Origin of the sequence: Streptomyces sp. NPDC090499, assembly GCF_044769305.1 — a bacterium.
Classification (GTDB): Bacteria; Actinomycetota; Actinomycetes; order Streptomycetales; family Streptomycetaceae; genus Streptomyces.
Genome location: NZ_JBIVXP010000016.1, coordinates 141,384 through 199,054 on the forward strand (window position 1 = coordinate 141,384; position 57,671 = coordinate 199,054).

The window sequence follows — 57,671 nt, forward strand, 5'->3', positions numbered from 1 at the left end:
AGATGCGACTTGCCTGGGATCCGTTGGCCGCCGCCTTCGGAGGAGAGGCCGCTCTGGCCGGGGCGGTGGCGGCCCTGCGCCGGTCACTGGATGAAGGCACGGTCGAGCTCAGCGTAACGCTGGCCGACGCGCTGGCCCTGTACGAAAGGTACGCGGCGGGATGGCGCCCGGACTTCTGACCGGACCCGTTCTGGAACACGGCTGGAGGCCCAGTTCGGCGCCCGCCCTATGAGAGCGGGCGCCGAGATCGGATTCCAGTCACTCTCTTGATCCCACGCCCGGTGAGCCGGGATGCTGCTGTACTGGCCGGGCCCGAGGGCTAACAGCTCACCGACCTGCTGGCCCTTGTAGAAGGCGGGGCCACCCGAGTCGCCGCCCCCGGGCCTACCCTTGATTTTCTTCATGACGATGGTCCGCCCGACCATGTGCGAGTCCCCGCCCTTCACCACCCCGGTTCTTCACGCTGCGCAGCGGCTTCGGTTGCCCTGGGGCACCGAACCCCGTACACGCAGCCCTGCTGGGCAGCGAATGACTTCGCGGCTGCACCGACCGAATGTCCGGTAGTTCGCCATGGCTACCAATTTGATCGCAGGGTTCAGGGTTGCTTAACGCCTCGCGGGACTGCTCGTCCGCCTCTCAGGGGCCACTTTCGCCGTCGACTGGTGGCCCAAACGGATCCGTGTTCGATGTCTTGACTCCGTGAATGTTAGCGCTCACACTCGCTTTCGCGTGCCGGCGCACCACCCTTTGCGGCTGCATCAGGAGCCTCCTCGTCTGACATCGGCCAGCCTTTACTCCTCGCCCTCTTGCTCTAGCGCACGTGATTGAGTTGCCCTCCCGGAGTGTAAATGTGATCGATAACATCCCAATAGCCGCACCGAGACCGACTGCCGCCACCGGCGGCGCGCGGTACCGCAGACGGAGTCGGCTGCGTACCACCGCCGAGGCGTACGTCCTGCTCGCGCCGAGCCTCGCCGGGCTCCTGCTCTTCCTGCTCGCCCCGATCGTCGGCGTCGTCGTGATCAGCTTCTTCGACTGGAACCTGATGGGGTCACCGCACTTCGTCGGGCTGGCCAACTACCGCGAGATGATGGGCGACAGCGAGGTCTGGCGGGCAGTGCGCAACACCGTCTACTACGTCGTCCTGAACATCCCCGCGCAGACGGTGCTGGCCCTGCTGCTGGCCCTTGCGATGAACCGCCGGCTCACGGGCGCCAAGGTCTTCCGGGTGCTGTTCGTGCTGCCCTGGATGGCGATGCCGGTGGCCCTGGGCATCGTGTGGAGCTGGGCCTTCGACCCGCAGCACGGTGTGATCAACCAGTTCCTGTCGCTGTTCGGCATCGACGGCCCGGCCTGGCTGTCCTCGACGACCTGGGCGATGCCGGTGATGGCCTCGGTGAACATCTGGCAGTACACCGGCTACACCATGCTGTTCCTGCTAGCCGGACTCCAGGCGATCCCCGAATCCCTCTACGAGGCCGCCGACCTGGACGGCGCGGGCCCGGTCCAGCGGTTCTTCCGGATCACCCTTCCGCTGCTGCGGCCGTCGATGTTCTTCGTGCTCGTCACCAACACCATAGGGTCGTTCCAGATGTTCGACACCGTGTACGTGATGACCCAGGGCGGGCCCGGCGGATCGACGGACACGATGAACTACCACATCTACCAACAGGCGTTCCAGCTCTTCCGCAGCGGCTACGCCTCCGCGCTGGCGATGCTCCTGTTCGCCATGATCCTGCTCGTGACGGCGGTTCAGTTCCTGTACTTCCGCAAGCGCACCGTCTACGACTTCAGCTGAGGGCGGCCATCACCATGTCTGTGATATCGAACGTCGTCCGCCGGGCCGGGCTGTACGGCATCCTCGCCGCAGGAGCACTGCTCTCAGTCGGGCCGTACCTGCTCACCCTCAACGCCGCCTTCAAGCGCCCCTCCGACCTGCTGTCCACCGACGCCTGGACGCCCGCCCACCCCGCGACCTTCGCCAACTTCGCCGCTGTATGGAACGACTACGGGATGTCCGCGTTCCTCCTGCACACCCTGCTCGTGGCGGCCGTCGTCACCACCGGGCAGGTCGTTTCCAGTGCGACGGCCGCGTACGCGCTGGCCCGGCTGGAGTTCCCGGGGCGGGACTGGCTGTTCTGGGGCTACATCGCCACGATGATGGTGCCCCAGATGATCACCTTGGTGCCCCTGTTCCTGATGATGCGTGACCTGGGGATGGTGGACACGTTCGCCGGGCTGATCCTGCCGACGGTCTTCGGCACCCCGTACGGGGTGTTCCTGGTGCGCCAGCACTTCCGCACCATCCCCAAGGATCTGGAGTCCGCCGCCCGTATCGACGGCGCGGGCACCTTCGGCATCCTCGTACGGATCATGCTGCCGCTGAGCCAGCCGATCCTGGCCACGCTCGCCACCATCACCTTCGTCAACACCTGGAACAGCCTGATCTGGCCGCTGATCATCACCAACAGCGACCGGACTCGGGTGATCACCGTCGGCATCGCCGCCCTCCAGGGCGAGCACGTCTCCGACCTGCCGCACATCGTGCTCGCCGGCGCCGCGCTGGCGCTGCTGCCGCTGATCGCCGTCTTCCTGCTGTTCCAGCGGCACATCGTGCGCTCCATCGCCCTCACAGGCCTGAAGTGATCCCCGTTGTCATGTGTTAGCGCTAACAGTCATCCTGAGCCGCCCTGCTTCTCTCACCCGCACCGAAAGGAAGCCCCACCCATGTCCAGCGCCACCAGAAGAGCCGCGACCTTGTCGACCACCACACGAGCCCTGAGCGCGGCTGCCACCACCCTCCTCCTCACCCTCACCGCCTGCGGCAACTCAGGTTCCGGCACCTCCTCCGATGGCACCGTCACCCTGCGGTACGCCATCTGGGACGCCGTGCAGAAGCCCGCGTTGCAGAAGTCGATCGACGCCTTCGAGAAGCAGCACCCGAAGATCAAGGTCAAGATCGAGCTCAACGCCTGGGCCCAGTACTGGAGCAAGTTGCAGACCCAGCTGGCGGGCCGTACCGCGCCGGACGTCTTCTGGGACCACGTGGCCTACTTCCCGCAGTTCGCCCAGCAGGGTGTGCTCACCGACCTCACCCCGTACATCAAGGCCGACAAGCTGGACACCTCGGTCTACGACTCCAAGCTCCTCGCGGGCTGGGATCAGAACGGCAAGCAGTACGGCCTGCCCAAGGACTGGGACACCATCGCGCAGGTCTACAACAAGACGATGCTGAAGACGGCCGGCCTCACCCAGGACCAGCTGGGCTCGCTGTCCTGGAACACCACCGACGGCGGTACCTTCGTCAAGGCGCTCCAGAAGCTGACGATCGACGAGAACGGCAAGCACCCGAACGAGGCCGCCTTCGACGCCAAGCACGTCAAGCAGTACGGCCTTGCGCTGTCCTCGCCCAACGGCCAGACCGACTGGTGGGACGCGGCGACCCAGAACGGCTGCAAGCTCCAGGACAAGGCCTGGGGCAAGTGGACCATCAACCAGGCGTCCTGCGTCCAGGCGATCCAGTTCGTCCAGGACCTGCGGCTGAAGTACCACGTGGCGGTGCCCGCCACCGTCACCAACACGCCCAACGGGGCCTCGCTGCCGCAGGTCATGGCGCGAAAGCAGGCGGCGGTCGTCTGGGACGGCAGCTGGGACCTCAACGCCTACCAGGGCTCCCTGAAGGGCAACTTCGGGGTGGCCGAGCTTCCCAGTGGCCCGGCCGGCAAGGGGACGGTGTACAACGGGCTCAGCAACGCCCTGTACGCGGGCAGCAAGCACCCCAAGGAGGCGTGGGAACTGGTGAAGTGGCTGGGATCCGCGGAGTCGCAGAAGATCATCGTGGCCACGGGGTCGGTGTGGCCCGGCATTCCGGCGCTCAACCAGGACTTCGTCGCCGCGTGGCAGAAGCAGGGCGTGGACGTCAGCGCGTTCGCGAAGGAGGCCGAGGGTACGACGGTCGGTTACCCGCTGACCACGTCCTCGGCGACGTACAACGTGAAGGTGCTGGACGCCTTCAACCAGGTCTGGCTCGGCCGGCAGACGCCTCAGAAGGCGGCCGACTCCGTCAACGAAGAGTCCAACGCGGCGATCAAGTAGAAAACCTGCCGCCCGCCACCCCCCCACCGCCGCCAGGAGTCCACCACCATGCAGCAGCCCGCCCCGGTCCCGCACGAGGAACCCTCCGCCCAGAGCGCCGACCGGACGCGCTCGGTCAGCATCTTCGACGTGGCCAAGGCCGCCGGGGTCTCGCACCAGACCGTCTCCCGCGTGGTCAACGGCAGCCCCAAGGTGCGCAAGGCCACCCGGGACCGGGTGTTGGAGGTCATCGACGAGTTGGGCTACAAGCCCAACCGGCTTGCGCGGGCCCTGGCCGGGGGAGTGGTCCGCTCGGTGACCGTACTGACCTCGGACACCACCCTGTACGGAGCGTCCCTGGCGCTGCGCGGCATCGAGGAGGCGGCGCGGGCGGCGGAGTTCTCGGTGGCGATCAGCGTTCTGGACGCGAGCGCGCCGCTGACACCGGACGACGTGGCGAGCCGGCTGGCCAGGCCCGGCGAGCCGGTGCTGGTCATCGCCTTCAACGCGTCGGGGGAGCGGGCCTGGCACGCCCTGCCCCAGGAGTTCCCGGCGGCGGCCGTGGTGGAGCGCCCCGAGGACGGCCGGGCCGGCAGCCGTCCCGAGGTATGGCTCGACGACCGTACGGCCGCCGCCCAGGCCACCCGCTACCTGCTCAGCCTCGGCCACCGAACCGTCCACTACATGGCCATCCCGTCCTCCACCGCGAGGGTCGGTCAGCGATCAGATGGCTGGCGGGACGCCCTGGCCGCGGCCGGGCGGTCGGTCCCCGAGCCGCTGGAAGGCGGCTGGAGCCCGCGATCCGGGTACCTGGCCGCCCGCGCCCTGGTCGCCGACCCGGAGGTCACCGCGGTCCTGTGCGGCAACGACGAACTGGCCCTCGGCGCGCTGCGCGCAGCGCGCGAGGCGGGCCGGGACGTGCCGGGCGACCTGAGCGTCGTCGGCTTCGACGACGCGCCGTACGCGGGCTACACCCACCCGGCGCTCACCACCGTACGACTGGACTTCGAAGGGCTCGGGCGTGGCGCGTTCGGCATGCTGTACCGGTTGCTGGATCCCGAGAACGCACCGCTGCCGCCCCTGTGGGCGGAGCCTGAGCTGATCGTCCGCGAGAGCACCGGGCCGGCGCCCGGCCGCTCCCGCTGACCCCGTCCCCACTCGATCACCTGACCGGTTCCGCGTACGAAAAAGTTCGCCGTATCGCTCCCGCACGGGGGATGTGAGCGATAACAATTCGTTGAGCGTCCCGGAACCGATCCCTCCGTCCTCCCGCAGCGTGGCGGGAGGAGAAAGCCAGGTCTCCATGAGAAGACCCCTGACGGGAGCAGCAGTGGCCGTCGCGGCCATCGGCGCGTTGCTCGCCGTACCGCAGACCGCCGCCGCGGCCTCCCAGACCTATGCCGTCGATCTCGGCACGACCACCGGAGCCGTCCTGCACGGCTCGAACGGCGCGCTCTACGGGCAGAGCGACGACGGGGTACCGGGAGACAACCTCCTCGCCCCGCTGAAGCTGACCACCGGTTCGCAGAAGCCGCCGGGCGGCGCGCAGCACCCCAACGGCGACATTGTCGCCGTCGCGCCGTCGTTCTTCCGCAACGGCGGCGGGACGATGTACACCAACATCCAGGACGAGTACTCGGACTGGCCGTACCAGAACAACGGCATCACTGATTACCTCACCCAGGTCGACACCGCCGTCAACGCGGTCAAGGCGACCAGTTACGCGGACAAGGTGGTGTTCGTCCCGTTCAACGAGCCGGACGGCAACTGGTACACCGGCCTCGGCAGTTCGAACTCAAGCACCTACGCCTCGGCGCTCGCTTCCTTCGAGTCGGACTGGAGCACCGTCTACGAGAGGATCAAGACCGACTACCCGGACGCCAAGATAGGTGGGCCCAACACTGCCAACTGGAACAGCAAGTTCTTCGGTGACTTCCTCACCTACGCCAAGGCGCAAGGGCAGTTGCCGGACGTCTTCACCTGGCACGAGCTGGGCCCGTCCTCGCTCGCCAACTACCGCGGCCACTACACCGCCTACCGAGCCCTGGAGACCGCCCGGTCCATCAGCCCGATCACCGTCAACATCGACGAGTACGCCAACCGGCGCGACCTGTCGGTGCCCGGCCAGATGATCCAGTGGGCCGCGATGTTCGAGGACACCAAGGTCTACGCTCAGCAGCCGTACTGGGACATCGCCGGCAACATGTCCGGCAACACCGTCCACACCAACGTCCCGAACGGGTCGTGGTGGTTCTGGCACTGGTACGCGGGGATGACCGGGCAGACCGTCAAGACGACCCCGCCGCAGGCCAACGTCCAGGACACGCTCCAGGGCATCGGCTCGCTCGACACCAGCCGCAAGCAGGCTCAGGTGATCGTGGGCGGTTCCTCGACCGACGCCAACGTGGTGATCAACAACATCCCGAGCGCCACCTTCGGCAGCAAGGTCGAGGTCACGGTCCAGGCCCTGGACTGGAGCGGCTACGAGGGCGCCTCCGCCCCGCCGAAGACCATCTCCAGGACCGCCTACACCCCGTCCGGCGGCTCCATCACCGTGCCGCTGACCGGCCTCAACTCCATGTCGGCGTACCGCATCACGGTCAGCCCGAACGGCGGCGGCACGGCCACCACGCCCAGCGTCCCGTCGTACTCCTCCTACGAGGCGGAGAACGCGGCCATCACCGACGGCACCGTCGTCCAGCAGGCCACCGGCGCCAGCTACTCCACCGCCCAGCTGTACGCCACCTCCGGCACCAAGGACGTCGGCTACCTCACCGCGAGTGACAGCAAGGTCGTCTTCACCACCAGCGTCCCGTCCGCCGGCACCTACAACCTGCGCATCTTCTACGGCAACCAGAACGGCTCGCCCTCCCAGCAGGTCCTGCGCATCGACGGCGCCAACCCGCAGTTCGTGACCTACCCGTCGACGCTGAACTGGCAGTACCGCTCCAACGTCACCGTCCCGGTCACCCTCAGCGCCGGCAGCCATACCGTCTCGCTCGCCGTCGCCGACTCCGACCTGGGCACCTCCGCCGGGCAGGTCACCCTCGACAAGATCGACCTGACCTCCGTGGCGAGCACCCCCGAGACGGTCTACGAGGCGACCCTCGCCGACATCAGCGGCAGCCCCTCGTACTCGTACGGCGACGTCGGCGAGACCGGCACCGGCGCCCTGGTCATGACCAGCGGCGACAAGGCGACCTTCGACGTCTACGCCCCGACCGACGGCTACTACACCGTCAAGACCGACTACACCTCCTCCGGCGGCAGCACTGCGCTCGCCCTGAACGGCACCACGGCCGCCACCTACGCCTCCTCGGGCGGCTCGGCCACCACCTCCAGCACCAAGCTGTACCTCACCGCCGGCATCAACCGGATCGCGGTCAGCCCCAACAGCGGGACCACCCTCACCTTGCGGAACCTGAAGGTCGACGGCTCCGGTGACACCACCGGCGTCACCAAGTACGAGGCCGAGAGCGCGACCCTGGCAGGCGCGGCCAAGGCCCAGTCCGACACCTGGGCCTCCGGCGGCAAGAACGTCGGCTACGTCGGCAACAGCAGCAGCAACACGCTCACCTTCGCAGGCGTGAGCGCCTCCGCCGCCGGCCGCTACACCGTCGTCATCCACTACGCGCAGAACGACCGGGCGGGCTCCAGCAGTTACAACACCAACGTGGAGTCCCGCACCGCCCAGCTGTCGGTCAACGGGGGCACCGCCACCACACTGACCTTCCGCAACACCTACAGCTGGAACGACTACTGGACCCTGCCGACGACCGTCACCCTGGCCGCCGGCACCAACTCCCTGAAGTTCTCCAACTCCTCATCGTGGGCGCCCGACATCGACTACGTCGAGGTGGCTCCCGTGAACGGCTGACCCAGCCGACGCGGCGGGGACGGCTCCCCTTCCGTCCCCGCCGCCCCATTTCCCCCTTTGCGTGAAAGGCCGCCATGCCGAGCATCGCCCACGACCCTGGGCACCGGCTCTGGGTCCTGTCGGGACCCGGCTCCAGTTACGTCCTCCACCTCGACGACGACCACCGACTGCGCGGCCTGCACTGGGGCCCCCGCCTCACCCTCGACCAGGCCCTCTCGCTGCTGAACTACCCGGCGCCGGGCCGCCGTTCCTTCGAGGACCCATTGGACGGCACCCTTGACCTCGACACCGCCGGCGCCATGCGCTACGCGCACGCCGGTGTCCAGGTCCGCTTCCCGGACGGCGTGCGCGACCTCGAACCCCGGCTCGTGGACGTCGTCCACGTGGGCTCCCGGCTGGTGCTGCGGTTTGCCGACCGGCACTATCCGCTCGCCATCGAGACGCACTACCGCGTGCATCCCGACATTGACGTGCTCGAACGGCATCTGCGGCTGCGCCATACCGGCGGCGCGGCCGACGGCCCGATCACCGTCGTCCGGGCCGACTCGGCCACCTGGGTGCTTCCCCGGCTGCTCGACTACCGGCTGAGCCAGGTCCGCGGCCAGTGGTCGGCCGAGACCCAGCTGGTCCGCGTCCCGCTGCCGTACGGCGAGACGGTGACCACCAGTCGCCGGGGCACCACCGGCCACCAGGCCAACCCCTGGGCGATGATCGACGACGGGCACACCAGCGAGGAGCACGGCTCCGTCTGGTCCTGCGCCCTCGCCTGGAGCGGCGGCTGGAAGCTGACGGCACAGCGGCTGCCCACCGAGCGGGTGACCGTCTCGGCGGGCTTCGGCCACGACCCGGTCACCCGAGAACTGGCACCGGGAGAGGAACTCGTCACCCCGGTCTGCGCGGGCGCGTACACCGAGGATGGGTTCGGCGCGGCGAGCCGTCTCTGGCACCGATACGTCCGCGACCACGTCCTCGCGCACCCGGACGAGGTGCGCCCCGTCCTCTACAACTCCTGGGAGGCGACCGGGTACGACATAGACGTCACCGGGCAGATCGAGCTGGCGGAGAAGGCGGCGGCACTGGGCGTGGAGCTGTTCGTCATGGACGACGGCTGGTTCGGCGCCCGCACCCATGACGGGGCCGGGCTGGGCGACTGGACCCCCAACCCCGAGCGCTTCCCCGACGGCCTCGCCCCGCTCGTCGACCGTGTCCACGACCTCGGGATGGGTTTCGGCCTCTGGGTCGAGCCCGAGATGGTCAACCCCGACAGCGACCTCTACCGCGCCCACCCCGACTGGGTCCTCCACCAGCCGCACCGTCGCCGCACCGAACACCGCAATCAGCTCGTCCTCAACCTGGCCCGTCCCGACGTCGCCGCGTGGGTGCACGGCCGGCTCGACGAACTGGTCACCAAGAACGCCATCGACTTTCTCAAGTGGGACATGAACCGCCCCTTCACGGAGGCGGGTTGGCCCGACGTCGAGGGAGATCCGGACCGCCTGTGGACCGACCACGTCCACGCCCTGTACGCGATCCTCGACCGGCTCCGCGCCGACCACCCCGACCTGCGCATCGAGTCGTGCAGCAGCGGCGGCGGCCGCCTCGACCTGGGCATCCTCGCCCGCACCGACCAGGTGTGGGCCTCCGACAACACCGACGCCGTGGACCGCGTCGAGATCCAGCACGGCTTCTCCCAGCTGTACCCGGCCCAGGTGATGGGCGCCTGGGTGACCGACAGCCCCAACCCCTTCACCGGGCGGAGCGTGCCGCTGGACTTCCGCTTCCGCGTCGCGGCGACCGGTGTCCTCGGCCTCGGTGGTGACCTGAACCGCTGGGGTGACACGGAGCTGGCCCGCGCGGCGGAACTGGTGGCGGAGTACAAGGCCGCGCGGCATCTGGTGCAGCTCGGCGAGCAGCACCGGCTGTCCGGGCAGGGCGACCTGACGGCCGTACAGTACCTGGCACCCGACGGTCGCGAGACCGCGGTGATCGCGCTGCGGTACGCCCGGCACTTCGGCCACCGGGATGCCCCGCTGCCCCTGCGAGCCCTCGACCCCGCGGCCCGCTATCGCGACACCGCGACCGGCGCCGTCCACCACGGCGCCGTCCTGCTCACCCATGGGCTGCCGCTGGACCTCGCCGCGGATGACCACACTTCCACCCTCGTCCACCTGGTACGCGAGCCGGCCTGAGCAATCTGGTCAGAGGGCCGGTGCACACCGCCGGGCCGCAAGACGGCCCGCCTCGGCGGTGTGCACCCCATCGCTACACAGACCCCAGCCGTGACAGCTCGACTCGATGAACAGCTCGCCCTGCGCCTGGGGTCGGCCAAAGCGGTCACCGGCGCGCGGATCGCCTGGGAGCGCGACGCCACGAACTACACGTACAAGATCGAGGGCTCCACGGACAACGCCACCTGGACCATGCTGGCCGACCGCACCGGCACCACCAGTACCAGCCAGGTCCAGGCCGCTGTGTTCAACGCCCAGGTCCGCTATGTGCGGGTGACGGTGACCGGACTGCCCACGGGTGTCTGGGCCTCCATACGCAACCTGGAGATCTACGACCGTCCGTTTTCCGCGGACCTCGGCACCTATCGGCTGGTGAACCACAAGAGCGGCAAGGTGCTGGACGTCAGTGGAGGCTCCACTGCCGACGGCGGGTCCCTCATACAGTGGCCGCAAAACACCGGCACCAACCAGCAGTGGAAGCTGCTGCCCAACACCGACGGCTCCTATCGCCTGGCCAACGTCAAGAGCGGCAAGGTCCTGGACAGCCCGGGCGGCTCCGCCCAGGGCGCCGCCCTTGATCAGTGGGCCGACACCGGCAGCAGCAACCAGTGGTGGCAACTCGTGCCCGCCTCCACTGGCTACTACCGGATCGTCAACCTCGGCAACGGCTGGTGCGTCGACGTCAAGGACGCCTCCACTGCAGACGGCGCTTCGATCATCCAGTGGCCCAACACAGGCGGAACCAACCAGGAATGGCAGCTCCTCGCCTTGTAGTCCGCGACGGGAGACAGGGCCGGTGCCGCGCCGCACCGGCTCTTTCCCCCCGCTTCCTCGGGCTGTGGTCCCGGACATCCCCCGGCTCCGGTCGAAGGCACTGTGGTCCTGGTGACGCCGCCGGACTGACTCGGAAACTGCCGAGTTCACGGGGCATGGCGGAGACGCGGGGATTCACAGCCAGGGCCCGAGGGGCTGGGCGGGAGCGCCGTCAGCCGTCGTCACACCCGTGCTTGGGCGACCTGCGAGGTAGGCGGTGACCTCCGCAGGATCACCATGGACGGCGGGCACGTTCGCGCTGCCCCGCCTGGCGAGGATGTCCTCGCGGAGCGCGGCCAGGAACTCCGCCGGGAGGTCGGAGAAGGAGGCCGAGGCGCCGAGGTCGACGGCGTGCACCATGACCTCCCTGCTGCGCAGCCATGGGATCTCGCTCGCCGGTACGGTCCGACCCTGAGCGGTCACGACCTCGGACTGCCACTGGGTGTCGGTCAAGCCCGCCACGGCGTCGTCCAGCGCCTGGGCGGACCGCTCGAACCAGGCGGTGAGTTCGTGGGCGGGCAGCCGGGTGCCCGCCTCGACGGCAGCAGTGCGCTGCTCCGGCGAGCTGTACATGGGGGTGGGCTCCCCGGTTCGAGCCCAGTGAACGAGATTGCCGACGGCCTCGGCGTTGCCGGCCAGGTGGGCGACGACGTGCGCCCGAGTCCAGCCGGGGAGCAGCGAGGGGGCTCCGTACGACGTCTCGTCGAGTCCGGCCAGAGCCTTGCGGCACAGGGAGGTGCCCAGGGCGACCCAGGTCAGCGTGGTGTCGAGGTCTCTCATGCGGCACCCTCCGCGACGACGCGGTTCTCCAGCCTCCCCAGGCCCTCGATCTCCGTGACCACGACGTCGCCCGGCTGGAGGAAGACCTGCGGTGTGCGGGCATGGCCGACGCCGCCGGGGGTGCCGGTGGCGATGACGTCACCGGGGTTCAGCCGGATCATCGTGGAGACGTAGCGGACCAGGTCGACCGGGTCGAAGAGCAGGTCGCCGGTGTTGTCCTGCTGCATGACCTGTCCGTTGACCTCGCAGCGGATGTCGAGCGCGGGGCGCGGGCCGCCGACCTCGTCCGAGGTGACGAGGAACGGGCCGACCGGCGTGGTGGAGTCCCAGTTCTTGCCCTGCAGCCACTCCCGGGTGCGGAACTGCCAGTCACGGCAGGTGACGTCGTTGAGCACGGTGAAGCCCGCGATGGCCGCCTCGGCCGCCGCCGCGTCCGCGCGCCGGACCTGCCGGCCGATCACCACCGCGAGTTCGGCCTCCCAGTCGAACTGCTCGGTCTCGACGGGGCGCCGGATGTCGTCATGGGCGCCGATGAGGGTGTCGGAGAACTTGCAGAACAGGGTCGGGTGTTCCGGGAGGTCGCGGCCCATCTCCTTGATGTGCTTCTGGTAGTTGAGACCGACGCAGACCACCTTGCTCGGGCGGGGCACGAGCGGCGCGAAGTCCGCGCCGGAGATGGACAGCCGCGGGCCGTCGGCCGTCGCGGCGGCTGCGAGTCCGCCGGGTGCCGCCAGAACGGCGCCCACGTCGGGCAGACCCAGTTCGACGAGGGAGTTGCTCTCTACACGGACGGCGGCGGTGCGGTCTGCTAGGCGGATGGTGGCGAGCTTCACGCGTGCTTCTCCTCGGCGGGGGTGTTCTCGGTGTGCGTGCGGTACAGGTTGAGCTTGGTGAACAGGGGTGCGTCGCTGAACTGGAACAGGTCCAGGGCCCCGGAGTCCGAGTCGGACGGCGAGGCCTCCGACCGGATCGACAGCGGTGTCCAGGAGGGGACGACGAAGAGGTCGCCGCGCGTGACCGACCAGGAGAAGTCGCCTACGGTCACCCGCCCGGAACCGTCGAACACCTGGTACACCGACGAGCCGGTCTCGCGCCGAGACGCGGTCTCGGCACCGCTGGCGATGCGGTGGAACTGCGCGCGGATGGTCGGCAGGACATCGCCCGCGGTGGTGGGGTTGGTGTAGCGCACCAGGGCGTGGCCGGGTTCGACCGTGCCGGGGCGGCCCTCGCGCTCCAGTTGAAGCTGGTCGGTGAGGGCGGCGTCGGTGTCCTCCCAGCGGTAGCGCAGCAGCGGGGTGCCCTCCCGGGACCCGAACTGCGACACGGGAACCAGCCCGGGGTGACCCCACAGCCGTTCCGAGCGGGAACGGTCGGGCGCGGCGTGCTCCTCCTCGGACAGCTGGTCCCGGCCGAAGTCGAAGAACTGGGCCTCGATGTCGTACTGGAAGGGAATGTCCAGGCCGTCGATCCAGGCCATGGGCCGGTCGGCGGAGTTGTGGTGGGCGTGCCAGTGCAGGCCGGCCTGGGGCAGGAAGTCACCGCGGCGCATGGGCACGGGGTCGCGCTCCACCACGGTCCACACACCCTCGCCCTCGACGACGAACCGGAAGGCGTTCTGGGTGTGCCGGTGCTCGGGCGCGTCCTCGCCGGGCATCAGGTACTGGATGGCGGCCCAGAGGGTGGGGGTGGCGTACGGCCTGCCGCCCAGGCTCGGGTTGGCCAGTGCGATCGCCCGGCGCTCGCCTCCGCGGCCGACGGGGACCAGGTCGCCGGACTGTGCGGCCAGGCCGAGCAGTTCCTTCCACTCCCACCGGTGGGGCTGGGCCTTCGACATCGGGTGCGGCGGCATCAGGTCACCGATGCGGGCCCACAGCGGCACCAGCAGAGCTTTCTCGAAGCCGCGGTACAGGTCTTCCAACTCGGGAGTCACCGGCGGCTGATCGGGCCCCTCAGTGGCGGTGAGCCTGACGGGGGAGACGACGCTGTCCTGTTCGGTCATGCACCGACCGTGCCCCGGTCGACAGTGATGGGAACAGTAGATTCTGTTCAGCAGAACACATTACGATGCATGTCCGAGAGAGGCACCGCCATGGTCAAGTCGATGAAAGAGCCGCCGGCATACGGCGTCACCAGCGTCGACCACGCCCTGCAACTGGCCGTGATTCTGCAGGTCGAGGGGTCCATCACGGTCTCCGAGGCAGCCCGACGGCTTGGTGTGGCCCGCTCCAGCGCCCATCGCCTGCTCTCCACGCTCGTCTACCGTGACTTCGCCGTGCAGGACGAGGACCGCAGCTACCGGGCCGGTCCGGTGCTGGAGATCGCGGACAAGGCGCAGTCGAACGTCGGAGCCCTGCGCGCCGCCGCCCTCGGTCCGTTGCGGACCCTGGTCGACACGCTCGACGAGACCGCGAGCGTCACCATCCGTACCGGCCGGACCGCGCGGTTCGTCGCATCGGTCGAGTGCTCCCGGGCGCTGCGTGTAGGAAGCCGTGAGGGGATGGTGTTTCCCGCGCACCTGGTCACGGGCGGCCTGGTCCTGCTGGCCCAGCTCGGTGACGAGGAGCTTGAGGCGCTCTACGCCTCCGACGCCGAGGAACGTCCCGATCTCGCCAGGCTGTGCGGCGAACTGCGCGCCGTCAGAAGCAGCGGCGTGGCCCTCAACCTGGAGCGCTCCGAGCGCGGGGTCGTCGCCGTCGGGCGCGGTGTCACGGACGCAGACGGCCGCGTGGTAGCCGCCGTGTCCGTGTCCATGCCGAGTGTGCGGTACGAGCCACACCGCCTGCGGGAGATCGTCGCGGCCCTGACCACGGCCGCCGAGGCGACCTCGGCGGGGCTGGGTGAGAGCGCCGGCTGACCTACGGTGGGACGCAGAGCACAGGGGGCCGCCGGTGGGGTCCCACCGGGCCGGCTCGGAGGCGCCGATGGCGGGCAGCGCCGACCGGAACTCGTCGGCCGTTGACCGACGGAATACCGCAGGAACCCCCCGGGCGACCGACAGCACGCGCGCGTTGTCGATCAGCCCGCCGTCGGAGAAGGAACGCATGCACCCAGCGCGGGATCGGCTTCTCCTGTTCCGGTCCCAGCCGCCCGCGCCGGACCGAAACAGCTGGGGCGCGCCCGAAACCGAGCCCGGTGTCGGCCACGACTGTCGCCGCACCAGTCCGTGGCGTTCACATTTTCATCTTCTTCGCCCACTTGCTGTACACCGGCGAGGTGGTGTCCCGGGATTTCCCCCGGGCGATGAAGCGCCGTACTCCCCGGGCGGTCATCAGGGACAAGCCGCCGTCCACGGTGATCACCTGGCCGGTCACCCAGTCCGCCTGCAGAACGTGGAGCAGGGCGTCCGCCACGAGATCAGGGGTGCCGAACCGGTCCAGCGGCGTGTAGTCGATGGTCTCCTGGCGGAAGCCGGGGAGGCCGAGGTTCCCGCCCAGCATCGGCGTCTCAGTGGGACCGGGGGCGATCGCGTTGACCCGGATACCGAACGGACCGAGCTCGATGGCGACATCCCGAACGAGATGATTGACCGCGGCCTTCGACGCCCCGTATGCGATCGCGCCGGGATCGGCGACGATGCCCGTCACGCTGGAGATCGCCACCAGGCACCCGTCGCGCTCGTCTTCGACGAGTCGTCGCGCCACAGCACGCATCGAGAGAAACACCCCGCGCGCGTTGATGGCGAACGTACGGTCCCAACCCTCGACGTCCTGGTCGACCAGCGGCTGCGCGTACCCGGTCACACCGGCGGCGGCGACCAGTACCGTGGGCACGCCGACGCGAGCGATGGTCTCGTCGAGAGCCGCGGCGACCGAGTTCTCATCGGTCACATCGCAGTGCACGTCCGGTTCTCCGGCGATGTCCCAGGTGACCGGGACGGAGCCGGCGGCCCGAAGCCGGTCCGTGACCGCGGCACCGATTCCCGAGGCGCCACCGGTGATGACGGCGATCCTGCCCGTGAGGTCCATGTCTTTTCCCGTCACTCGCTCGTGAACTTGAAATCCTGGTATTCACGCGCCGCCTCGTCCAGTCGCGACCGGTAGGTCGACTGGCTGCCGGCATAGAGTTGGAAGGCTCGCTTCTTGCCCGGAACGTTGGACCCGAAGTACCACGAGTTCGCCTGGGACAGCAGCGTTTTCTCGACCGTTCCGATGGCGTGCTCGACCCAGGCTTCCTCGGCCTCAGGGGTGGCCTCGATCTTCTGGTATCCACGTTCCTTCATGTGCCGTACGCATTCGACGATCCAGTTGGCCTGAAGCTCACCGAACCGTGGGATGTTGCCGGCGGTGCCGCCCTGCGGCCCGGACACGATGAACATGTTGGGGAAGCCCACCACCAGGACGCCGAGCAGGGTCCGCGGACCGTCCGCCCAGTAGTCCTGGAGCGCCGCCCCGTCCTCGCCGGTGATGTCGACCTTCAGCATCGGGCCGGTGCCCGCGTGGAAGCCGGTGGCCAGGATGATCACATCGAAATCGAGGTTCCGCCGGGTGGTCTCGAGTCCCTGCTCCGTGGCTCGCACAATGGGTTCCTTGTCGAGCGAGATCAGCTCGACATTGTCGCGGTTGTACGCCTCGTAGTAGTTCGTCTCCAGCGGCGGCCGCTTCATGGCGAAGCCGTGGTCCTTCGGGATGAGCTGGTCGGCCACATCCGGATTGTGCACGCGCGTGCGGATCTTCTCTGCGATGAAGGAGCTGACCGTGTCGTTGGCCTCGCGGTTCGTCAGCAGATCGCGGAAGTTCGAATGGGACAGGGCCAGCCCGGTGGCATTCCACAGCTTTTCGTAGAGGGCCTGGCGTTCGTCGGCCGACACGTCCAGCGCCGACTCGTCGCGCGGCGAGTGGATGAACCCGCCGGGCGTCTCCCGGCAGGTGTCCCGAATCTCCCGCCACCGGCTCTTGAGGTCAGCGACGCGCTCGGCGGAGAAGTGGAAGTTGTTGCTCGGCGCGCACCAGTTGGGAGTGCGTTGGAAGACCGTGAGGTGTTCCACCTGGTCCGCGATGGACGGGATCAGCTGTACACCGCTCGCGCCGGTGCCGATCACGGCCACCCGCTTGCCAGCCAGCTCGACGGGCTCGTGCGGCCAGAGAGCCGTGTGGTGGTATGCGCCGGAGAATTCGTCGAGGCCGGTTATCTCCGGGAAGAGGGGCCTTGAGAGAATTCCTGTGGCGAAGACCACGAACCGTGCTGTGAAGGTGCGACCGTCTGTGGTCCGCAACGTCCAGCTCGCCGTTTCAGCGTCGTAGTGCGCCGAGGCGACACGGGTGTTCAGCTCGATGTCCGGACGCAACTGCAGCCGATCGGCCACGAAGTTGAAGTACCGCTCAAGCTCCGGTTGGCCCGCGAACTCCTCGCTCCACGACCACTCCTGCTGGATCTCTTCGCTGAAGAAATAGCCGTAGCTGTAGCTCTCCGAGTCCAGTCGCGCACCCGGGTAGCGGTTCCAGTACCAGGTGCCGCCGACGCCCGCGCCGGCCTCGAGTGTCCGAACGGACAGGCCGAGCTCGCGCAGGCGGTAAAGCGTGTAGAGCCCATTGACGCCCGCCCCGATGACTATGGCATCGAACTGCGGAGCTGTGGACTGGGTCGATGTCAAGACGAGATCATCCCCTTCGGTAGTGGCGGCGACTGCACCATGGCTGCCCACCGCGGCCGCGGAACAGTGGAGCGGCCGGACGTTGTCCGGCCCTGGGTTCGAGGCTCGATGGCATCGATGACCGGTCAGTGACGAGGCGAAGCCGAGTCGGAACGGAATCCCTCGCCGACGCGGAGCGCTCGGCGGCGGCCGGCTGCACCGGTGCTGCCACCGGGCACGACGACTCGCTCAGGAGAGCTTGAATCCGGTGAAACCATCGGCGGCGACGGCGCGAGCACGTTTGACATAACTTTCCATTCCGCCCAGATAGGGCATGAACACCCGGGAGCCGTCGTCCTTGTTGACGTGCACCATGTAGTTGTCGTACTGCATCCGAAGCCCTGTGTTCGCTGCCTCGGCCACATGCGCCGCCCATTCGTCTTCGGCTTCTTCGGTGGGTTCGATAGACGCGTATCCTCGCGATTCCATGAACGCGATGCAGTCCGTGATCCAGTCGATCGCGAACTCGTTCTGAAGAAACAGGTTCGCAAGGACGGACGGGCTTCCCGCACCGGTGGGCATGAAGAGGTTGGGGAACCCCGTCGTCATCATCCCGAGCAGGTTCCGGGGGCCGCGGGTCCATCGGCTCGTGAGTTCGACTCCCTGCGCGTCCCGGATGTTCGCTCCGCGAAGCGATCCGGTGAAGGCGTCGAATCCGAGCGCGAAGACGAGCAGATCGATCTCGTAGTAGGCGTCCCGGGTGCGAATCCCGCCCGGCGTGATCTCGGTGATGGGCTCCGAACGGATGTCAACGAGCGTCACATTCTCTCGGTTGTACATCTCGTAGTAGCCGTTCTCCAGGATCAGCCGCCTTACACCGATCGGGTAGGTGGGCAACAGCGCCTCGGCAGTGCGAGCGTCTGTGACGGTTTCACGCACGCGATCTCTCACGAAGTCGGCGACCACGGTGTTTGCCACCAGGTCCGTGCCCTGGTCGGTGAAGAGCCGGTTCATGGACGTGCCGCCGCGCTCCCACTGCGCCCGCAGGATCGCCTGCTGCTCCTGCTTGGAGTAATGCCCGACCGGGTGCTGCGGTATGGGATCGTTGACCGCCCGACGGGTTGCCGAAATGAGCCGCTCACGCTCGTCGGCGAGCCGAGCACCGATCGCTTCCTGAGCACCTTCCTCCGCCGGGGCGTTCTGCGCGGGAACCGCGTAGTTCGGAGTGCGCTGGAAAACATAGAGATGCTCGCCGGCCTCCGCGAGCGGAGGCGCTGCCTGCACCCCCGAAGACCCCGTGCCGATCAGCCCGATACGCTTTCCACGCGTTTCCACGTGGTCGTGCGGCCAGTGACTGGTCATCACTACGCGTCCGCCGAATTGATCGAGACCCGGAAACGCCGGCGGCCGCGCTGCCGACAACTGTCCCGTCGTCATGACCAGGTATTTGGCGGTGATCGACGCACCTGTGCTGGTGGTCAACTCGTATCTCGCACGAGCCGCATTCCACCGAGCGCCGGTCACCCACGTGTCGAACAGGAAATCCCGCCGGACATCGAGTTCCGATGAGGCAAAGTTCAAGTACGCCAGCAATTCCGGCTGAGCGGCGTAGCGTTCACTCCAGCGCCATTCCCGCCAGATCTTGTCCGAGAAATGGTATGAATAGTCGAGGCTTGCCAGATCGACTCGCGCACCGGGATAGCGATTGTGGAACCATACGCCGCCCACATCGCTTGCCCCCTCGATGCCGACGACCGACAACCCTGCTTGGCGAAGCCGATGGACTGCATATATGCCGCCGAGGCCTGCTCCTACCACCACAACATCAATATCCACGTCCAGCCTTTCCGCCAAATATCGCCTTGGAGTGAGTCACCAGACTCCTCTCCTCGTCCATCTGCGCTCCATGACTTACAGGCGCGGCCCCGATGGCCTCCCATGTGGTATGCGGCTCGACGTGATACCCGGGGTAAAGCGGCCGGTGTTACGGCCTGCCCTTCATTCCACTGGTTACGGCGGTCCGGAATTCCGAGGCCGGCTTCATGCCGCGCTCACTCCCGGGCGCGCGGCTACGTGACGCTCTCATGTCATGTGAGACCTCCTCCGACCTGCCGCGACGGGCAGGGCGGACTGTAAAACGACGGAAACATAAACTACGACGAGCAGGCCACGCAAGACCTCCATGAGGCGTCCAAAAAGTCCAGGACTTTTGTCACACGGCAGTCCGACCACGGTCCTTCATCACCAACCCGTGGCGCGATTAAAGTCCGCATCCGTTAAACATTCACGTGGGCGATCACCGGCTCGACGCTCGCCGGCAGCTACGGCGGGCGGCGGTTTTCCAGGGGCCATGGAGGCCCTGAGCACAAGGGCGACCAGGTTCCCGGCGGTGTGCGTCGCATCTGTCGATGCGGCTGGTCGCGACCAGCGGCGACGCGGGTGCCTCACGGCCACCGCGGCGAACCGGCGTTCCAACACGGCTATCAAGGAGACGGCGTGTCTCATGTCTGACAACGAAGAGATCCTCGTGATCGGTGGGGGCATCGGCGGAATGACCGCGGCTCTCGCGCTGGCCCGCCAGGGCCGGAGCGTGCTCCTGGCGGAACAGGCGCCCGAGTTCGGTGAGGTGGGCGCGGGTCTTCAGGTGGGGCCGAACGTCATGCGCATGTTCGACCGGCTCGGCGTCATCGAGCCGGTTCGGGACATAGCCTTCTTCCCCGACAACCTGATCCTCCGAGACGCGCTCGACAGCGCCGAGCTGGTACGGATCCCGCTCGACCGGGAGTTCCGGGATCGCTTCGGCTACCCCTACGCGACCATCCACCGCGCCGACCTGCACGCGGTCCTCACCGCGGCCTGCGCCGAGCACCCCCAGATCCGTCTGCGGACGAACTGCAAGGTGGTCGGTGTCGAACAGGACGAACGCGGCGTGCGGGCTCTGACCGAGTCGGGTGAGGAACTGGCCGGTACGGCGCTGATCGGCGCCGACGGGCTGTGGTCGACCGTCCGGGAGCACGTGCTCGGTGACGGCGAGCCGAGGGTGACCGGGCACGTCGCCTACCGCGCGGTGCTCCCGATGGAGGAGGTGCCGGAACACCTGAGATCGAACTCCGTCGTGCTCTGGGCCGGACCGGACCTCCACCTGGCGCACTACCCGCTCCGCCGGGGTGAGCTGTTCAACATGGGCGCGATCTTCCACAGCCACCGGTACCAGCGTGGTGCCAACGTCTTCGGCGACCCCGAGGAGCTGCACGAGCAGTTCAAGGGTGTCTGCGGCGAGGTGGAGACACTCCTCGGCAAGATCGACGAGTGGCGCATGTGGGTGCTGCGCGACCGCGACCCCGTGGAGCACTGGAGCAAGGGACGCATCACGCTCCTCGGCGACGCGGCACATCCCACCCTGCAGTACCTGGCCCAGGGCGCCGGGATGGCCGTCGAGGACGCGTGGACCCTCGCCGCGCAGCTCGACAGCGCCCCGGACGTTCCGTCGGCGCTCCGGGAGTACGAACGGCTGCGCTCCGTGCGCACGGCGAGGGTGACGCTGCTCTCGCGCCTGTACGGCGAGCTCTACCACGCTTCCGGAGTCACACGCGCGGTCCGCGCCCAGATGCTGGAGGGCTGGCCCGCAGCCGCCGCGCGGGAGAGCTTCGCATGGATCTACAACGGCATCTGACCAGCACCATCCGCCCGACGAGCCAGGCAGGAACCATGACGACTGACCACACGACCACAACGGACCTGAAGGCGACGGACGGCGACACCGTTCTGTTGACGGGTGAGTCCCCGCTGCTCGGCCCCGAAGTCCGGGCGCTGGGCCTGCCGCAACCGTTCCCCCCGCACGCGGTACCTCGCGGCGCGCGCCCCACCACCGTGCCCGGCCGGCACATGCCACGGCTCTCGCATGCGGAGCGCAACCGCCGCTGGGACGCCCTGCGCAAGCGCATGCTCATGGCCGACGTCGACGTCCTCGTGTTCCTGGGCAACGACATCTACTGGGACATGGGCCTGGCGAACCTGCGTTACGTCACGGGAGTCGGCGCGAAGATGGGATCGCACGCGCTGTTCTTCCTCGACGCCGAACCGGTGCTCTACAACGCCGTCGCCCATATGAGCAGGCCGTTCCACCACCAGGAGAGCGTGCAGGACTGGGTGACCGACATCAGGATCGGCCACGGCGTGGTCGAGCTGGCGGCCGAGCTGCGCGATCGGGGCCTGGGGCACTCCAGGATCGGGCTGGTCGGCTTCAACTCCACCATCCAGACCACGCCGACGTTCCTCGACGGTGAGCTCCGCGGCCTGGAGACCGCGCTTCCGAACGCCAAGTTCGTCGACTTCAGCCACGTGCTCCAGCACATGCGCATGGTCAAGAGCGAAGAGGAGATCGACCTCATGCGCCGGGCGGCACAGATCGCCCGCAAGGTCGTGGACACTCTCGTCACGGCGAGCCGGCCGGGCGCCACCGAGGCCGAGGTGTACGCCCAGATGGTCCAGACCCAGATCGCCGAGGGCGGCGAACCGAACATCTTCAACCTGCTCGCGTCCGGTCCCGTCGAACATCCCACGGAAGAGCTGTGGCACCTTCTGCACGGCACGGACCAGCCGAGCACGCCCACCACCCGCCCCCTGGCCGAGGGCGACCTCGTCATCACCGAATTCCACACCAAGTTCGGTGGATACCTGGTGCACACCGAGTACACCGTGCACGTCGGTCCACGGGTGCCGGCGCAGCTGCGGAAGATCTGGGACGTCTCGCTGGAGTGCCTGGACGCCAGCCGCGAGGCGTTCCGCCCGGGCGTGACCCTGCGGGAGGCGTGGGAAGCCGTCAGGCGTCCCAGCGAGCGCGCCGGTCTGGACTTCGTCGAACTCGGCTTCCACGCCATGGGCCTCGCCTCGCCCGAGTTCCCGACGGTGATCTACCGGCCCGGCTACGGCAGCCCCGCCCTGGACGGCTCTCGCATCGGGGATCTGGTGCTGGAGGAGGGCATGGCGTTCGGCAACAACATCGACCTGCACGACCCGTCCTGGAAGCCGGACGTCGGCTGCATGCTCGCCGACTTCATGGTCGTCCGTGAGGGAGGTGCCGAACTGCTGGTGAACACCCCGCGTGAGCTCGGGATCGGTGGCGTGTGAAGCCATGGCGTGGTGCGGATACAGTGGGCGGCGAGGAGGCCGGCTGTGACGCATCGCGCGGAGGGAAAGGGCGAGTACGCCCACCCGGAGTCGACCGTGGACCAGGCGTGGTCGTCGAGCTTCCTGGCGCAGCTGCCGGGAAAGGTACAGTCCGAGCTGCGCGACACCGCCGTGGCACTGACGATCCCCGCCGGCCACATCATCTACCGCGCGCACGACGATCCCCGGCTGATTCTGGTGATCTCGGGTCTTGTCCGGATCGTGGCGTCCTCACCGGAGGGGCGCAAGGCGACCATTCGCTATGCCAGCCGGGCCGACTGCGTCGGCATGGTCTCCGTCGTGACCGATAGCCAGGAGGTCACCGCCGAGGCCGTCACCGCGGCGGAGGTGCTGTTTCTCAACGTCGGTCGGCTGCAACACTTCGCGCGTACCGAGCCGGCGGTCGGCTGGCCGGTCGCCCAGTTCGTGGGCAGGGTCTGCACCGAGGTGATCGAGATGATGTCGTCCGCCCTCTTCGGCTCGGTCCGGCAACGCGTCGCCCGCCACCTCCTCGACCTGGCGGTGCGCCGCGGCGACGACCTGGTCGTGGTGCAGGACCAGCAGGAGATCGCGGACGCGATCGGCTCGGTGCGCGAGGTCGCCGGCCGCGCCATCCGCGACCTGCGTGAACGCGGACTCGTCTCGCGAACCGATGCGGGACTGCGTCTCGACGACCCGCAGGGCATTCACCAGATCTCCCTCCACAGCTGAGGCCGGCAACTGGAGCCGAGGCGACTGATGAATCCGGCCGGAACGCTGCCGGGATTCTGGCGTTCTCGCCGGCCACCGCCCATTCGTCAACGACCAAGGACACCAGGTGATGATCAGCAAGCACCCGAAGTCGATCTACCTTGCCCTCCGTAATCCGGCCCTCGATCATGACTCCTTCATGGCGCGTTGGCGCCACCACGGAAGCCTTGGCAGGGCGAAGCCGGGGTACGCCGACAACGTCGTTCGCTACGAGCAGTGCGACGTGAATCAGGAGATTTCGGCTCCCACGTGTTCCCGCGACTACGATGGCGTCGGCATCGTCACTTACCGGACGGTGGAGGCGCGCCGAGCGCACCACTCCAACCCTTCGTCCGAATTGTTGATGGCCCAGGACGGTGCAGCTACATTCGGCGTTCCGGTCGAAGAAACTCGCACATTCTGCTACGAGGTCACGATACTGAGCGGCATGCGTGAGGGGACGAAGGTATTTCGCTTCGTCTGGCGAGAACCTGCCGCGGATCACACCAGCTTTGTCGCGGCGTGGGCGGCGTCCCTGTCCCTGAGGGCACGCACACTCCGCGACGTGGCGCCGGCATGCGTACTCAACGTCCCGCTCGACGAACCCGGCGCACCGGCCGGACTCGGCTGCGACCTTGTGGAGGAGTACCTGTGTCCCGACCTCGCAACGGCCTCCCGACTGGTTGAAAGACTGCCCCCGGCCCCCGATGGACTGGCCGTGGACCGAAGCGTGACGGTGATCACCGACAGCGTTTGCCTCTACGACGGCTCCGACAGGAACCCGGCGGCGTAGAACCGACACCTCGCCGGGATGCGTGTGGCGAGGGAAATCCTGGCCTCCGGCCATCTCCCCGTACTCGCCCTCGTAGTAAGGAGATCTCGTGAAAATCGGGAACATCACCATCGACGGCCTCATCGACGGGGATTTCAGGATCGACCCGGCGACCGCATACCCGGGTGTGGCGGCCGATCGGTGGGCCCCCTACCGGGATTTTCTTGACGCGGCCGGCCGTGTCGAGTTCACGGTGGGGGGGTTTCTGGTCCGGGACGGAAGGAACAACATCCTGGTCGACCTCGGGGTCGGCCCCGAGCCTCCCGAGCCGTACACCGGCGGCGCACTGCTGGATGCCCTGCGCGAGAAGGGACTGGAGGCCGGCGACATCGACCACATCGTCTTCACGCACCTGCATTACGACCACACCGGCTGGGTCACCCGGAACGGGAGCGCGACCTTCGAGAACGCGATCTATCACGTCCACGAGGCGGACTGGGCGCATTTCTACTCGGCGGAGTATCCCGGTCTAAGAATGGAGCGTGAAAACGACCTTCCGCTCATCAGGTTCGCACCGGTCGCCGACCGAGTGCAGCTCTGGACGGACGCCGCCGAGATCGCACCGGCCGTTCGCTTGCGGCACGTGCCGGGTCACACCCCGGGAACGACAGTCGTCGAGATCGTCTCCGGCGGCGAGCGCGGCCTGCTCATCGGCGATGTGGCACACAGCCCGGTCGAGCTCCTTGAGGACGGCTGGCCAGGAGTGGGCGACGTGGACGGCGCCGAGGCACGACGGTCCGCCGCGGCCACTGCCGCCGAACTCGTCGCGGACGGCGTGCCGTTCGCGCTCGCTCACATGCCTGGACTGTCGTGGACCCGGCTGGAGAGCGCCGGCGGGCTACGGCGCCTGGTCGTCCTCGATGACTGAGCTGCTTCAGCCGTGCCGTTCCACGGTGAGGACGGGGTGTGCGAATCGACGTTGTGCGATTCCGATCGCATCGCGGTCTGCGGAAGTCGCGCCACGGCTTCATGCCTCGCGACGCCGGTCCTGAAGCAGTCGGGTGAGCGAGGCGCCGACCAGGTTCGGTCGGCGCCGGGGCTCAGCGTCCGTAGGCGGCACCGAATGCCCCGTAGGCGTAGCCGGTCTTGAGCGGGTGGCTGGCGTAGAGCTCGCTGATGGTGACGAAATGGTAGCCGCGGGCCGCGAGGGTGCTGAGGATGCGGGGGACGGCGGCGACGGAGGTGGGGTGGATGTCGTGCATGAGCACCACGTCGCCAGGGCGGGCCTTGTTGATCACGGCGTCGGAGACCTTGGTGCTGTCGGGGTACTTCCAGTCCTCGGTGTCGATGCTCCAGAGCACCATGGGCAGGTCGGCCGTCTGGCTGACCGTGGTGTTGACGGCACCGTAGGGCGGCCGCAGCAGGGTGGGCGCGGCCCCGGTGGCGGCCTTGACGGCGTCGCTGGTGCGGGTGATCTGGTCGCGTATCTGTGCGGCGGTGAGGCGGGTCAGGTCGGGGTGGTTCCAGGAGTGGTTGCCGACCTCGTCGCCGGCCGCGGCCTCGGCACGGACGAGTTCTGGGCTGGCGGCGACATTCTGGCCGACGGTGAAGAAGGTGGCGTGGGCCTGGTACTTGGCCAGGATGCCCAGCAGTTTCGCGGTGTACGGGCCGGGGCCGTCGTCGAAGGTCAGAGCCACGCACTTGACCTTCAGGCAGTCGGCCTCGGTAGGCGCGGGCTGGGTGCTGGGCAAGGCTGGCACCGCCGGGCTGGAGGCGCCCAGGTCCAGCTTGCCGGACGGGCTGATGGTCTGCTGCTGGGCCCGCCGCCCGAAGTCGGACAGCAGCGGGAGTACTTGGGCCTTGGGCAGGACGAGCTGCACGACGCCCACGGCGGGCGCGGCTATGGTGCCCTGGTCGAAGTACACGACGAGATCGCCGTTGCGGCGGAAGTAGAGGTTGGTCAGCAAGCCGGCGCGCTGCGCGGGGTCGCTGAAATTGTCGACCAGGAGGCCCGGGCGGCCTTTCAGTTTCTGTGACAGCAGTGCGGCGAAGGTGTCGGTCTTCGCGTCCGCGATGAGCGCCAGCGGGGAGGTCCCGGTCTTCGTCGCGCCGTCGTACCAGTAATCGCGAGTATTCAGGCCGGAGTTGACGGAGGTGTAGTCCTGGGTGGTCAGCCGGACCCCGACCACGTTGCCGGAGGCGACCAGTGTGTCGAAGGCGATATTCGCCTCCATTCCGACCGGGCAGCGCGATCGGCTGTCGGCGGCCGTCAGGAAGGCGGGGACCCGCTTTTGGATGTCGGCCTTCATCGCCGCGCTGAGGGCGTCGGCCCCCGGGTAGACGGGGTAGGCGGCGGCCCAGCGGCAGTCAGCGCCCTCACTGCTGTCGTTGGCGACCTGCAACCCCTGCGCCGGGGCGGTGGCCGACCCCGCCGGAGTTCCCGAGGACGCCACGGCATGTCCCGGTGAGTCATCGCTGTTGTGCTGGAGGGCGCTGCAGGCGGTAGTGGGGGCGAGGGCGGCCAACAGGAGTGCCGCGGTCACGGCCCTGTACGCGTTCATGCATGGTGGTACGCAGAGTCCGGCAAGCATGTTCGATGCTGTGGACGGATGTTGACACAGTCGACACCGAATGAGCACAGGGCGACGTGGAGTTGCAGGACACGGGTCCGGGATGCTCGTGCTCGTCGGGGGTGGATGGCTCCGGCGGAGATCGTCGGTCGCCCGACGAATTCACGGTGCACTCTGACACGGCAGTTGTAGTTCTTGATCGTTGATGCGTTCATGCTGGTCAACCGGGTGCCGGGGTGGCTGCGGGCTTCGTGGCGATCCAGCGGGCCAGGGGTGGCGCCCTCGAGGCAAAGCTTTCTGCGGATCGCGAGACCGATACCCGATGCCGCGCCGATGACCGCCACGACAGCGCTTTGCGTGGTGCAGGCCCTGTGTCTGTTGCTCCTCGGATCGAGAGCTCCATGGCACTTTCGGGATGGTATCCAGAAGTCTAAACTGTAAATATTACGGTAGATTCCTCGGGTGGCACGGGACGGGGCTTGCAAGCTCCGGCGCACCGCCGCCGGTGGGTCTGGGATGCGCGATCCGATCTCGATGGACACCCCTTTCCGTATGCCTCGACATGGAACTCAATGCCCGGGAGGACAGCATGAGCGAGTTGCGTTTCGACGGACGGGTCGCGATCATCACCGGGGCCGCCCGCGGCATCGGACGAGCACACGCGGAACTGCTCGGCGCCCGAGGGGCCACCGTCGTGGTCAACGACGTCCACGGCGCCGACGGCGCGGTGTCGGAACTGACCGCCCGCGGGATCACCGCGATAGCCAGCCCGGACGACATATCCACCGCCGAGGGGGCAAGGGCGCTGGTCGACGGAGCCATCGCACGCTTCGGGCATGTCGACATCGTCATCAACAATGCGGGAGTCTCACTGGTCGCCCCGCAGCTCGAAGAGACCGACGACCAGTTCGAGACCGTGCTGAAGGTCAATCTGAACGGCACGCGCCACGTCGTGCACGCCGTCTGGCCGCATCTGGTCGAACGCGGTTACGGCCGGCTGATCAACACCACGTCGGCGCACGGAATGTACGGCAACTCAGGGCAGGGTGCCTACGCGGCCTCCAAGGGCGGTGTCTACGGCCTCACTCGCGTCCTCGCCAACGAGGTCGGCGACCTCGACATCCGCGTGAACGCCGTGGCGCCGGGGGCCTATACGTCCATCACCTCGATCGCGAAGTACGGCACCGATGCCGAGAAGGCGAAGTTCGAAGCGACGATGCCGACCCGGTTGACCTCCCCGGCCGTCGCCGTGCTCGCTCACGAAAGCTGTCCGGTCAACGGCCAGGTTGTCGCGGTCGGCGGCGGTCGTGTCGCGCTCGTCTTCGTCGCCGAAACCCTGGGCTACTACGACCGCGACCTCACGCCCGAGTCGCTTGTCCAGAACTGGGCGCACGTTCTGGACAAGGCCGACTACGAGGTCCCCACGTCCACGAGCGACGTCCTCGCGATCTTCGACCGTCTCACCGAATCAAATAATTAAACTCATAACCAAGGGAGTAAGGCTCATGGCGGACATGACGTCGCACACCGACGAGCAGATCCATGGCCCCGCAGGCATCCGGTCACTCACACTCGGCGACACCAAGCTGACCTATGTCCCCGATGGCGTGGCCACGATGAGCGCCCGGATCTGGTTCCCCGAGCCGACCGACGAGGACTGGGCGCAGCACGCCGAGTACCTCGACGACGACGGGAACATAGTGGCCAGCGTCGGCGGACTGCTCGTGGAACGCGACGGCCGCGCACTGCTCATCGACGCCGGAATGGGCCCGCTGTCGGTGGGGCCGCCCCAGAACCCGTACGGAATCGCCAGCGGCGGCGCGCTGGTGGACAACCTGGCCGCGCTCGGCCGCAGTCCCGGCGACATCGAAGCGGTCGCACTCACCCACCTGCATTCCGACCACTTCGGGTGGGCCTGGCACCCCGCGTCCGGCAGCGACCGCCCCGTCTTCGCCGACGCCGACTACCTGGTCGCCGAACCCGAATGGACCCAGCGTCACTTCGCGGAAGCCCAGGGCCAGGCCGACATGATCAAGGCCATCGTGCCGCAGGTGCGCACCGTGGATGAGGGTGAGGAGATCTTCCCGGGCGTCCACGTCAGGTTCGCCCCCGGCCACAGTGCGGGACACACCGCCTACGTGATCAGCGCAGGCGGACAGCGGGTGATCGCCTTCGGTGACGCCTTCCACAACCCGGTCCAGATCATCCACCCGCACTGGGAGGTGACGGCCGACCACGACCGCGCACAGTCCGTCGTCCTGCGCCAGAGCCTGGTCCGCGAGCTCGCCGAACCCGGCATCATCGGCTTCGGTGTCCACTTCACGGACGCGTACTTCGGCCGCGTCCGCATCGAGGGCAACCGGGCGGCCTGGCACCCCATCAACGCTTGATCTCAGGCACCCTTGCGCCTAGCTCCGTTGCTGCCCCTCGGTCAGCAGGTGCCCATGAGCCCACGACAGCCGAATGGCAGGAGACAGCGGTCGCAAACGGTCACGAGACCTGGACGAGGGAGTCCAAGATCGTTTGCGTGACGAACAACCTGGACACCCTCGCGACCGCACTCCACGTCGGAACGGACGATCTGCTGAAAGCGGCTCCGCACCTGGCCCCGTGGCGGCCCAGGGCGGGCATGGCGCCCGAACCGAGCGACACCGAACCGGTCACCCCGGGGGTGATGCAGGCCCTGTTCGGCTTCACCGGCAAGGCCCGCCGGCTCGGCCACACCCGCACCCACCTGCGTCGCCTGCCCCCTGCCTGCCACAGCAACTGGGCTGCGACAAACCTCTGCGGGCGCTGTCTTCGCTGATCCGCCGCACCATCCGGGTGCTGGCCACCGACACCACGCCGTGGAGCGACGAAGTGTGGATCGTGAACGCCACCCCGGTGGAATGCGGCCACTGCAGAGTCCGCGCGGGTTGTCCATCCGCCGGACATCGGGCGTAGGGGGCGGACGTAGCGGCGCTGGGCTTGGCCTTGTCGAGGTGGTCGTCGAACTTGGCGTCGCCCCAGTCGGAGGCGTTCACGATGCACGCCCCCGGAGGCGCTACTCGGGCAGGGCGGCGGCGCTGCCCGCGACTGCAGCGGCACGGGTGAGGCGGTGGAGCGTGGGGCCAGTCGACGGCAAGATCGTCCCGCGCGTGGGCCGTTCGCGGAACTGATCAGCGCGCGTCGGGAAGGGCCCCGGCGGGACAGGACATGGGGGTGGGTGCCCCGCCGGGGGCGGTCTGCGCCGGATCAGGCCGGGACGGTCAGAGCTCGTCCTTCGGGTTGGGGTTCTTCCCGTCGTTGAGGGCCACGGCCAGCAGGTCGGCCGCCACGCTGACGTCGGAGATGCTGACGCCGGCGACACTCGTGCTGGCGCGGGGGTCGGTCTTGTTGGTGCGGCCGACGAAGACGTGGCTGATCCCGGACCAGTTGCGCATCAGGCCGACCTGCTGCTGGCTGATGTGCACGTCGGCGCCCGTGTCCATGCCGCTCGCGACCCGCCCGGCGATCGGGCGGAACCGCGCCGCCTCGGAGATGCCGATGATGAGCCGCAGCATGGCGCGCGCCTGCTGGGTGCGGTCGGTGCCGCGGATGGTGAGGTTGATCAGGCTCTGCTCGAAGCCGAACTCGTTGATGTTGACGTCTGTCAGCGCCTGGTTCGCGACGCGGGTGAGGGCGTCGTAGCCCTCCTTGCCGAAGAACCAGTTGTCGTCGCTGGTGGCAGCGTTGGGGATCTCGGGGGCCAGGTTCAGGACGAAGTTGCTCGGCGACTCGACGCTGTAGAACCGCACGACGTAGAAGTCGCTCAGCCTGATGATCACGTGCAGCGCGCGGGTCTGCCCACTGGTGATCACGACATCGGCGAAGCTGCTCGTCTTGGTGTTGTCGGTGATGAAGACGTTCACATGCTGGCCCCTGCTGGTGGTGACGTCGGGCACCATGCGCGCGTTGGCCGCGCTGCGGGCCAGCGACCGCAGATCGTCGAGCATCCTCAGGTAGGCCGAGGAGCCTCCTTCGATGTTCCAGTGGATCTGCGGGAAGTCGACGTGCTTGTCGGCGACGGTCTCGGCGTTGATCTTCATGTGGCGGGTCGCCGTGGGGGCGGACGCGGCGGTGATCCCGTTCCCCAGCCCGGACACCGCGACTCCGAGGAGTGCGGACGTGGCGGCTGCGGTGAGGCCGATACGGCGCAGGGGGCTGCTGGGCATGGTGTGCTCCGGTTGGTCGGTGGAGGTGATGCGTCACCATCGACGCTCGCCACCGGAGCGTTGATTGGCAGGCCCCTTCGCCATTGCAATCAATTCCGGAAGGCCGGGTCATCCGCAGTTTGTCCGTACATCGTGTCATCGTCACTTCCGGCCCGTACGAAAGCCCTACGAAAGCCGCCAGTCGTACGGAGGTGGGCGCACGTGGCCCGACCCGAAATACCCGTGGACCCCGAAGCCGGCCCCGTGCAGAGCCTCGCGTACCACCTCCGTGAGCTGCGCCGATCCGCCGGCAGCCCCTCGTACCGCACGATGGCGAAGACGGCCGGATACTCCGCGACAACGCTGTCCCAGGCCGCGGCGGGCGAACGCCTGCCCTCCCTGGACGTGGTGCGCGGGTATGTGAAGGCCTGCGGCGGCGACCCCGACGAGTGGGAGCCCCGCTGGAAGGAAGCGGAGGCGGAGCTTGCGCAGGCCCCGGCGGAGGAGGAGACCGAGGGCCCGGCGCCGTACCGCGGCCTCGCCCGGTTCGAGCCCGGCGACCGTGTCCTCTTCTTCGGGCGGGACCGCGTGGTCGACGAGGTCAACACCCTGGTGTGCGAGAACCGGTTCGCCGTCCTGTTCGGCCCCTCCGGCAGCGGCAAGTCGTCCCTGCTGCGGGCGGGACTGATCCCGCGGCTGCGGGACGAGATCGTCCGGCACGGCACCCCGGCCGTCCTGCGCATCCTCACCCCCGGCCCGACACCCGCCACGAACTTCGGGCATCTGCTGACCCCCGCCCCGGGCGAGCCGGAGAGCTGGGTCGTCGTGGACCAGTTCGAGGAGATCTTCACCCTCTGCCGGGACCCACGGGAGCGCTCACTCTTCGTCGACCTGCTGCTCGCCGCCCGCGACCCGGACACCCGGCTGCGCGTCCTGGTCGCGGTACGCGCCGACTTCTACGCCCGCTGCGCCGAGCACCGCGACCTCGCCGACGCCCTGCGCGGCGGCGGGCTGCTGCTCGGCCCGATGACCGCGGAGGAACTTCGGGAGGCGGTCGTCGGACCGGCCCAGGAGGCGGGTCTGATCGTCGAGCGGACGCTGACAGCCCGCCTGGTGGAGGAGGTCCTCGACGAGCCCGGCGGCCTGCCGATGCTCTCGCACGTCCTGCTGGAGACCTGGCGCCGCCGCAAGGGCCGCATGCTGACCCTGGCCGCGTACGAGGCGGCGGGCGGGGTGCGCGGCGCGATCGCCGCGACCGCCGAGGAGGTCTACGGCGGCCTGACGCCCACCCAGGCCCGTGCCGCACGGCATCTGCTGCTGCGCATGGTCGAGCCGGGCCAGGGCACCCCCGACACCCGGCGCCCCCTCGGCCGCGCCGAGCTGGCGGAGTGGGCCGACCCGGACGTGCCGGTCGTGGTGGAGCGGCTCACCGGCGCCCGGCTGCTGACCGCCGACGAGGAGGGGGTGCAGCTCGCCCACGAGACCCTGATCGGCTCCTGGCCCCGGCTGCACGACTGGATCGAGGAGGACCGCGAGCGGCTGCGCCACCACCGGATGCTCGCCGACGCGGCCCGCGCCTGGCTGGAGCACGACCGCGACCCCGGCACCCTGTACCGGGGCACCCGGCTGGCCCGCGCCGAGGAACTGTTCCCCGGCCACCTCGCCGACCCCGCCCTCACCGCGACGGAACGTACCTTCCTCACCGCCGCCCTGGACGCCCGCGAGGCCGAGCGCCGGGCGGCCGCGCGGATCAGCCGCCGCCACCGCATCCTCACCGTGTCCCTGTCCGCCGTCCTGGCGGTCGCGCTGCTGACCGGTTTCGTGGTCTGGCGCGAGTACGACGCCAACCGGCTGCAGCAGACCCAGAACGCGGCCCGCCGCGTCGCCGACGTCGCCGACGCCCTGCGCACCACCGACCCCCGCACCGCCCTCCTGCTGGGCGCCGCCGCCTGGCGCATCTCCGAACTCCCCGAGACCCGCCGCGCCCTGCTCGGCTCCCTCGACCAGGTGGAGACCGACACCTTCACCGATCCCACCCCCGGCGACCGCCCCAGCCGCGCCCTCGCCGACGGCGGTCGCACCCTGCTCAGCGCCGACGGCCGCGCCTGGCGCACCTGGGACGTGGTCACGCACCGCGCCCTGGGCTCCGGCCGGGTGCCGTCGGGCACGGTGACCGACATCGGCCCGGGCGGGCGCGTGCTCGGCGTCACACTGGAGGACAACACGGTACGGCTGTGGGACACGGCCACCGGGCGCTGGACCGGCGGCCCGGACCCGCGGTCCTACGCCGGCGACCTCCGTTTCACCGCCGACGGCCGCTCCTTCCTGTCCGTCGAGGGAGACCAGGTGGGGCTGCGCTCGGTCGCGGACGGCCGCGTGCTGTTCGGTACCCGGTCGCCGCAGACCGCGCCCACCGCACTGAGCGCCGACGGCCGGCTCGCGGCCCTGTGCCCCTCCGGGGGGACCCCACAGGTCTGGGACACCGTCACGGGCCGTGCCCTGCCCGGCGCCTGGCAACGGGACCGCCTCTGCGACGAGGACACCGCGTTCCTCGCGCTCGCCGGCGACCGCCTGGCCGCGGCCACCGGTACCGGCTTCCGTGTCTGGGACACCGGCACGGGCCGACAGGTCGCCGACGTGTACGACACCGGGGTGCAGTACGCCTCCTTCAGCCCCGACGGCGGCTTCCTGGCCACGGCCGACCGCGGGGAGGTCCGCGTCTGGCGGCTCACCGACACCGGGGCCCCCGTCTTCCGGCACTCCTTCAACAACCAGCATCTCTACGGCGGCCTGTTCTGGGACGCCGGCGGCCGCACCCTGCGCTACCTGGAGGGCGGCACCGTCCACACCCTCGACCTCGGCCCGGCCGTCACCCCCGCCTGGCGTCCGACCGCGCTGGACGGCGTACGCCTGAGCCCCGACGGCACCACCTACGCCACGGCCGAGCGCACCGGCGGCCAGTACACCTTCCGCCTGAACTCCACCGCCGACGGCCGCGTCCTGCGCACCCTCCCGGCGGTCCCGGTTCCCGTCTCGGCCGATCCGCGCCTGCCCGTCGTGCCACAGGACACCCTTCCCCTGCTGGCGTTCAGTACCGACGGCACCCGGTTCGCGTACGGCATCTCGGCGCCCGGCCGGGAGGCGGTGGCGCAGCCGGTCACCGTCTGGGACGTGGCGCGCGGACGGGTGCTGACCTCGGTGGACCTGCCCGGGGCCGCAGCGCTGGAGATCGCCCTCGGACCGGCCGGGCGCACCCTGTACGTGGCCCGCGCCACGTCCGTCGGCGCCGTGACCGACGAGGTGTGGAGCGTCGCCCGGGGGCGCCGCACCTCGGTCCTGACCGGTGTGAGCGCGAGCCACCTCGGCGTGCGCCCCGACAACGGTCTGCTGGTCGGCGACGGCAGGGCGATGAGCCTGCCGTCGGGCCGGACCGGGGCACCCGACCTCGTCCAGGGCGAGGAGATCGGCGCGCTCGCGTTCTCCGCCGACGGCTCGCTGCTGGCGGCCGGTGACCAGACGGGCCGGGTCGCCCTGTGGGACGGGGAGCTGCGGCATCGCGAGGGCATCCTGCGCAACGTCTTCACCGTCCCGCTCGGCACGACCCCCGAGGGGGTGAGCGCCCTCGCCCTCAGCCCCGACGGCCGCACCCTCGCCGTCGCCGGCGACGCGGGCAGCCTCCAACTGTGGGACGTCCTCACCCAACAGCCCCTTGGCAGTCCCCTCACCACCCCCGGGGAGGAGATCGACTCGATCGCCTTCAGCGCCGACGGCACGACGGTGTACGCGAGCAGCGCGCACGTGCCGTTCCAGCGGTACGCGGTCGATCCGGCGCGGGCGGTCGCGCGGGTGTGCGCGCGGGCGGGGGGTATCGGCCTGACGGCTGCGCAGTGGCGGACGTATGTACCAGAGGTGCCGTACCGGCGGGTGTGTGACGGGTCCGCGGCTGGTCGGTGAACAGCGGTGTTTCCCCAGGTCAAGCTATTGATTGACGTGGGGAGACGAGTGTCCGATCAACTCCCGGACGACAACGCTCCTGTCCGACGCCGGGTATCTCGACGCCGGCGCACGACCAGGAGAACGTCCATGAAGCTCTTCAAGCGGACCCTGCGCCGCACCGCTCTGATGGCGCCCGCTCTCGCCCTGCTGACGATCCCCTTCTCCACGGGAACGGCCAGCGCGGCCACGCCCGGCTGGGGCAGCGACAAGCCCGACGTGATCGGTGACTGCAACGCCGGCAAGCCCGACCTGTGCCAATACCACGAGGTCAGCTCCTGGAACGCACCCGGCTACTGGCACGCGGCGAGCAACGTGTTCAACAACTGTGAGGGCACCGACCCCGCCACGTACGCTCGCTCCGCCGCATACGAGACCAACACCTCCTATACCTACGGCACCAAGGAGACCTTCGAAGTCAGCTCGGGCTTCTCCGACAAGATCCAGCTGGGCATGAAGGCCAGCGTGGAGACCAACCAGTCCTGGACCGTCGGCGACAAGCACACGGTCACCGAGACACAGACCAACACCGTCCGGGCCGGCTACAAGGGCCAGTACTGGTTCCAGCCGCTCTGGCACCACTCCCAGGGCTGGCTGGAGGTCCACTACGGCAAGCGGGTCGACGGCCACTACTACTGGTACTACCCGGGCCAGGGCTCCACCGGCTTCCAGATCACCACGCCGGTCACCTGGCCCGACGGCACGCTCCAGGGCGAGATGAAGTGGACGACGTGGAAGTGCTGACCCAGGCAGAGGCCTGACCCACGGCGCGGGTCGTGCCCCGGTTCACCGGCCCGCGCCGTGGACTTCCTGTATCTGACCGACCCGATCGGCCTGACCGCCCCGACCGCGCGTGCCGGGCCCGCACCAGAGCGAGAACCAGGGCCGCCACCGCGACGACGGCCACGCCGAACCCTCGTGCGCAGTGCTCGGAGACGTGTCGGAGCACGCGTGCGGCCAGCGGGATCGTTCCGCAGCTGACCGATGCCGAGCTGGTCACGCATCGTGATGATGCAGGCCGTGCTGGGCTTCACCGCCGAGGCGAAGTGGCTTGGCCACGCCCGCTTGCACCTGCGGCGAGAGATCCGGCTGCCGGCCCCCGACACCTCCGTACGGAGGGACGGCGTGTGGATCGTGTGTTCCACGCAGACCTGGGCGGATGGGCCGAGTACAGCACCGTGCCAGCCACAGCGGCTTCCTTTCGGGCCTGCGCCTACACGTGGTGACCGGGGCCAAGGTCGACGAACGCGAGACCCTGGTGGACCGGGGCTGATCGCGGCGCGACCCGCAAGGGCGAGCCGCAACGACCCGACGCCCCGCTGTTCAAGGCGTTGATGCAGGTGATCGAGTCGGTCGACGAGTCCTTCAAGGGCCGGCTCAACCTCGCTCCGGCACACGCGCGTCAACGCTCAAGAATTACGGCTGCCTGTGCGCTCGGGGCGGGATGTCGAACCGGCTCCGTGGAGAAGGACGTCGGCTGTCCCGATCACAGAGGGGGTGCGACGAACAGGCCGCGGTCGACGTCGTTGAAGGTCTCCTTGAGAATCTGTTCGTCGGCCGGGTTGGCGGTGCCCCACTGGTCCTGCTCCTCCGCCACGGTGGCGTCATGCACGCTCGGATGCCAGGTGTCCTCGTCGATGATCTGCAGTTCGGTGCTGTACTCGACGGTGTTCCCGCTCGGGTCGAGGAAGTAGCTGAACGTGTTGTCGCCGGCCCCGTGCCGTCCAGGTCCCCAGAGCAGTCGCGTGCCCGCCCGCAGCAGCCGGCCGGTGCCGCGCATGTATTCGTCCAGGCCGCGCATCTCGAAGGAGATGTGGTGCAGGGAGACGTGCGGGCCTTTGGCGATGGCGATGCTGTGGTGCTGCGGGCTGCAGCGCAGGAACGTCATCATGTCGCCGTTTCTGGGGTGGCTCAGCGTGTCGCTGTGCGCGAAGCCGAGATGCCGCTCGTACCAGGCTTGGGTGCGCGCGATGTCGGGGGAGTTGACGACGACGTGCGAGAGCCGCACCGGGATGGACTCGCGTGCCTCGATGCGTCGGTGCCGACGAGTGGCGACATCGGCGGAGACCTCCACGGTGCGGCCGTCGACGTCGAAGAACCGGAAGCCGTAGCCGCCGCCGGCCGTCCGCAAGGTGCCCGGTTCACTGATGAGCCGGACTCCCGCGGTGCCGAGTCCGGCGGCCAGCGCGTTCACGTCGGCCGCGGTGGCGGCTCCGTAGGCGATGAGGTCCAGGCGCTTCTGACGGTCCCGGCGCAGCCGCACGATGTACTGTTCCGGGGACCCCTCGGCCGCCAGGAACACGACGCCGGTGTCCTCGGCGACCGGCGTCAGGCCCCACAGATTCGTGAAGAACTCACGTTGCTTGTCGAAGTCGGGCACCGCGATGTCCACGTGACGCAGGTGGGTGATGAGCCGGTCGGCCATGGCTGAGCTCCGTCTCTGGCAGGAAGGTCTCGGGGTCGGTGGGGATCGACGCCGTTTTGTGCGGCGTGGTGGCCGGCGGCGGTGTGGCTCACTTCTCGGATACGCAGGCGTTCGACTGGGCGCCCAGCCCCGTGATCGTCGCGTCCATACGGTCGCCCGGGCGCAGGAGCCGTCCGTGGAAGATGCCGTTGCCCGCCGGGCTGCCGGTGAGTACGAGGTCGCCGGGCAGGAGAGTGGCGACCTTCGAGCAGTGCGCGACGACCCGGGCGACGTCGAAGATCATGTCCTTGGTCGTCTCGTCCTGCATGACCTCGTCGTTGAGCCGCAGTGTGAGGCGCATGCCGGACGCGTCGGGGACGGCCGACCGCGGGACGAGCACCGGCCCGCACGGCAGGAACGTCGGGGAGTTCTTGGCCGCGAGCCAGTCGGAGCCCATCTCGGGGTAGTCCGTGCTGAGGAAGCGTTCCCGCAGGGTGAGGTCGTTGACGATCACCCAGCCGGCGACGGCGTCCAGTGCCTCATCCGGACTCAGGCGGCGCGCCCGCCGGCCGATGACCGCGGCCAACTCCAGCTCGAAGTCGGGCTTCTGACCATCGAACGGCAGCACTACGTCGTCGTAGGCGCCACACACCGCGCTCGGCAGACCGGTGAACACGTACGGGTCACGTTGCAGCCGGTTCTCGATCTGGGCCGCGGCCTCGGTCCGGACCTGCTCCTCCGCACGGCCGTCGGTGCCGTCGTGATAGGCCACGGTCATGTCGATCACATGCGTGCGGTAGTTGGCTCCGCACTGGAACACCTGCGGCGGGTCGACCGGAGCGTGTATCCGGAACTCCGCGAGCGGCCGCCACGGCGCTGTCGCGTCAGCGGCGAGCGCGGCCAGCACCTCTTCGGTCGCGTACCAGTGTGCCAGCAGGTCGAGAGTACTGCGCGGAGAACCCACCTCCGGGCGGTCGGAGAGGTCGAGTGCCCGGTCGTGGGCGACCAGCGCGGGCACGATCCGCCCACCGTCGGTGGACAGTTGGGTCAGTGCCCACGAGCCCGCGTGGTCGATCGAGGAAACAACGGGACGCGTCACAACGGTTCCCTCCTTGGGAGTTGCGCAGCCGATGCGTGCCTTCGTGACAAGCATCGGCCGGTGGATGTTTCGGAGGCCAACACCGTCTCGGTATGCACCGGCATCACGCCTGCTTATGGCGGACCCTGCTCGCTTCCGGTCGCCAGAGACTCCGCACCCACTGCACAGCCGTGAGGCGTGGAATGATGCGCCACGGCGGTCATCACCGATGTGGACAGACGTTCCATCGGTCGCTGGGCGGGTCGTGGCTCCGCCCGGGGTTCCCATCAGTCCTGGAGGAGAGAGAGCTCGATGGAGCTGCTCAGCCTGGATCTCAACCTCGTCGTCGTGCTGCACGCGATCCTCGAGGAACGCAGCGTGACGCGAGCGGGGAAGCGAGTGGGACTGACCCAGCCCGGCGCGAGCGCGGCGCTGGCCCGGCTGCGCCGGCACTTCGACGACCAACTCCTCGTCCGGGAGGGCGGTCGCTACGAACTGACCCCACTGGCCGAGGGCCTGCGGGAGGAACTCGGTGAAGTCATCGAACACCTGCGGCTACTGCTGGCCGCGCGACCTGGTTTCGACCCCTCCCTGTCCGAGCGGGCGTTCGTCCTGCAGTGTTCCGACGCGACGCTAGAGATCCTCGGCCCGGCGCTGGTTCACGCGGTGGCCGCCCAGGCTCCCCGAGTCCGTCTGGACTTCCGGCCCATCAACGAGGCCGTCATCGGCGACACCATGGGGACGCTGCGAGCGGTTGACCTGCTGATCGTGCCGCGAGGGCTGGTTTCTCTCCCGGATGTGCCGAGCGCGGACGTGTACACCGATCGTTGGGTGTGTCTCACCTGGCGCGGAAACGAGACGGTTGGTGACCGGCTGACGGAGGCCGAGGCCAGGAGCGCTCGGTGGATCATGCCGTACCGCTCCGCCACCGGGCAGAGCTTGCCGGCCGATGCCGGACTGGCCCCGCTCGGCATCGACCGGCAGTGGGCCGTGCGCGTCGAGAACTTCACGGCTCCGAGCAAGCTTCTGCCCGGCACCAACCTGCTGGCGCTGGTGCACGAACGTACGCATCGGCAGTACCCGGTCCCCGATCTGCGCGAACTGGAACTGCCCGTGCCGCTGCCCGCGTTCACCGAGGCCGCATGGTGGCACCCGAGCAAGGCACGCGACCCCGGTCATCGATGGCTGCTCGACGTGCTTCTGGCTCAGGCCGCCACCCTTGGCCTTTCCGCGGGGAACTCAACGGGATGGCGGGACCGAGCCCGCCGGCAGGAGCGGTAGCGCGACCGAATGCGGGTGCGAGGCCTTGCGATGGAGCCGGTGCTCGGTGGAGCGGGGCGGATGCCTGCGGCCCGGCGGGGCCCTCTGAACCGAGGTCGCCGGACGGATACCGACGGGCCGGGGACGTCAAGAGGTCCACTCGGGCTTCCTCCGCTGGGAGGCTGGGACGCGAAGTTCTGCGCGCGACGGAACTGTGTCCAGGCAACGCGGGGTAACGGGGCCGTCTTCTCGGGCAGGAGGAGACCGTGGTCGGCGGCGTGCCCGGTATGTGTGGGGACCTGCATGAATACCGTCACTCGGGCCTCACCTACCGCGGTGAGGCCCGAGCCTTTTCATAGCCAGGGCGAAGCCGCGGCACCAGGAGACGAAAGAGAGCACAACGCTTTCCGCCCGACGGCGGAGGCGATCGCCGAGGTCGTCTTCAGGCCTGGGGGGTTTGAGCAGCGGATATGGCTCGCTGCACCAGGTCCTGCAGAGTGTCCTGCTCCTGCTCCGTCAGTCCTGTCACAAGAGGTTCCTCGAACAGTAGCTTCAGCAGTCTCTTCTGCTCCTCGATGCCTTCGGGGGTGAGGCTGAGCTGCTTGGCCCGGCGGTCGGTGGGGTGGGGGCGCCGCTCGACCAGCTGCTGACTCTCCAGCTTGTCGATCACGACGATGGCGTTCGAGGGTTCGCAGCCCATCTGTGCGGCCAGCTCGCTCAGGGTCATGGGGGCCGTGAGCTCACGCAGGGCCGAGGCCTGCGCGATGGTGAGACCGATCTTGGCCACGCGCTCGCGTAGCCGTGCGTTGTTCTGCATGTCCAGCTCGTGCACCAGCTTGCCCAGCTCCCACCACCGCGCTGCCGCCTGCGAATCCGATGTCGTCATGGGACAAGACTAGCAAGCCTCTTCAACTCATGATAGGTATGAGCCATATCCTTTCAAGTCATAAGCGGTGACCTGCTGTGTACGGAGGCATGACCCATGGCGGACACGACGTCAACCCTGAGCGAGCGGTACCGTCGCCCCTCGGGCATCCGGACCTTCAACCTCGGCGATACGAAGCTGACCTACGTTCCCGACGGCGGGGGCGTGGTCAATGCCCGGCTCTGGCTGCCCGGGTCCACCGACGAGGACTGGGCGCGGTACCCGGAACACCTCGACGAGTCCGGGCACCTGGCCAGCGGCTTCGGCGGCCTGCTCGTGGAGCGCGACGACCGTGCCCTGCTCATCGACGCCGGAATGGGCCCGCTGGAGGCGGCGCCGTCGAACCCGTTCGGCACCGTCGTCAGCAGCGGCGCGCTGTTCGGCAGCCTGGCCGCGCTCGGCCGCAGCCCTGCGGACATCGAGGCGGTCGCCCTCACTCACCTGCACCACGACCACGTCGGGTGGGCCTGGCATCCCGCCCCCGGCAGCGACCGGCCCGCGTTCACCGGAGCCGACTACCTGGTCACCGAACCCGAGTGGGCCCAGCGTCACCACGCCGCAGAGCGCGGCATGGGCGACATCATCAAGGCCCTGGAGCCGCAGGTACGCACCGTGGTCGACGGCGAGGAGATCTTCCCCGGCGTCCGCGTCATGCTCACCCCTGGCCACACCGAGGGGCACGCCGCCTATGTCATAAGCGCCGGAGGGCAGCGGGTGATCGCCTTCGGCGACGCCTTCCACGCCCCCGTCCAGATCGCCGAGCCTCAGTGGGAGGTCGTTGCCGACCACGCCCCCGAACAGTCCGTCAGCCTCCGGCAGAGCCTTGTCGACGAACTCGCCGAACCCGACACCATCGGCTTCGGGATCCACTTCGCCGACGTGCCCTTCGGCCGAGTCCGCATCGAGGGGGGCCGACCGGCCTGGCACCCGGTCGACGCCTGAGAACGCCCGGCCTCGCCGGGGCTCCGATCTGGCCCGGCGTGCCATCGGCATTTCGCCATTTCGTACCCATAGCCAAGGAGTTGGAGTGCCATGAACCTCAACCTCACCGACAAGACGGCCGTCGTCACCGGCGCCGGCCGGGGCATCGGCCTGGCCACCGTCCGGACCCTGATCGGCGAAGGTGTCCGTGTCGTGGGCGCGGACCGCAGCATCTCGCCCGAGCTGAAGGAGACGGGCGCACACCCCGTGTCGGCCGACCTGAGCACCGCGGAAGGGGTCTCCACCGTCATCGAGACCGCCGTGGCGGAGCTGGGCGGCATAGACCTGCTGGTGAACAACGTCGGAGGCACCAACGGCACCGCGAACTACGCCTTCCTCGACAACGACGACGCCACGTGGAGCGGTGTTTTCGACATCAATGTGCTGAGCACCGTCCGGGCCGTTCGCGCGGCCCTGCCCAGCCTGATCGAGCGCCGCGGAGCGATCGTCAACGTCGCCTCCACCGTCGCGCAGATCCCTTCGAGCGGACCGGGGCCCTACAGCGCGTCCAAGGCGGCAGTCACGGCGCTCGGCAAGGCCCTGTCCGAGGAGTTCGGCCCCCAGGGCGTCCGCGTGAACACCGTGTCCCCCGGCCTGGTCCACACCGCCGCCTACGAGGACCCCGAGGGCCCGGCCGTCGCGATGGCCGCCGCGCTCGGCCTGACCCCCGCCGAGTTCGTCCAGAAGCTGGTGGACGACCTGCACGTCACGAGCGGCCGTATGAGCCGGCCCGAGGAGATCGCGACCCTCATCGCGTTCCTCCTGTCCGACGTGGCCGGCAACATCACCGGCGCCAACTACGTCATCGACGGCGGCACGATCAAGACCGTCTGAACCGGAAGCGTGCCGGCGGAAGGGCCACTCGCTCAGGTCCCGACCGGCCCCGCGGCGGTGCGGCAGCCATCGGGCGCCTTGATCGAGGATCGGCCCGCCTTCAGCCCGGCGACCGCCAGGCATCCCACATCGACGGCTGTGCGGAGAGCTGGGACACCTGGAGCACGGCTCCCGCGGACCTGAGCGATCCGACGGTCACGACGGCCGCCTGATCTCCGCCACCGAACGCGGTTCAGACATCTGAGCCGACCCTGATCACACAAGACAGACGACCAGACAGCAAGGAAACTTCGATGGAGAACACAGCGAGCGGGACCGAGTCCGGGTCCGGAGCGGGGACCGCAGGAGACGACGCCTTCGCGTCCGGCCGACCCGTCCTCTTCCGTGGCGCCACGGTGGTCACGATGGATCCCGGAACCGGCGTGCTGCCCGACACCGACGTCCTGGTGCGGGGCACCACCATCGAGTCGGTGGGCAAGGCGCTGGAGGCGCCCGCCGACGCCACCGTCATCGAGGCCGCCGGAGCGCTGCTCCTGCCCGGCTTCGTGGACACCCACCGGCACATGTGGCAGGCCCCCCTGCGCGGCATCGGCGTGGACTGGACCATGGCCCAGTACATCGAGTGGCTCATGATCAAGTGGGGCCCCCTGTTCCGGCCGGAGGACATCTACGCGGCCAACTACATGACCATGGTCGAGGCCGTCAACGACGGCATCACCACCGTCACGGACTGGTCCCACGGATCGCGCACCCCCGAGCACGCCGACGCGGCCGTGGACGCGCTGTTCGAGGCGCCCGGACGCGCCCGGTTCGCCTACGGCAACGTCTTCGCCCCCGATCTGGGCTGGGTGGTCGACGGCCGTGTCGACCAGCTTCTCAAGGCGCGGTTCAGCGGCCTGCCGGACCAGCTCGTCACCCTGCAGCTGGCGGTGGACATCATCTACGGTCCCACCGACGACGCCCGCGAGGCCCTGAAGTTCGCCCGCGCCCGCGACCTGCCGGTCAGCACCCATGCCGGCAGCTTCGGGCTCCTCGGTGACGAACAGATCAAGTTCCTCCAGGAGACCGGTTCGCTGTCACCGTCGTACACCCTCGTCCACGCCTCCTCCCTGAGCGACGACGCCTTCCGAATCATCGCCGACACCGGAGCCCAGCTGTCGATCTCGGCGGAGAGCGAGCTCAACGGCGGGATGGGCTACGCGGCCACCACGCAGGCACGCCGCTTCGGTGTTCCGGTCTCGCTGTCGTTGGACACCGAGGTGTGGGGCAGCGGCGACATGTTCTCCGGCATGCGCGCCACCGTCAACGCCGACCGGGCACTGGCCCACCTGCGCTCCCAGCAGGGCGGCGAGGCGCTGGCCATCAACCCGCTGCGTGCCCAGGACGTGCTGGAGTACGCCACCCTCGGCGGTGCGCGGGCCCTCGGCCTGGACGGCATCATCGGTTCGATCACCCCGGGCAAGCGGGCGGACCTCGTGATGCTGCGCACCGACGCCCCGGCCAAGATCCCCGTCAACAATCCGGCCGGCCACATCGTCTTCCACGCCGGCCGCGGCGACGTGGACACCGTGCTGGTCGACGGACGCGTCCTCAAGCACCGCGGCACCCTCATCGGCGTGGACCAGTTCCGCGCCCGCCGCCTCGTCGACGAGTCCCTGCAGTACCTGCGTTCCCAGATCCCGGACGAGGAGTGGGAGCAGGCGCTGAACCCGTCGGCGGGCACCACCGCCTCCTAGCCGGAACGGTCGGCGGCGGGCACCACGGCGGTCGCGTCCGTCCTGCGCGGGCGCGCCGTGGTGGCCGCTGCCACTCGTCGGCACACAGCGCCGGCTCCCGCGCGTCGGTGGTGGGAGCGCGGGGACGTGCCGGTCGACGAAGACGAGCCTGATGGCCTGGGTCCGCCATTCGTACGGGACCGCGCGGTGACGAAGTTCTCCACGGCACCCCACCGCCATATGTGCCCGTCGCTCATCCGAAGGCGGCCGATGCGGCGGTGCGGCACGCGTCCACCCGCGTGCCGCGCCCCCGGGCGCATTCCCCGAAACGCACCACCAGCCAGCGGTAACACCGTCGATGCGGCCGCCGGCCGTCACACGGTCCTCGGACAACCCCGTGCCGAAGCCCGGGCATTGAGGGACCGAACATCAGGCCCACCCATAAGGAGACGCACGATGAGCACAGTGCAAGGCTCGATCTTTCCCGACAACCCGGTCTTGCCGCCCTTCGACCCGGAACTGGCACCCGTGGCCGCCGTCCTGCGCGATTTCATTCCGCAGGTGACAGCCGACACGCTCGCCGCTTCTCGGGACGTCGTCGACAACGGCATCCCCGGTGCGGAGCCGGCTGACCTCACGGTGGACGGGACGGTGAAGGTCACGGAGGTGCAGGCGGCCGGGCCCGAAGGCGCTCCGGACATCACCCTGTTGATCCTCAGCCCCGTCGCCGGCGCCACCGATCTGCCGGGCATCTACTACATCCACGGCGGTGGCATGGTCAGCGGCAACCGCAGGATCGGCGTCGAAGCCTTCCTGCCGTACGTGGTCGAAGGCAAGGCTGTGGTGGTCTCGGTGGAGTACCGCCTGGCACCGGAGAATCCCGACCCCGCGCCGGTCGAGGACTGTTACGCGGGCCTGGTGTGGACCGCGCGGCACGCCGACGAACTCGGCATCGACGCCGACCGGCTCATGATCGCCGGAACCAGCGCGGGCGGCGGTCTGGCCGCGGGCGCGACGCTCCTCGCCCGCGACCGTGGCTTCCCCAGCCTGACCCATCAGATTCTGATCGGCCCGATGCTCGACGACCGGCTCGACAACCAGAGCAGCGGGATGGTCGTCGGCGGGCCCATCTGGGACCGCGACGACAACCTCTTCGGCTGGACCTCGCTGCTGGGTGAACGACGGGGTGGCCCGGACGTCTCCCAGTACGCCGCTCCGGCGCGTGCCACTGACCTTTCCGGCCTCCCGCGCACCTACATCGACTGCGGGTCGTCGGAGGTCTTCCGCGACGAGGCCCTGAAATTCGCCCTGCGTCTGTCGGAAGCCGGAGTCAGCGTGGACCTCCACATGTGGGGAGGCGCCTTCCACGCATTCGACGTGCTGGCTCCCCAGGCGGCGATCGCCCGCGCCTGCAACGCCGCGCGCGACGAGTTCGTGCACCGCGCGATCGAGAAGTGACGGTCGCCTGCAGCCACTGGGAGGGCACGGGGGAGTAGGGGCAGGAGTGAGCGACCACGCGTGAGTTGATCACCCGGGTGGAGGTCGTCGACGACGACACCGCCGGCGCACTCCGCGCGATCGCTCACTTCGCCCATCTGGTCGATGGGGGAGGGGCCAAGGCCGCCGCGGTCCGCACTGCCGGGTTGCCCGGGCCGGTTCCCCGACGCTCTCCACGTCCGCCGTTCCACCTTCGTGGACGTTCCGGCAGGCGGAGACGAAGCCGATGGTCCTGTCCCGCCACTCGGCGTGCAGCACCACGGGTTGGACCCTGCCCGGCACGACCTCTCGGGGCTGCGAGTCCCCGGGATCGGCGCACACCTGAACGCGCTGTTGCCCGACATCACCGCTGCCGCACCGGGTGGGGCCACGAGTCCGGTGCCCGGTGTGTCAGCACCGACGTGGTCGGTGAGCGGGCAGCCCTGTCCCTACGCGCAGGAGCGGCTGTTGCGTCCTGACCCCGCCGTAGCCCTCGATGCTCCGGACCATCCGGGGCGGCGACCGGCGGTACGAGGACACCAACCGGTCACTCCTTCCCGGCTGGTACTTGGTCGGCGACGTCATGAACGTCTCCGGCCACCGCCTGTCGGCAACGGAGATCGAGTCGGTGCCCGTCGCCCATCCGAAGGTGGCTGAGGCCGCAACTCTGGTCGCCTTCCCGAAACGCCCCACCATATGGCGGGAACATCGGCGATGTTCCCGCCACCCGTACATGGTCCGGGGACAACCCCACGCCGAAGACTGAACCCCAGGACCAAACATCAGGAGATGCACGATGAGCAGCACAGCGCCCAGCTCGATCTTTCCCGACACCCCGATCCGGCCGCCCTTCGACCCGGAACTGGCACCCGTGGCCGCCGCCCTGCGCGAGATGATCCTGCCGATGACAACCGACACGCTCGCCGCCACTCGGGAGGCCATCGAAAGCGGCGTGCCCGGCGTGGAGCCGACGGACCTCACGGTGGGCGGGGCGGTGAAGGTCACGGAGGTGCAGGCCGCCGGGCCCGAGGGCGCTCCGGACGTCACCCTGTTGATCCTCAGCCCCGCCGCCGGCGCCACCGGCCTGCCGGGCATCTACTACATCCACGGCGGTGGCATGGTCACCGGCAACCGCAGGTTCGCCATCGAGACCTACCTGCCGTACGTGGCCGAAGGCAAGGCTGTGGTGGTCTCCGTGGAGTACCGCCTGGCACCGGAAAACCCCGACCCCGCACCGGTGGAGGACTGTTACGCGGGTCTGGCGTGGACCGCGCGGCACGCCGGCGAGTTCGGCATCGACGCCGACCGGCTCATCATCGCCGGACCCAGCGCGGGCGGTGGCCTGGCCGCGGGCACAGCGCTCCTCGCCCGCGACCGTGGCTTCCCGAGCCTGAGCCACCAGGTGCTGAGCGCCCCGATGCTCGACGACCGGCTCGACAACCACAGCAGCCGGATGCTGGACGGCGAGGCCGTCTGGGACCGCAACGACAACCTCTTCGGCTGGACGGCCCTGCTGGGCGAACGACGGGGTGGCTCGGACGTCTCTTCGTACGCCGCTCCGGCGCGTGCCACCGACCTTTCCGGCCTTCCGCGCACCTACCTCGACTGCGGATCGGCCGAGGGCTTCCGCGACGAGGTGCTGACGTACGCCCGGCGTCTGTCGGAGGCCGGAGTCAGCGTGGACCTCCACATGTGGGGAGGCGCCTTCCATACCTTCGACGTGCTGGCTCCCCACGCGGCGATCGCCCGCGCCAGCAACGCCGCGCGCGACGAGTTCATCCGCCGCGCGATCGAGAAGTGACCATCACTGGCAGCCGCCGGACGAACACGAGAGAGTTAAGGCAAGGAGGTGAGCGGCCATGCGTGAGTTGATCGCCCGGGTGGAGGTCGTCGACGACGACACCGCGAGCGCGCTCCGTGTGATCGCTCACTTCGACCATCTGGTCGACGGGGGAGTGTCCAGAGCCGCCACGGTCCGAGCCGCCGCGGCGCTGGCGGGCTGCCCGGCCGGGTTCCTCGATGTGAAGACCGGCAAGGTCTGCCGGTACTCCGCCGACGGCAGGGCGCTCGACGAGGACAGCCACCACGAGTGGCCCCGGACCCCCCTCGCCGGGGGGCACTCGGGTTCAGGGGTGTGGCTCGAACGCCCCGGGGCCGCCCGGCCACTGGACTCGCTGATCCTGGAACGATGGGCGCTCAGCCTCGCGGCCCTCTCCGGTCACGACCGGCTCGGGTCGACGGCGGAACAGGTCCTGGTCGCCTGCAGCCCGGACGCCTCCGAGGCCGATCGGCGCGATGCGACACGTCGACTCGGACTGACCGGCACGGTCACCGTGATCGCGGGTCCTTCCCACCGACTCCCCAGTCCCTGGCGAACCAGACTGCGCGAGCACCACATCACCCTGGTACCAGGAGCCGACGTCCGGCTGGAAGGACTTCGTGCGGGCACATCGAGCACGAAGGACCCCATGAGTCTGCCCCTCGCGGCTGAACAGGCGATCGTGGCTCTCCGGACGACCGATCGCCTCAACGGCCCCGGGCCCTCGGTCGTCTCCTATCCGGACCTCGGCGCCGCGGCGGCGATCGCGGAACGCTTCACCGCCGCCGACGCCGCGACCGTCGCCGATGTGGTCCGGCTCGAGGAACTCCGCTCGACGCACGACTGGGTCGTCGACACCCTCCAGGCCGTCCTCGACCAGCCCAGTCTGCGGCAGGCGGCAACCACTCTCCACGTCCACCACTCGACTCTCAGGGAACGACTGGTGTGGCTCACGCACCACCTCGGCTACGGACCCACCCACCCCGGCGGCCGCCAGCGCGCGGCTCTCACCGTCCTGCTGTGGCGCCTGGCCGACCACCCGGCCGCCGGTGACGGCTGACCCCCGTTGCGGTTCTCTGCGGGACCATGTCCCGCAGCACTTCCGGGTCTTGAGCAGTGCGCCTGTCGCCGCCTCAGCCACCTATCGCAGCCCCTGCCGGGGGATTCGGGTCAGAACCCAGGGAAGACGCGCCGTAGGTCGTCCAGTGTCAGCGCGCCCCCGGTGAGGGCCACACCGGCCGGCGTGTACGCGGGCGCGTGGCGGCCCGTCGCGAGGCGCAGCCACCACTCGGCGGGCGTGCTCAGCACCGCGTCGGGTTCGGCCGGCTCCTCGCCGAGCGTGACCACGTCACCAAGGTCGAGCCCGAAGGACATCTCGGGCGCGGTGGTCCGTACGACGAGGCGGACCGGACGGCCCTTCACGGCGTCGGCCCTGCCCATGTGGCCGATGAGCATGGCGACCTGGTCGAGCAGCAGTCCGGTCGCGGCGGGCGCCAGGACGGCCGCGGGATCGAAGGCGACCTCGACGTCCCAGGTGTGGAAGGTGAACTCGCTGAGCCGCATCCGCGCCGCCGTGGCCACATCCACGGGCATCGGCAGGAAGCCCAGGTCGATCCGCAGATCCTCGCGCGTCCGCGCGTCGAGGCTTTCGTAGCGGGTGACCAGAGCCTCGCTGGCAGGCACGAGACTCTCGGCTCGCTCGCCGGGGGACATCGCGTCCCAGCGCGCCCACACCGACTTGTTGAAGTCCATGCCCTTGTTGCCGGTGCCGTCCAGAGCGCCTTCGAGGGCGGCCAGGCTGATCTCCGCACCGCTGCCCAGGTGGCTGAGTACCTGCGACACGTCCCACTCCGCCGCCCCGGACCTCCGGGTGAGGTCGTCGGGGCCCAGGCCGCGCGCCAGCGAGGCGAGGTGGTCGTGCCCGCTGCGCAGGGCGGCGATGATCCGGTCGGCGTGTTCACTCATGAGCGTCTCCAAAACGGTAGGCAGTTTGCAACGGTCGTAGTCGTATTCGTGCTTGAAGTGATCTCACAGAAAGTGGATCAGACACCCGATCTTTAAGGTAGACCACTCACACATGCGCAGGTTCGGCCCGTAGGAAGCCGGGACGTCGGCGAGCCCGGCCGGGGCCGGCACGTTGGTCACCCTCGCCTTCGCCGGGGCGATATCGGTGACCTGGCGGCGCACCGGGCTGTTTCCTGGATTGCGGCCGGTCTTGCGCCGCAACGACCTCCGCGGGGCCACCTGCTCTGCGCCATCCGAGGACGGCGGCTTCGACGAGTTCCGCGAGTTCTGACCCAACCGCCGCGCGGCCAACGTCTCGATCGTCCCCGCCTGGACGGACACCAGCGCGAGCACCTCCTCGCGCGACATCTCCCTGAGACCCGGACCACACCACGATCACCACAAAACCCCTGCCACGTCACGCCTCCCGCCATCCCGGCGCGTCGCGATGTGAACAGTTACGGCGCACCAGCGAACCCGGCCGAGCGGCAGCTCGGCCGGGATCTGGCCTGCTTGCGGTTCAGACCGCCTTGATCGCGCCACCGTTGATGGCGTAGTCGGCGCCGGTGATATTCCCGGCCACATCGGACAGGAGAAACGCGATCAGTGCGGCCACTTCGTCGGGTTCGGTCATGCGGCCGGTCGTGATGTTCTGGATTTGAGGGACCTGTTGGACCAATTCGGCAATACTCATGCCGGCCGCGGCGGCCGCCTTGGCGACCGGGCCGTCGGGGTCCTCGAAGATGGCGGTGCGGACCGCTCCGGGCGAAACGGTGTTCACACGGACGCCTCGGGGACCGAATTCCTCGGCCAGGGACTTGCCCAGCGCCGTGAGCGCCGCCTTGGCCGCGGCGTAGGCGATCGAGCCGCCCGTGGGAAGCCGGGCGGCAATTGACGAGATGTTGACGATCGCTCCCCTGCGCTCGGTCAGGCTGGGCAGGGCCGCACGAGTGGCACGGACAGCACTCAGCACGTTGATGTCGAACATGCCGGTCCACACGGTGTCGTCGATATCGGGGAAAGCTATGGTCGTGTCGTCGGTGCTGCGTCCCACGTTGTTCACCAGCAGGTCGATGCCGCCCAGTTCGGCCAGAGCGCTGTCGATGAAGGCGGAGACACCTTCCGCGGTGCTCAGGTCAGCCGACACCGTATACGCGCCGGTCTCCTGCAACTCCGGCGTGATGGTACGAGCGGCACCCGCGACCCGGACACCTTCCCCGACCAAGGTCCGCACCGTGGCCAGCCCGATACCCTGGCTGGCACCAGTGACGACGGCGGTCTTGCCGGTGAGGTTGAGATCCATGACAGTCCAATCCTTCATCGATAAGCGCACTCTCGTGGCCGACCCAGCAGTCCGGCGGGATCTGGCCTGCTTGCGGTTCAGACCGTCTTGATCGCGCCACCGTCGGCAACGTGGTCGGCGCCGGGTGATATTCCCTGCATCCGGGGGAAACGGTGTTCACGCGGACGCCTCGGGGACCGAATTCCTCGGTCAGGGACTTGCCCAGCGTCGTGAGCGCCGCCTTGGCCGAGCCGGAGGCGATCGAGCCGCCCGTGGGAATCCGGGATGCCGGTCCGGATCTTGTAGAACATCCCGTTGATGACCTGCCGGTCTTCCACCCGAGGCAGGCCTGTCGCGGGCCGCGGTGTCAGTGGTGCAAGTAACTCCCGCTCGTGGTCGGTGAGTTCGTGACGCCGTAGCACCCCACCCCGATCCACCACTCAATGATCTTTGAAGACGGACCCTAGGGTGTGGTGGTGCCCGCCGGCGGGTTCAGTGCCTGCTCCCAGTCCTGGTCCGGGATCTTGGAGCGCAGGTACTGCAGGGACTCCTCGACGAGACGGCGGGCGCGGGGCAGGTCCACGTCGACGAGGATGCCGCGGTGCTTGAGGACGCGTCCGTCGACCAGCACGGTGTCCACGTCGCCGCGTCCGGCCTGGAAGACGACGTGGGCGACCGGGTTGCTGATGGGGGTCATGGCCGGGGCGTCGGTGCGCAGCATCACGAGGTCTGCCCGTTTGCCCGGGGTGATGGAGCCGATGAGGCGGTCCAGGCCGAGTGCCCGCGCGCCACCCAGGGTGGCGTACTCGAGCGCGTCGTGGGTGCGAAGCGCGTTGTCGGCCACCGCCTTGCCGGCTTCTTGGGAGCGCAGGTGGGCCAGTCCTCGGTCGGCGTTGAGGGTGGCGCGCATGGCGGAGAACATGTCGCCGCTCCACCACACCACGGTGTCCATCGACAGTGAGATCGGGATGCCGTACTGCCGGGCCTTGGCGGTGGCCGGGTAGCCCTGCCCCGCGTTGAGTTCGCTCTCCGCGGAGACGGACATCTGGGCGCCGCTGTCGGCGATGATCCGGTAGGCGTCGTCGCCCAGAGAAGAGGCGTGGACGAGGGTGTACGACGGTGACAGCGAGCCGGTTTCCTTGAGGAGCTTGATCTGGTCGTCTCCGACGATCCCGAAGAGACCGGCGTGGGTGGTGACCGGCAGGTCGCGGTCGCGGGCGAACTTCAGGGCCCGGCGGGCGTCGTCGGTGTCGCCGTTGATGTCCAACGCCAGCTGCATGGTGATGAGTTGGTCGGCCCGGCCGTTGAACCGCTTCTTGAGCATCCGGTCGACGCGGCCGTCGACCACCCAGCCGAAATCGGGGGCGAAGGCGTTGCCGTAAGCGAAGCGCGCGCGTCCGGGAACGGCGAACAGCGCGTCCACGGCGGCGTCGGCGTGGTCGGGGGTGCGTGCGCCGTGGGACCAGTCCGTGACGGTGGTGACCCCGTCGTTGACGGCCTCGACCTTGCTCATGTAGTTGGCCGCGTAGATGTCCTCCGGCCGGAAGAGGTACCCCCACTTCTGGATGATCCACTGGAAGTAGTTGCCCAGGGTCCATTCCGCGCCCACACCGCGCAGTGCGGACTGCCACATGTGCCGGTGGGTGTCGACGAAGCCGGGCAGGAGCAGGGCTCCGGCGGCGTCGATGACGGTGGCGTGCGGCGGCGTCGGCAGCCGCTTGCCCACCGACTCGATGGTGGTGCCCCGCACCAGGACGTCGGTGTCGGGCAGCACGCCGCGGCGCGGATCCATGGTGATCACGGTGGCGCCGCGGAAGAGGACGGGCCGGCCGGCCGTGAAGGAGGTCGGCGCGGTCCCGGAGGCCTTGGCCGCCGCGGCCGCAGGGGATGTCGCGAGGGCACCGGCCCCTATCGCGGCGCCGACGGCGGCGGCTCCTGCGAGTACGTGGCGGCGGCTGGTGGCCCGCACCTCACGACCAGCGGGGCCCGCGGCGGTTGACGGGGCCGGCGCGGTGTCCGCCGGCCCGGCTCCGGGCGCGGGCTCGGTCACATCCGCTGTGTTGTCCATCGAAGTCTCCTCGCTGTCTGGTTCTCGGTCTCTTGCGACAGGGCTGGCGCTGATGCTTGAACCACGCGCGATGGCGATGGTCAGGCGGCCGTCGTGACGGCCGGGTCGCGCAGGCCGGCGAGGGCGGTGCTCCAGGCGACGACCTCGTCGAACAGCCTGTTCAGCTGGGGCGCCTGGTGGTCGCCGGGCGCGAAGACGGAGTAGTTCTCGAAGTCGGTGGCGAGGGTCAGGGAGACCTGCTGGCGGACGTCGGCCAGCTTCAGCTGCCCGGCGATCTGACGCAGGTGTTCCGCGGCGCGGACGCCGCCGGCAGCGCCGTACGAGACGAATCCGACGGCCTTGTCCTGCCACTCGGAGTACAGGTAGTCGAGGGCGTTCTTGAGTACGCCGGGGATGCTGTGGTTGTACTCGGGGGTGACGATGACGTATCCGTCGAAGGACGCGATCTTCCTCGCCCACTTCAGGGTGTGCTCGTTCTGGTACTGGCCCATCGAGGCGGGCAGTGCCTCGTCGAGGTGGGGAAGCGGGTGGTCGCGCAGATCCACCAGTTCGTAGTCGGCGTCGTCGCGCTGGGCGGCGATGCCGCGCACCCAGGCGGCCACCTGTTCGCCGTTGCGGTGGGGACGGGTGGTGCCGAGGATGATGCCGATCCGAGTCATCGAAAACTCCAGTTCATGATGATGGGGCACGCCGAGCGTCGGGTTGCCGGCGAGCTGTTGATCGGGGAGGGGAGGGGCGCGGTCAGCGGTACTGCAGCCGGGCCTGGCGCGGGATCGCGCCGAACTTTCCGGTCTGGAAGTCGAGGAAGGCCTGGTGGATCTCGGCCTGGGAGTTCATGACCATGGGGCCGCCCAGGGCGACGGGCTGCCGGATGGGCGGGCCGCTGAAGGTCATGATCACGCTCGGGGCGTCGCCGTCGGCGGTACGCAGGCCGATGACGGACAGGTCCGTGTCCGGTACGGGATCGGACCACGCGGTCTGCCCCGCGGCCACGGAGCGTCCGGCGATGGTGACGGCGCCGGAGAGCACGGTGAAGAAGGCCCGGTCGCGGCCGGGCAGGACGTGGTCGAGGCTGCGGCCGGGCTCGAGAGTGATCACTGAACCGGAGATCGGCCAGTGGGTGAGCGCCGGGCCGGTGAGACCCCCGGCGGTGCCGGAGACGATGTCGATGCGGGCCCCGTCGCGATCGACGACCGGCCGGTTGGCGGCGAGGAGGTCCTGGTAACGGGTGTCGACCATCTTCTTCTCGGCCGGCAGGTTCACCCACAGTTGCAGTACGTGGGCGCGCTCGTTCCGGAAGGCGAGTTCGCGGTGGATGATCCCGCGGCCGGCGGTCATCCACTGGATGTCTCCGGTGGCCAGCGTGCCGGCGTTGCCGATGCTGTCACCGTGCTCCAGAACCCCGTCCAGTACCAGGGTGACGGTCTCCAGACCCCGGTGCGGGTGCCACTCGAAACCGGGCATCGAGAACAGATCGTCGGCCAGGGCGAGGAACGGGTCGGTCAGCGCCGGTACCTGCGGCGTGAACCACATGCTCTTGTCGTCGACCTGGGCGTCCGGGCCCAGGTGCAGCTTGTTATGAACCCGGGCGACGGTTCGGCGCGCGGTGTGTTCCTGGGTGTGCATGGTGTGCCTCCACACCCCATCGAGTTGATGTGTCACCCCAAACGTAGAGCTCGTGAGGTGATACGTCAACCCGGCGATATGCTGGTGTCGTGACACAGGAGCCGCAGCGACAACAGGGACAGCAGGGACTCAGCGCGCGTGAGGTGCACGCCTGGCAGACGTTCTTCCGGATGCAGGAAGTACTGCGCGGGCGTATCGAGCAGCAGTTGCAGGCATGCAGCGGGCTGTCGACCGCGGACTACACCGTGCTCACCGTGCTCTCCGGTGCCGACGACGGCCGCCTTCGTGCCTACCACCTCGGCGCGATGATGGGCTGGGAGAAGAGCCGCATGCATCACCAGCTCACCCGCATGTCCAAACGTGGCCTTGTCGAACGTCACAGCGGTGAGGGGCGGGCGATCTATGTCACGCTCACGCAGACGGGTCGGGAGGTGCTCGACGAGGCGGCCCCGCGTCACAGCGACCATGTGCGCCGGCTGTTCATCGACGGCCTCAGCCCGCGGCATCTGGATCAGCTGGCTGAGATCTCCGCCGCGCTCCTGGCCAATCTCGAAAAGCCGGAAAACACCGAGGACACCTGCACCGACGAGGAGTGAAAGCCGCCGGGGGCCGGACGCCGCAGGTGTTTCACGGGCAACCGTTCTGTCCGTGGGCGGATGCGGCTCGTCGACGTCCGTCTCGTCGGCAACGGGAACTCCGCACCCTGGCCGCCGGCAACCGTGTGATCGACCACGACCAGTACGAGTACGGGGCACTCTTCACGGGCTGTGTGTTCGGCCTGCGTCTCTCGAGGTCCACAGTCCCGTTCGTCGCCCGCCGCCACGCCGCGGCCGGTCAAGCCCCGGCCGCGGCGCAAAGGGCAGCCGTGTCTATGCCAGAGCGGCCTCCGCGTACGGTGTGATGGTGACCGGGCCGAGCAGGCCGTAGTCCTGCTTCGGCTGGGTGTAGACGGTGGGGCGGGTCACCTTCAGGCGGTTCAGGAGCGTGGTCGCGACGGTGACCACGAGGGTGTTGGAGCCGGGCCGCAGCCGGGTGCCGAGGTCGACGACGGGATCGACCTGGTTCACCGGTGGGAGGTCGTGGCCGTTGACCCGCACATGGACGCTGCCGGCGCCGATTCCGCCGAGACCGAGCTGCGCTCCGGCGGCGGACGCGTAGTCGGAGGGCAGGGCGAAGCTCGCGGTGTAGATTCCGATGCCGGAGACATCCTCCAGGCCGTCGATGCGCTGCCAGGAGGTGAGCTTCGACAGGGACAGGGTGTGCACCGTCGCGACGGTGCCGGTCGCGGCGCTTCCGGTCTCGCCCGGGTGAGCCGGGCGCCAGACCTCGACGCGCAGCGTCCACGACGACAGCGTGAGTGCCTTCGGTACGGCCTTGACCCGGGCGGTCGCCGATCGGCCGTCACTCAGTCGTGCGGTGTACGTGCCTGGTGTCGTCGTACGCGCGACCAGGCCACCGGAGGTGTGGCGTACGTCGGTGTCGGCGGTGACGGCGTGGAGCGCGGGGCTGTGACAACCGAAGTCCCGCGCGCTCGACAGAGCGAGCACCACCGCCTCACCGGCGGCGGCGGCGACCTGCACGGTCACTCTGCCCCGCTGCCGGGAGTCGTAGACCGCCAGGGGAGTGACCGCTCCGGTCCATGGGTCGATGCGGTAGGGACGGCCGTCGCCCTCCAGACTCACCGTGCCCTTGACGGCGCTCGTGGTGGTGTTGAGGAGGAAGTAGTGGTCGGTGTCGCGGTCGACGCGGCGCACGTGCAGCAGGCCTGTGATCCCGTCGGGCACGGCGGAGCCCATGACGTCCTGCCGTTTCAGGGCTGTCGGAATGCCGGCGGGCGCGGTGACGCGGGTGACCTGACCGTTGCGGCTCAACTCCCGCAGGACCCGGTTCAGTTCCGTGTCCTGCCGGGCAGCATCGAGGAAGCCCGTGGCCGCGGTGGGCAGGTCGCCCACCAGGATGACGGGCAGGCCCGCTCGCGCGAAGGCGAGGATCCTCTCCGCGCTGTCGAGCAGCATCGTCGCCAGCTCGGGCACGATCAGAGCCTTGTACCCGACGCCCTTGGCATCGAGGCGGCCGGCACTGACACCTGCCGCCGGCAGTCGGAGCAGGCCCCAGCTCACGAGCTGATAGGAGTAGCCCGCGTCGCTCAGCGCCGCTCCGTCGAACTGCTCGCTCGCGGAGTCGAACTCCTCCCGGTAAACGGCGACGTCGACCTTTCCGGTGCCCGACTGCAGCACCTCGTGGACGCGGGCCAGGTAGCCGGAAGCGCCGTCGATGTGTCGCCACTGAGGCTGGCGCGGGCCCCAGCACTCGGCGAAGTTGATGGGCGCGCCCAGCGGCGCCCACGGGTAGAAGCCCGGCCACTGGCCGGCCGGTGAGGACGCATAGGGGAACCCGTGGATACGTACCTGGTTGACGCCGAGCGCGTAGCCGGGGTTGGCGGTGGTCACCAGGTCGGCGAGGCTGAGGCGGTACGCGCCGTTGAGGACGGCGCCCATCTCGCTGGAGAGCACCCTGCTGTGCCGGCCCAGATCGCGACCGGCCGCCAGTATCCGGAACGAATCCGGTTCGGCGCCGAAGGCGAGGGACTCGCCCTCGGGCGCACCGGCCGTGGCCGCCACCAGGGCCGAGTCCAGAGGGGCTCCGTACGGCTGGGCGCGCAAGCTCATGCCCAGGGTGGAAGCCCAGCCGTTCAGCGGGGTGATGTGGTGGTCGACGTACAGATCGCTGAGCGACTGGAAGTAGTCCCAGCGCACCCGTTCGCTCGTCGCCGCGTTCTCGAAGACGTAGACGGCCTTGGACTGCCCGTGGACCAGGGGCAGGTACGGCTTGAGCCGGTAGCCCCGCCTGGCGGCGAACTCCTGCGGCATCCTCGGCGTCCAGTGCAGTTCGGTGAGGAACTCCAGGGAGTCCTCGAAGAAGTCGCCGCCCACATCGTGCAGCAGGGAACGCATCTGCGGGGTGAGGAGGTCCCGGTTCCACCAGTCGATGACGGCCTGGCTGCCCGGGGCACCGAAATGGTCCACGACGTAGGCCCCGGGGTCGGTGAACGAGTAGAAGTAGCCCTCGTAGTAGACCTGCCGCTCGATCATGCCCGTGCCGCGTGAGTAACTCGCGATGATCACCCACTCTCCGCCCGCGGGCGCGGTCCAGCGCAGCCGACCGGCGTTCACCTCGGGGGAGATGTCGGTCAGTGAGGCCTCCTCGATCACGAGGGGAGAGGCGGTTGTGCTGCCCACCACCTTGGCGGCATGCACGGCCTCCAGCACCGGGGTGACGGTGACCTCCGGAAGGCCGTCCTTGACGCCGCTCGGAGCCGAGTGGGGTGCGGGCACAGCCGAGTCGAAGGTGCCGCCGCCGGCCACGACGGCCTGACCGTAGGTGAGTTCCTTCATGGCCGCGTCGTCGTCGGGGTGAATGCCCGCGGCGACGGCGGGCCAGTACGGTCCGATG

The 57,671-nt window shown here is 69.0% G+C and carries 45 protein-coding genes and 1 pseudogene (2 of these 46 cut by a window edge); 27 read left to right on the plus strand and 19 right to left on the minus strand.

What is annotated here, in order from left to right; all coding sequences use genetic code 11:
- The 8 genes from ACIQVL_RS39605 to ACIQVL_RS39640 all read left to right on the plus strand — a co-directional run.
- Positions 1–179, plus strand: partial view of a P-loop NTPase fold protein gene (locus ACIQVL_RS39605; protein ID WP_403477810.1) — the 3' portion only. The gene continues 1,939 nt to the left of window position 1, outside the view; only the last 179 of its 2,118 coding nucleotides appear in the window; its start codon lies beyond the left edge, outside the window; it ends in the stop codon at positions 177–179.
- A gap of 671 nt (positions 180–850) precedes the next feature.
- Positions 851–1,798, plus strand: a complete 948-nt coding sequence (locus ACIQVL_RS39610; RefSeq protein ID WP_403477811.1) for a carbohydrate ABC transporter permease — start codon at positions 851–853, stop codon at positions 1,796–1,798.
- Between the two features lie 14 nt (positions 1,799–1,812).
- Positions 1,813–2,646: a carbohydrate ABC transporter permease gene (locus tag ACIQVL_RS39615; protein ID WP_403477812.1), complete on the plus strand. Its 834-nt coding sequence runs from the start codon at positions 1,813–1,815 to the stop codon at positions 2,644–2,646.
- Positions 2,647–2,727: 81 nt separating this feature from the next.
- Positions 2,728–4,095: an ABC transporter substrate-binding protein gene (locus ACIQVL_RS39620; RefSeq protein ID WP_403477813.1), complete on the plus strand. Its 1,368-nt coding sequence runs from the start codon at positions 2,728–2,730 to the stop codon at positions 4,093–4,095.
- A gap of 48 nt (positions 4,096–4,143) precedes the next feature.
- The gene (locus ACIQVL_RS39625) at positions 4,144–5,220 is read left to right on the plus strand and encodes a LacI family DNA-binding transcriptional regulator (RefSeq protein WP_403477814.1); all 1,077 of its coding nucleotides are present in this window, start codon (positions 4,144–4,146) and stop codon (positions 5,218–5,220) included.
- A 157-nt stretch (positions 5,221–5,377) separates the two neighbouring features.
- Positions 5,378–7,951 (plus strand): carbohydrate-binding protein, encoded by a 2,574-nt coding sequence (locus tag ACIQVL_RS39630; protein ID WP_403477815.1) that lies wholly within the window; start codon positions 5,378–5,380, stop codon positions 7,949–7,951.
- Positions 7,952–8,025: 74 nt separating this feature from the next.
- On the plus strand, positions 8,026–10,140 hold the full coding sequence (locus tag ACIQVL_RS39635) for an alpha-galactosidase (protein WP_403477816.1): 2,115 nt from the start codon (positions 8,026–8,028) through the stop codon (positions 10,138–10,140).
- Between the two features lie 90 nt (positions 10,141–10,230).
- Complete coding sequence (locus tag ACIQVL_RS39640; protein WP_403477817.1) at positions 10,231–10,953, plus strand: RICIN domain-containing protein; 723 nt, start codon at positions 10,231–10,233, stop codon at positions 10,951–10,953.
- A gap of 174 nt (positions 10,954–11,127) precedes the next feature.
- Here ACIQVL_RS39640 and ACIQVL_RS39645 read toward each other — a convergent pair whose 3' ends face one another.
- From ACIQVL_RS39645 to ACIQVL_RS39655, 3 genes are read right to left on the minus strand one after another with little or no spacing between them, the layout of a single operon-like run.
- Entirely contained in the window at positions 11,128–11,772 is a 645-nt protein-coding gene (locus ACIQVL_RS39645; protein WP_403477818.1) for a maleylpyruvate isomerase family mycothiol-dependent enzyme, read from the minus strand.
- On the minus strand, positions 11,769–12,605 hold the full coding sequence (locus tag ACIQVL_RS39650) for a fumarylacetoacetate hydrolase family protein (protein ID WP_403477819.1): 837 nt from the start codon (positions 12,603–12,605) through the stop codon (positions 11,769–11,771). The genes ACIQVL_RS39645 and ACIQVL_RS39650 overlap by 4 nt, the downstream gene beginning before the upstream one ends.
- Positions 12,602–13,771, minus strand: coding sequence for a cupin domain-containing protein (locus tag ACIQVL_RS39655; RefSeq protein WP_403477820.1), 1,170 nt, complete (start codon positions 13,769–13,771; stop codon positions 12,602–12,604). Before ACIQVL_RS39655 ends, ACIQVL_RS39650 begins: the two co-directional genes overlap by 4 nt.
- 69 nt (positions 13,772–13,840) lie before the next feature.
- Here ACIQVL_RS39655 and ACIQVL_RS39660 point away from each other — a divergent pair, with 69 nt between their 5' ends.
- Complete coding sequence (locus ACIQVL_RS39660) at positions 13,841–14,626, plus strand: IclR family transcriptional regulator (protein ID WP_403477821.1); 786 nt, start codon at positions 13,841–13,843, stop codon at positions 14,624–14,626.
- 316 nt (positions 14,627–14,942) lie between these two features.
- On the opposite strand, the gene ACIQVL_RS39665 is transcribed toward ACIQVL_RS39660, so the two are convergent.
- The 3 genes from ACIQVL_RS39665 to ACIQVL_RS39675 all read right to left on the minus strand — a co-directional run bounded on the left by ACIQVL_RS39665 (position 14,943) and on the right by ACIQVL_RS39675 (position 19,195).
- Positions 14,943–15,737: an SDR family NAD(P)-dependent oxidoreductase gene (locus ACIQVL_RS39665; protein ID WP_403477822.1), complete on the minus strand. Its 795-nt coding sequence runs from the start codon at positions 15,735–15,737 to the stop codon at positions 14,943–14,945.
- 11 nt (positions 15,738–15,748) lie between these two features.
- On the minus strand, positions 15,749–17,362 hold the full coding sequence (locus tag ACIQVL_RS39670; protein WP_403477823.1) for a flavin-containing monooxygenase: 1,614 nt from the start codon (positions 17,360–17,362) through the stop codon (positions 15,749–15,751).
- 228 nt (positions 17,363–17,590) lie between these two features.
- Positions 17,591–19,195, minus strand: coding sequence for a flavin-containing monooxygenase (locus ACIQVL_RS39675; RefSeq protein ID WP_403477824.1), 1,605 nt, complete (start codon positions 19,193–19,195; stop codon positions 17,591–17,593).
- Positions 19,196–19,844: 649 nt separating this feature from the next.
- Between ACIQVL_RS39675 and ACIQVL_RS39680 the strand changes: the two genes are divergently transcribed.
- The 5 genes from ACIQVL_RS39680 to ACIQVL_RS39700 all read left to right on the plus strand — a co-directional run bounded on the left by ACIQVL_RS39680 (position 19,845) and on the right by ACIQVL_RS39700 (position 24,939).
- On the plus strand, positions 19,845–21,014 hold the full coding sequence (locus ACIQVL_RS39680) for a 3-hydroxybenzoate 6-monooxygenase (protein ID WP_403477825.1): 1,170 nt from the start codon (positions 19,845–19,847) through the stop codon (positions 21,012–21,014).
- Positions 21,015–21,049: 35 nt separating this feature from the next.
- On the plus strand, positions 21,050–22,471 hold the full coding sequence (locus ACIQVL_RS39685; protein ID WP_403477826.1) for a M24 family metallopeptidase: 1,422 nt from the start codon (positions 21,050–21,052) through the stop codon (positions 22,469–22,471).
- Positions 22,472–22,567: 96 nt separating this feature from the next.
- Positions 22,568–23,221, plus strand: coding sequence for a Crp/Fnr family transcriptional regulator (locus tag ACIQVL_RS39690; RefSeq protein ID WP_403477827.1), 654 nt, complete (start codon positions 22,568–22,570; stop codon positions 23,219–23,221).
- Positions 23,222–23,330: 109 nt separating this feature from the next.
- Complete coding sequence (locus ACIQVL_RS39695; RefSeq protein WP_403477828.1) at positions 23,331–24,032, plus strand: EthD domain-containing protein; 702 nt, start codon at positions 23,331–23,333, stop codon at positions 24,030–24,032.
- Positions 24,033–24,120: 88 nt separating this feature from the next.
- Positions 24,121–24,939, plus strand: coding sequence for an MBL fold metallo-hydrolase (locus ACIQVL_RS39700; protein WP_403477829.1), 819 nt, complete (start codon positions 24,121–24,123; stop codon positions 24,937–24,939).
- Positions 24,940–25,111: 172 nt separating this feature from the next.
- On the opposite strand, the gene ACIQVL_RS39705 is transcribed toward ACIQVL_RS39700, so the two are convergent.
- Positions 25,112–26,572, minus strand: a complete 1,461-nt coding sequence (locus tag ACIQVL_RS39705; protein ID WP_403477830.1) for a polysaccharide deacetylase family protein — start codon at positions 26,570–26,572, stop codon at positions 25,112–25,114.
- A gap of 598 nt (positions 26,573–27,170) precedes the next feature.
- Between ACIQVL_RS39705 and ACIQVL_RS39710 the strand changes: the two genes are divergently transcribed.
- The 3 genes from ACIQVL_RS39710 (at position 27,171) to ACIQVL_RS39720 (ending at position 29,387) form a co-directional block, all read left to right on the plus strand.
- Positions 27,171–28,061: an SDR family NAD(P)-dependent oxidoreductase gene (locus ACIQVL_RS39710; RefSeq protein WP_403477831.1), complete on the plus strand. Its 891-nt coding sequence runs from the start codon at positions 27,171–27,173 to the stop codon at positions 28,059–28,061.
- A gap of 25 nt (positions 28,062–28,086) precedes the next feature.
- Complete coding sequence (locus tag ACIQVL_RS39715) at positions 28,087–28,971, plus strand: MBL fold metallo-hydrolase (protein WP_403477832.1); 885 nt, start codon at positions 28,087–28,089, stop codon at positions 28,969–28,971.
- Between the two features lie 137 nt (positions 28,972–29,108).
- Entirely contained in the window at positions 29,109–29,387 is a 279-nt protein-coding gene (locus tag ACIQVL_RS39720) for a hypothetical protein (protein ID WP_403477833.1), read from the plus strand.
- Between the two features lie 442 nt (positions 29,388–29,829).
- On the opposite strand, the gene ACIQVL_RS39725 is transcribed toward ACIQVL_RS39720, so the two are convergent.
- Positions 29,830–30,774, minus strand: coding sequence for a ribosome-inactivating family protein (locus ACIQVL_RS39725; protein ID WP_403477834.1), 945 nt, complete (start codon positions 30,772–30,774; stop codon positions 29,830–29,832).
- Between the two features lie 201 nt (positions 30,775–30,975).
- On the opposite strand from ACIQVL_RS39725, the gene ACIQVL_RS39730 reads away from it, so the two are divergent.
- Positions 30,976–34,707: a hypothetical protein gene (locus tag ACIQVL_RS39730; RefSeq protein WP_403477835.1), complete on the plus strand. Its 3,732-nt coding sequence runs from the start codon at positions 30,976–30,978 to the stop codon at positions 34,705–34,707.
- Between the two features lie 129 nt (positions 34,708–34,836).
- Positions 34,837–35,490 (plus strand): hypothetical protein, encoded by a 654-nt coding sequence (locus ACIQVL_RS39735; protein ID WP_403477836.1) that lies wholly within the window; start codon positions 34,837–34,839, stop codon positions 35,488–35,490.
- 742 nt (positions 35,491–36,232) lie between these two features.
- On the opposite strand, the gene ACIQVL_RS39740 is transcribed toward ACIQVL_RS39735, so the two are convergent.
- Together ACIQVL_RS39740 and ACIQVL_RS39745 are read right to left on the minus strand one after the other, a co-directional pair.
- A complete protein-coding gene (locus ACIQVL_RS39740; protein WP_403477837.1) occupies positions 36,233–37,171 on the minus strand; it encodes a VOC family protein in 939 nt (312 codons plus the stop codon).
- Between the two features lie 88 nt (positions 37,172–37,259).
- A complete protein-coding gene (locus ACIQVL_RS39745) occupies positions 37,260–38,249 on the minus strand; it encodes a fumarylacetoacetate hydrolase family protein (RefSeq protein WP_403477838.1) in 990 nt (329 codons plus the stop codon).
- Positions 38,250–38,540: 291 nt separating this feature from the next.
- On the opposite strand from ACIQVL_RS39745, the gene ACIQVL_RS39750 reads away from it, so the two are divergent.
- A complete protein-coding gene (locus ACIQVL_RS39750) occupies positions 38,541–39,509 on the plus strand; it encodes a LysR family transcriptional regulator (protein ID WP_403477839.1) in 969 nt (322 codons plus the stop codon).
- A gap of 421 nt (positions 39,510–39,930) precedes the next feature.
- Here the strand turns inward: ACIQVL_RS39750 and ACIQVL_RS39755 are convergent, their stop codons facing one another.
- Positions 39,931–40,374: a MarR family winged helix-turn-helix transcriptional regulator gene (locus tag ACIQVL_RS39755; protein ID WP_403477840.1), complete on the minus strand. Its 444-nt coding sequence runs from the start codon at positions 40,372–40,374 to the stop codon at positions 39,931–39,933.
- 96 nt (positions 40,375–40,470) lie between these two features.
- Between ACIQVL_RS39755 and ACIQVL_RS39760 the strand changes: the two genes are divergently transcribed.
- The 6 genes from ACIQVL_RS39760 (at position 40,471) to ACIQVL_RS39785 (ending at position 48,298) form a co-directional block, all read left to right on the plus strand.
- Positions 40,471–41,355, plus strand: coding sequence for an MBL fold metallo-hydrolase (locus ACIQVL_RS39760; RefSeq protein WP_403477841.1), 885 nt, complete (start codon positions 40,471–40,473; stop codon positions 41,353–41,355).
- 90 nt (positions 41,356–41,445) lie between these two features.
- Positions 41,446–42,228, plus strand: a complete 783-nt coding sequence (locus ACIQVL_RS39765) for an SDR family NAD(P)-dependent oxidoreductase (protein WP_403477842.1) — start codon at positions 41,446–41,448, stop codon at positions 42,226–42,228.
- 293 nt (positions 42,229–42,521) lie between these two features.
- Positions 42,522–43,964, plus strand: a complete 1,443-nt coding sequence (locus ACIQVL_RS39770) for an amidohydrolase family protein (protein ID WP_403477843.1) — start codon at positions 42,522–42,524, stop codon at positions 43,962–43,964.
- Between the two features lie 435 nt (positions 43,965–44,399).
- Positions 44,400–45,401: an alpha/beta hydrolase gene (locus ACIQVL_RS39775; protein ID WP_403477844.1), complete on the plus strand. Its 1,002-nt coding sequence runs from the start codon at positions 44,400–44,402 to the stop codon at positions 45,399–45,401.
- A gap of 814 nt (positions 45,402–46,215) precedes the next feature.
- Positions 46,216–47,220, plus strand: coding sequence for an alpha/beta hydrolase (locus tag ACIQVL_RS39780; protein ID WP_403477845.1), 1,005 nt, complete (start codon positions 46,216–46,218; stop codon positions 47,218–47,220).
- Between the two features lie 58 nt (positions 47,221–47,278).
- Positions 47,279–48,298, plus strand: coding sequence for a helix-turn-helix domain-containing protein (locus tag ACIQVL_RS39785; RefSeq protein WP_403477846.1), 1,020 nt, complete (start codon positions 47,279–47,281; stop codon positions 48,296–48,298).
- 110 nt (positions 48,299–48,408) lie between these two features.
- On the opposite strand, the gene ACIQVL_RS39790 is transcribed toward ACIQVL_RS39785, so the two are convergent.
- The 7 genes and pseudogenes from ACIQVL_RS39790 to ACIQVL_RS39820 all read right to left on the minus strand — a co-directional run bounded on the left by ACIQVL_RS39790 (position 48,409) and on the right by ACIQVL_RS39820 (position 54,218).
- Entirely contained in the window at positions 48,409–49,203 is a 795-nt protein-coding gene (locus tag ACIQVL_RS39790; protein ID WP_403477847.1) for a maleylpyruvate isomerase family mycothiol-dependent enzyme, read from the minus strand.
- Positions 49,204–49,266: 63 nt separating this feature from the next.
- The gene (locus ACIQVL_RS39795; RefSeq protein WP_403477848.1) at positions 49,267–49,611 is read right to left on the minus strand and encodes a DUF6444 domain-containing protein; all 345 of its coding nucleotides are present in this window, start codon (positions 49,609–49,611) and stop codon (positions 49,267–49,269) included.
- A gap of 151 nt (positions 49,612–49,762) precedes the next feature.
- Positions 49,763–50,545, minus strand: coding sequence for an SDR family oxidoreductase (locus ACIQVL_RS39800; RefSeq protein ID WP_403477849.1), 783 nt, complete (start codon positions 50,543–50,545; stop codon positions 49,763–49,765).
- Between the two features lie 139 nt (positions 50,546–50,684).
- A pseudogene (locus ACIQVL_RS39805) lies at positions 50,685–50,807 on the minus strand (SDR family oxidoreductase); the annotation flags it as partial.
- A gap of 180 nt (positions 50,808–50,987) precedes the next feature.
- Entirely contained in the window at positions 50,988–52,592 is a 1,605-nt protein-coding gene (locus ACIQVL_RS39810; RefSeq protein ID WP_403477850.1) for an amidohydrolase family protein, read from the minus strand.
- A gap of 80 nt (positions 52,593–52,672) precedes the next feature.
- Complete coding sequence (locus tag ACIQVL_RS39815; protein ID WP_403477851.1) at positions 52,673–53,251, minus strand: NADPH-dependent FMN reductase; 579 nt, start codon at positions 53,249–53,251, stop codon at positions 52,673–52,675.
- 82 nt (positions 53,252–53,333) lie between these two features.
- Positions 53,334–54,218 (minus strand): pirin family protein, encoded by an 885-nt coding sequence (locus ACIQVL_RS39820; RefSeq protein ID WP_403477852.1) that lies wholly within the window; start codon positions 54,216–54,218, stop codon positions 53,334–53,336.
- An 89-nt stretch (positions 54,219–54,307) separates the two neighbouring features.
- Here ACIQVL_RS39820 and ACIQVL_RS39825 point away from each other — a divergent pair, with 89 nt between their 5' ends.
- Positions 54,308–54,814, plus strand: coding sequence for a MarR family winged helix-turn-helix transcriptional regulator (locus ACIQVL_RS39825; protein WP_403477853.1), 507 nt, complete (start codon positions 54,308–54,310; stop codon positions 54,812–54,814).
- Positions 54,815–55,087: 273 nt separating this feature from the next.
- Here ACIQVL_RS39825 and ACIQVL_RS39830 read toward each other — a convergent pair whose 3' ends face one another.
- Positions 55,088–57,671, minus strand: partial view of a glycosyl hydrolase gene (locus ACIQVL_RS39830; protein ID WP_403477854.1) — the 3' portion only. It continues 407 nt past the right edge of the window; the window shows 2,584 of its 2,991 coding nt (coding positions 408–2,991); the start codon falls outside the window, past its right edge; it ends in the stop codon at positions 55,088–55,090.

Coding starts and splice junctions, on each gene's coding strand:
- ACIQVL_RS39615 (WP_403477812.1), top strand. CDS start 1,813: ATGTCTGTGATATCGAACGTCGTCCGCCGGGCCGGGCTGTACGGCATC.
- ACIQVL_RS39620 (WP_403477813.1), top strand. CDS start 2,728: ATGTCCAGCGCCACCAGAAGAGCCGCGACCTTGTCGACCACCACACGA.
- ACIQVL_RS39625 (WP_403477814.1), top strand. CDS start 4,144: ATGCAGCAGCCCGCCCCGGTCCCGCACGAGGAACCCTCCGCCCAGAGC.
- ACIQVL_RS39630 (WP_403477815.1), top strand. CDS start 5,378: ATGAGAAGACCCCTGACGGGAGCAGCAGTGGCCGTCGCGGCCATCGGC.
- ACIQVL_RS39635 (WP_403477816.1), top strand. CDS start 8,026: ATGCCGAGCATCGCCCACGACCCTGGGCACCGGCTCTGGGTCCTGTCG.
- ACIQVL_RS39645 (WP_403477818.1), bottom strand. CDS start 11,772: ATGAGAGACCTCGACACCACGCTGACCTGGGTCGCCCTGGGCACCTCC.
- ACIQVL_RS39655 (WP_403477820.1), bottom strand. CDS start 13,771: ATGACCGAACAGGACAGCGTCGTCTCCCCCGTCAGGCTCACCGCCACT.
- ACIQVL_RS39660 (WP_403477821.1), top strand. CDS start 13,841: ATGTCCGAGAGAGGCACCGCCATGGTCAAGTCGATGAAAGAGCCGCCG.
- ACIQVL_RS39665 (WP_403477822.1), bottom strand. CDS start 15,737: ATGGACCTCACGGGCAGGATCGCCGTCATCACCGGTGGCGCCTCGGGA.
- ACIQVL_RS39680 (WP_403477825.1), top strand. CDS start 19,845: ATGTCTGACAACGAAGAGATCCTCGTGATCGGTGGGGGCATCGGCGGA.
- ACIQVL_RS39685 (WP_403477826.1), top strand. CDS start 21,050: ATGACGACTGACCACACGACCACAACGGACCTGAAGGCGACGGACGGC.
- ACIQVL_RS39695 (WP_403477828.1), top strand. CDS start 23,331: ATGATCAGCAAGCACCCGAAGTCGATCTACCTTGCCCTCCGTAATCCG.
- ACIQVL_RS39705 (WP_403477830.1), bottom strand. CDS start 26,572: ATGAACGCGTACAGGGCCGTGACCGCGGCACTCCTGTTGGCCGCCCTC.
- ACIQVL_RS39710 (WP_403477831.1), top strand. CDS start 27,171: ATGAGCGAGTTGCGTTTCGACGGACGGGTCGCGATCATCACCGGGGCC.
- ACIQVL_RS39715 (WP_403477832.1), top strand. CDS start 28,087: ATGGCGGACATGACGTCGCACACCGACGAGCAGATCCATGGCCCCGCA.
- ACIQVL_RS39725 (WP_403477834.1), bottom strand. CDS start 30,774: ATGCCCAGCAGCCCCCTGCGCCGTATCGGCCTCACCGCAGCCGCCACG.
- ACIQVL_RS39735 (WP_403477836.1), top strand. CDS start 34,837: ATGAAGCTCTTCAAGCGGACCCTGCGCCGCACCGCTCTGATGGCGCCC.
- ACIQVL_RS39740 (WP_403477837.1), bottom strand. CDS start 37,171: ATGGCCGACCGGCTCATCACCCACCTGCGTCACGTGGACATCGCGGTG.
- ACIQVL_RS39750 (WP_403477839.1), top strand. CDS start 38,541: ATGGAGCTGCTCAGCCTGGATCTCAACCTCGTCGTCGTGCTGCACGCG.
- ACIQVL_RS39755 (WP_403477840.1), bottom strand. CDS start 40,374: ATGACGACATCGGATTCGCAGGCGGCAGCGCGGTGGTGGGAGCTGGGC.
- ACIQVL_RS39760 (WP_403477841.1), top strand. CDS start 40,471: ATGGCGGACACGACGTCAACCCTGAGCGAGCGGTACCGTCGCCCCTCG.
- ACIQVL_RS39765 (WP_403477842.1), top strand. CDS start 41,446: ATGAACCTCAACCTCACCGACAAGACGGCCGTCGTCACCGGCGCCGGC.
- ACIQVL_RS39770 (WP_403477843.1), top strand. CDS start 42,522: ATGGAGAACACAGCGAGCGGGACCGAGTCCGGGTCCGGAGCGGGGACC.
- ACIQVL_RS39775 (WP_403477844.1), top strand. CDS start 44,400: ATGAGCACAGTGCAAGGCTCGATCTTTCCCGACAACCCGGTCTTGCCG.
- ACIQVL_RS39780 (WP_403477845.1), top strand. CDS start 46,216: ATGAGCAGCACAGCGCCCAGCTCGATCTTTCCCGACACCCCGATCCGG.
- ACIQVL_RS39785 (WP_403477846.1), top strand. CDS start 47,279: ATGCGTGAGTTGATCGCCCGGGTGGAGGTCGTCGACGACGACACCGCG.
- ACIQVL_RS39790 (WP_403477847.1), bottom strand. CDS start 49,203: ATGAGTGAACACGCCGACCGGATCATCGCCGCCCTGCGCAGCGGGCAC.
- ACIQVL_RS39795 (WP_403477848.1), bottom strand. CDS start 49,611: ATGTCGCGCGAGGAGGTGCTCGCGCTGGTGTCCGTCCAGGCGGGGACG.
- ACIQVL_RS39800 (WP_403477849.1), bottom strand. CDS start 50,545: ATGGATCTCAACCTCACCGGCAAGACCGCCGTCGTCACTGGTGCCAGC.
- ACIQVL_RS39810 (WP_403477850.1), bottom strand. CDS start 52,592: ATGGACAACACAGCGGATGTGACCGAGCCCGCGCCCGGAGCCGGGCCG.
- ACIQVL_RS39815 (WP_403477851.1), bottom strand. CDS start 53,251: ATGACTCGGATCGGCATCATCCTCGGCACCACCCGTCCCCACCGCAAC.
- ACIQVL_RS39820 (WP_403477852.1), bottom strand. CDS start 54,218: ATGCACACCCAGGAACACACCGCGCGCCGAACCGTCGCCCGGGTTCAT.